This window comes from Bradyrhizobium sp. BRP19 (assembly GCF_020194195.1).
GTDB classification, from domain to species: Bacteria; Pseudomonadota; Alphaproteobacteria; order Rhizobiales; family Xanthobacteraceae; genus Bradyrhizobium; species Bradyrhizobium yuanmingense.
Window position 1 is genome coordinate 1 of sequence record NZ_JADYVZ010000027.1, and the last position, 57,671, is coordinate 57,671.

Sequence of the window (57,671 nt, forward strand, 5' to 3'; positions counted from 1 at the left end):
CGCCATGAAGCTTGCCCAGCGGCGCATCCCGCACGCCCATATCCTCGCATGGTCGTCTTGGCGTAGGGCCCATCAGGCCAACGCGCGCAAAGCCCATCTCAGGAAAAAATTGCAACTGTAATGCTAGATTCGTAGGCAGCAGCTGTTCGACTGCGCGGCTCGTATGTCTCTTCAGTCGGCAAGCTCGGATCGCGATGTTGATCTCACGGGCCATCGGGCTGTCGACTGCGATGCTCATCCTGCCCCGACCCGGGCCGGCATCCGCTTTTGTTGCCGCACGTTGCGGGCCAGGCATTCATGTCTTTGGACGCCGCGCAAGTGTGAGCCCAGCGCGCTTACGCCAAGAAGTGCTGGCAAGGCCGTGGGCCGCAAATGCGAGTCCTCCATTGAGGGGCGCGCGCCGGATCGTGATGTTCGAGGCTCTCATTAACTCCACGCAGGGCCATAAACCTGCGGGCGAGCGCATCTGCAAATCCTGCATCGTGACGCAGGAAGATGGTGACGGGCTTTACTGTTCCCCGGCGATCGTTCCCAGCGATTTCTGATGCACTACATGGCCCGACACCCTTGAGCCTCGTATCACGAAACATCCAATCACCAACGACGGAACCAGCACATGTCTAGAGATCATCAGGCCCGAACGGCGCCTATTAGCCTTGAACGGTCAACTCCACCGGCTTGTGCGAACCTGAAAGAGACAGTCAGAGAGAGCCTTCGTGCACTCAGTGATTCAACGGAGATCCAAAAAGGCGTGAGACAACATCGGTTTTCCGGAACAGAGGTGGACAAAGGTCATGCCGCCAAGTGGCTGGCATTGCGCTTTGAGCGGGCTGTCGATCCGCAACGGATCATCCTCACCAATGGGGCCCAGAGCGCGATGGTTCTTGCCCTCGCATCAGTCGCTGCGCCGGGCGACACCATCTTAACGGAGGAGCTCACCTATTACGGTTTTCGCAAGCATGCGCATCTTCAGGGCATCCGAACCGAAACAATAGCGATGGATAACGATGGCGCCGAACCCGAGTCGTTCGAGACAGCATGCCGCATGTTTGCGCCAAAAGCACTTTTTCTGATGCCGACTATCCACAACCCGACAACGATCGTCATGTCGCTCCAGCGGCGGCAACGAATCGTTCAAATCGCGAGGCAATATGGAGTGAGCATCATCGAAGATGATGTGTATGGAGTGCTCGCGGAGAGCGTTCCAGCTCCCTTTGGCGCATTGGCGCCCGAGATGACATGGCATATCACAAGTTTTGCCAAATGCGTCGGCCCTGGTGTTCGGGTTGGCTATCTCGTTGCGCCTCATGGCAAGGCGGCGCAAACAACGCTTGACCGCTTCTATGGCATGTCGACCTGGTTTGCCGCCCCTTTCTCTGTCGAACTGGTGAACTTCTGGCTCGCCCGTGGTTCAATGGAAGAGATCGTAGCCGGCGTCAGAGAAGAGGCGGCCGCCAGACAGAGGATTGCCACGCAATGGCTCAGTGGCATCTCATTTCGCACCCGGCCGGATGCGCTTTTCCTTTGGGTCGATCTTGGCGAGATCATTGATCAGGACGAGCTGGTTGCCCAATGCGCTTCAAGACATATCACTATCCGTCCTGGGCGGATTTTTGCAACTGATCCGAAGTTGCCTCTAAATCACGTCCGTCTTGTCATCGGCAGCCCTGAGAGCCGCGATGAGTTGGAGGCGGCTATGGCTGTGGTGGGAGGTGTTCTCCAAGAGGCTCGAAATCTAGGGGCTATGGCGGGCGTTCGCTGATGTCTCGCGATCACCGTTTTATTATCGCGAGCTTTGATGGTTTGCGCCCCGACCTCATTAGCCCGCAATTGACCCCTCATCTTTGGCGTATGAAGGCGGCTGGGGTGACGCTTGCGAAGCATCGCACCATTTATCCGAGCGAAACCCGATCCGCTTTCCCGAGCCTTGTCACCGGCGCCACGGCCGACCGCCATGGCATGGTCGGTAACAAATATCTCGATCGAGCCGTGACCCCGCCGCGCTATATCGACACGTCCGATGCGGTTCTGCTACGCCGGCTCGATGTCGAGAGCTGTGGCCGGCTTTATTCGGCGCCATCGCTCGGCGAGATCTTGGCGGCGAAGGGGCGCAGCCTCGCTGTCCTCGCCACCAATACAGCGGGTACCACCAGGCTGTTCCACCACAAGGCGGAGGATTTCGGGCAAATCCGTCTGTCCGGTCATTTTCGCGAGGCCTGTACGCCACACGATGTGCTCACCGAGATCGAAAGGCGTTTCGGCCCATTGCCTCCAGCTCCACCGAAAACGGAGCCCGATCGCACTGGACAGGATTGGATTACATCCGCCTTTCTCGACGTCGTTTGGCCGAAATATCGTCCCGACGTGACGATCCTTTCCTATGGTGAGCCGGACGTCACCTCGCATTTTCACGGCACCGGTGCCGAGGCGACGCGCTCCATCATCGCTCATTGCGACCACCAGTTCGGTCGCGTGCTCGACTGGTGGCAGGCCGAGGGAAAGCAGGCTGGGGTTCAGATCTTCGCGGTCTCGGACCACGGCCATATCACCGGCCATACGCGGGTCTCAGTCACCAATAGTCTGCGTGCGGCAGGGTTCAACCCCGGTACGGCGCCGTCTGCCGATGTTGACGTGGTGGTGGTGCCTGGCCAAGTTGGTGCTCTCTATCTTGCCAATCCAGAGGAGGCAAACGTCGCGCGGCTGGTTACGGCCATGACATCCGAGCCGTGGTGCGGTCCGCTGTTCACGCGTGCGAAAGACGACGTCAACGGCATCGCCGCCGGGAGCCTCTCAAATCGCCTGATTTTTGCGGATCATCCCCGCGCCCCGGACGTCACGTTTTCCTTCCGTGCCGACGATACCATCGACCCGTTCGGCCTCCTAGGCGGCACCTTCTATGACAACGACCGCCGGGCGGGTCTCGGCGTTCACGGCGGTCTCCATCCGAAGGAGCTCGCAGCAGTCGGCCTCGTCGCAGGATCAGCGTTCCCGAATGCCGGATGCGCATCTTTCGTTGCGTCAGGTATTTGCGACATCGCACCGACAATTCTGGATGTGCTTGGCATTGAAGCACCCCAGACGATGAGCGGACGGGTGCTCCATGAACTGCTCCGGCCGTTCGAGGCCTTCGAGAGTCCTGTACGCGAGGAAAGCTTCGAGACGCGCCTTGGAGGCTATAGACAGTTGCTCCGGCGCGAGCATGTCGGCCACGCCTGTTACATTGCCGGCGGTTGGAATTCCTATTGAAGTGCGAGGCCCAACGGTTTAACGCCAAGCGCCCATCGCGGATCATGTGCATCTGTCAGATCATGTCGCTCATTTGTTGAGAAAAGATCGATGCGATCAACACGAACAAGTCCGCGATGGTGTCGGCCTTTGAGGTGCCAAGGCGCCGGCCTCGGGACTTCAATCGAGTTCAGCGTATCCGTCTCATTGCCGCAACGCGCGATGTCTTGGATTCGCGGGTCTTGTCAGATTCGTGCTGTGTGGGCGGTGGGAGCTCGTCTGGTTTGCAATCCGCCGTCGACAGCCGGATCGGCCGTAGCACCATCAGTCCAGGCCAGCAGTGTTGTGGCGCCGATGCAGACCGGTTGATCACAATCAATGTTCGAAGGAACAAAAAGCGCGTACCAAAATATAAGTTGGCAATCGGTCGGGTATGCCGACGCCGAGCAGGCATCGAGGGTATGGACATCAATGGATCCTGCCCACTCGGATAATACCTGAAGGTCCGAAGTGCGCTTAGACGTGGACCGTGAGCGCTCCGCAGGGGCAGCGCGCCGCTTGCGTTTGGTTGCGCGGACGCTCGCAATATGCGGTCAGTTCGTTGTTGTTGCCGCGCCTCGGGCGTATTTGGCCGAGTCCAATTCTAGCATCGCGAGCTATGCCCTGACGAGCATGTCACGCCTTGCTCAATTGCGGTCGCACCAAGGCCCGCAGCGCTTCACGCGTTGCTTCTTAGACACATTCTCTTAACCGAGCATCGGACGTCATCGCATTCGGGCAAGCTTACATCGAATTATTCGATGGTCGTCATCCGGCTGTAGCAGTCCGATCTTTTAACGTCTCACACAACGGCGGACACGCCCAAACGGGATTAAGCGATCTCAGTGCCGTGCTCAGCAACACGTTCATGATGTGGGAGTAACGGCGATGGCATCGGTATCGATTGATAGGATCGTGAAGAACTATGGCCCGATGCCTGTCTTGCGTGATGTCTCACTCTCGATAGCAGATGGTGAGTTCCTGACGCTGCTCGGACCTTCCGGGTGTGGCAAGTCAACGCTCTTACGCGTGCTGGCAGGGCTCGAGATGCAGGACGCCGGGTCGATTCTAATTGGTGGACGGGTGGTCGATGGCCTCAGGCCGAAGCGGCGGGATGTGGCGATGGTGTTCCAGTCTTACGCCCTCTATCCGCATATGACGGTCGCCGCCAACATTGCGCTGCCGCTCCGGATGCGGCGGCTCACGGCCGTCCAGAGGCTTCCCCTTGTCGGCCGTCTGGTTCCAGGAAGGGCGCGGATCGCTGCCGAAATCGAGATGGAAGTCACCCGCACCGCCAAGTCCCTCGATATCTGCCATCTATTGAGCCGCAAACCGGGACAGCTCTCCGGCGGCCAACGCCAGCGCGTGGCAGTCGGCCGGGCGATGGTTCGCCATCCGGCTGTCTTTCTAATGGACGAGCCTCTGTCCAACCTGGACAGCAAGCTGCGCGTGCAGATGCGCGCGGAGATCAAGGAGCTGCACCAGCGGCTCGGGGGAACCTTCGTCTACGTCACCCATGATCAGGCCGAGGCCATGACGCTGTCGGACCGCGTCGCGGTGATGCTCGATGGCGAGTTGCTGCAGGTCGCTCCGCCGCAGGACATTTATGGCGATCCTAGCGATCGGCGCGTCGCAGAATTCATCGGCTCGCCCAAGATCAACATACTCGAGGGCGTGATGCGCGAACGCGGGCTCATCGACGTGGCCGGATCGACTCTCAAGATCGATGCCGCTGCACTCCCCGGTATGCATCTGAGCCTCGGAATCCGCCCGGAGGCTCTTCATCTCGCCGACCAGGGCGGTCAGGGCACGCTGACTGGTTCGGTTCGCATGATCGAGCATATGGGCTCCGATCTGTTCGTCCGTCTCGATCTAGCAGGCCCCAACCAGCCGCTGGTCGCCAGACTTCCGGCCGAATACGGGCCTCGTATCACCCCCGGCCAGACTTTGCACGTCGGTATCAGGCCGGAGCGGGTGCTTCTCTTTACCCCCGATGGACGGCGTTTGCGCGGGCAAGTCGAACTTAGCCGGTCATCGGTTACGCCGCTTCGCGAGGCCGCTCGATGAGGGGGCTTCGTGCGATCTCCGGCGCCCGCCACGAACTCTCCTCAAGACGTGGTGCGTCGATGTTTCGATGTCCCGCCGCGTCCAAGGCGTCCGGACGAGGTCTTCGCGAAGCCCTGGCGGCTTGGATTTTGGCCGGGCCGTCACTCTTCTTTCTGCTCATGCTTTACTGCCTGCCCGTGATCGGCGTTTTCGTTATCGCATTCACCGACTGGCAGTTCGGCGCGGCGACGCTCTCCTTCGTCGGCCTCGACAACTTCCGCGAGGTCATTGCAGACGAGGGCTTTAGGTCCTCACTTCGCAACACAGCCATCTACTTGCTGGTCGTCGTTCCGGGCACTGTCAGCCTCGGACTTTTGATCGCTCTCCTGATCGAAGGCTGCAAGTCCTGCCGCTCCTTCTACCGCGCCGTTCACTTTCTGCCCTTTATGGCGACGATGTCTGCCATGGCGATTGCCTGGGAAGCGCTGCTGCATCCGACCATCGGCCTTGTCAATCAGACATTGTCTGCGATCGGCATGCCGGCCGCCAACTGGCTGCGCGACGAGCACACTGTTCTGCCGGCGCTCGCCGCAATAGGCATATGGCAGAATCTGGGCTTCGCGATGGTGCTGTTCCTCGCGGGTCTCAAGAGCATCCCTCAGGACATCTACAGTGCAGCCGACGTCGACGGTGCTGACCTGTGGCTGGACCGCCTGCGTACCGTCACGCTGCCAATGCTCGGCCCGGTCTCGATGTTCGTTGTCATCGTTGTGGCGCTGAGAGCGTTCGCTTCGTTCGACACAGTAAAAGTGCTTACCCAGGGCGGCCCCGGCCACGCCTCCGAAATGCTGCTCTACTCGCTCTACCGAGAGAGTTTCGAGTATCTGCGCACCGGATATGGCGCGGCAATCGCTGTCGTCTTTCTGGCCATCGTCGTGACCCTCACCCTCGTTCAGGCCCACCTCATGGATCGGAAAGTGCACTACCAATGAGCACCAGAGCGCTTCGCGCTTGCCTGTTGTTGTCTCCCGCTGCGCTCTTCCGGCATGCCGTTCTGCTCGCCACCGGTGCGCTCATCCTCGTGCCTTTCGTCTGGATGGTGTCGCTGTCAATCAAGCCACCTGGAGAGATCTTCCAGACGAGCTTTTCCTTCTGGCCCGTCCAGTTCTATGGCGTCGAGAACTATACAAAGGCAGCGACTCAGGTGCCGTTGCCACGCTATCTCGGCAACGGCGTCATGATCTGCGCATTGATCCTGGCGCTACAGATCCTTATCTGTGCGCCGTGCGCCTACGCACTCGCCAAACTAAGCTTTGCCGGTCGTGATACTCTCTTCGGCTTGGTGCTGATCGGGCTCCTCCTGCCGCATCAGGTACTTTCGCTGCCGCTCTTCATTCTCGGTTATCAGCTCGGCATCCTCAATACCTACGCGGCGCTCGTCTTTCCCTATGTGGTCTCGCCCTTCGGCATCTTCCTATTCCGGCAGTTCTTTAAGACCATTCCAGACGACGTCGTTCACGCCGCGCGGCTCGATGGTCTCTCCGAAATTGCAATCGTGTGGAAAATCATGGTACCAATGGCATTGCCCGCCGTGATCGCGTTCGCAATTTTCTCGATCGTCTCGCATTGGAACGATCTGTTCTGGCCGCTGATCGCGGTGCACGATCAATCGCTGATGCCGCCGCCGCTCGGAATCATGGTCTTCAAGAGCGAGGAGGCGGGCACCGACTACGGCCCGCTCATGGCCGCAGCAACCCTTGTCGTTCTGCCTCTCATCGTCGCATTCCTGGCCGCACAGCGTTGGTTCGTCGAAGGCTTGGCGGAAGGGGCGATCAAGTAACGGTAAAAACCTCGCTGAAGTCGCCGAACACCGCCTCAAAACGTAGCGTGCGACCGCAGGATCCGCTGCGGCGAGAAATACAGAATATTCCCCAAAACGGAGAAAGCCAGATGCGGCCCTGTTTGAAAATAGTTGTCGTCGCTACTGCTCTTGTCGGAGCCATCATGAGTCCGGCGAGCGCAGAGGACGGCAGAACGTTAAGGGTAACTGCAGCGTCCTCTGACCTTAACGCGATGTGGGTCGAACTCGCGAGAACTTTCGAGAAGGAACATCCCGGAGTCAAAGTCGAGCTGGACAATTCGACCAGAGGTTATGACGATCTCGTTCAGGCAACTCTGCGCGCATCGCTCACAGGTTCGTTGCCGGACGTGTCATTCCAGGGCGCCAATCGTCTGCGGATTTACACGGATCGAAACCTTGCCGTTCCGCTCGGCCAATTCCTGAATACGGACACGAGTGACAACCGAAAAGCACTTTCTCCTGCGGTTGCAAAAATTGGAGCATCCAAGGGGGATAGCTATGCGCTAGGCTTCGGCATCGCCGAGCCTGTCGTCTTCTACAATCTCGACCTCCTCGCCAAAGGTGGCGGCGATCCTTCTCATCTCCCGACGACATGGGACGAGATCATCAGACTTGGTTCGAGTATCACGAAGCTGGGCGAAGGGAATGTCGGACTTATTTTTCAATACGATAGTGAGGACTTTTTCTGGGACGCACTGCTCTTTAGTCAAAATGCGACGATGATGAATTCTGATGAAAGCAAGATAGCTTTTGATGGCCCGGAAGGCCTGCAGGCTTTGGAAATTATAAAACGGATCGGAGAATCGGGACAAGCTTCAGTTGATATGTCGAAAGACCAGGCTCGGTCTCTGTTTGCCGCCGGAAAGGTCGGCATAATCTTCGACTCAAATTCAAATCAGCGGCGCTTCGAAGAGGATAGCAAGGATAAATTCAGGCTTGCGGTCGGCAGGTTTCCGCTGATGGCACCGAACGGGACGCTTCCCGCAGCCGGATCGATCGCAATGATGTTTGCGACCAAACCCGAGCAACAGAAGCTCGCCTGGGAGTTCATGAAGTTTGCGAGCGGTCCAGCCGGACAGAAAATTGTAGCGCTCAAATCCGGATGGCTGCCGGCGAACGACTTCGCTACCCGCGATTCAACAGAGCTCTCCGGCCACTTTGCAAAGAATGCCAACTATAAGGCGAGCCTCGATCAGCTACCAATTCTTCGCGGCTGGTACGCTTTTCCAGGAGAGAACGCGGCAAAAGTCACCAAGGTCATCGTGGACGGTATGCGCTCTGTCATCACACTCCAGAAGCCGCCTGAAGGGGCACTCCAAGCAATGGCGTCGCAGGCGCGAAAGCTTCTCGGCCTTAAATGAGTGTTTGAGGCTAGCTAGCGAGCAGTAGCGATGGTCAATGCAGGCCTTTATCCAGATGAAAGATATGGGATGGCTTGCGCCATCCCATATATAGAATGGAGCCGTCCGGGGAGAAAAGAGTGCGCCTTGGTGCTTTTCTTGACCGGCGGTGGTCATCTGGGGCGGATTTCTTATGGTTATCCTGACGGCGATCCCAGGGATTTTCTCGCCTATTGGCTAACGTCGATGGGGTACAATTTAGTTGTGCCATCACCTCCGATCGAACACCCTGTGTTCAACTCTCCTGTTTCTGAATTGGATGTCACAACCTGGTCAGAAGTCTTGATCGATCTGGTGGCGGCGAAGCTGCATGCATGGAAGCTAAAGCCGCGTGTCCTGGTCGTTGGCTGGAGTATGGCCGGTAGATTTATTTCACGTCTGGTCGCGACGGCTTCCAGCAGAAACATCGCCATAGAGGCATTCGTAAGCCTTGCGGCAACGCCTCCGCTTCCAGGCCTCTCGCCGGTGAATCTTAGGGAAACACCCCTGTCCGCGCATGGCTTTCGATCCTTCCTTGCTCCATCCGAGGGAGAGTTCACGCCGCTCAACCGGTCCTGGCTGGCTTCTCTATCGGAACAGGATCGCCTAGAGGGGAGATCAATTATTCCTTCTGAGGTGTACTTTAGAGAGTTCGTTGGTAGCTCGCCGTTGAATCTGCATGGTGAAGCTCTCCGCTGGCGCAATGGGCGGATGCAACATTCGCTGTCGGATGCGGCGAAAGATGTGCTGGCTATGGAATTTCAAGGTGCTCCGCTGTGCGCAGCCATCATTCCGACTGCATCGAGTGATAGGCACCATCTGTTAACGGATCAGGCCAACTGGTCATTCTTCAATGCCCACGTGATCGCGGCTCGCGCCGCGTCATTTGCTCCCAGTGCTCTAAACAAGGTCCGGTCACTTGTCGAGTCGCTGCCGAAGCGCTTGTCGCGAGAGGCCGTTGGCGGGCACTTCTTCTTTGTTGGCGCGAAGGGAGCCCGCGCCGCAGCGCAGGCAATTCTTGCACTTCATGCCGAGACGCTCGCTGTCGAGGTGGAACTGAAATGCTGCTCGTAAAGATCAGTTTGAGCGTAGCCCGCGCGTTGGAATTCGCGTCAATGTTCGAGCGGAAGCGGCGGGGGAGCGTTCTCTCAATCTCGATTCGCAGTTGCTGCTGTCGATGCAAACCATCGAGTAGCGAGCACGGTTTTGCGTCGGCGAACTTTCAAGTGGGTTAACGCTGACGTCTATAAGCGGTGTTTGTCAATCTGCATTCATTTGCCGCAATGATGGAACGAAGGCGCTTGCTGGCATTCAGAATGAGGGACTACAGCGAGGTACGAAAATCGAAAGAAGGGATCCCTTTGCTTGGTGGCAACGATGGCTTCTGTGATGGCAGCGATCGGGGGTGATTGAGCGACAAAACGAGAGCAGCCAGCATCGGCAAAGCGCGGCTTCAAGCGATCCGCTGCAATTTCCCGATTTCTGAGGCTGCTGGTATGCGCATAAGATCACTGAGCAACGGGTAGCGCGATTGTCACCTCTGCTGACCAAGGAAATTCCACCGTTCCATCCATTGCAGCATATCGCTCAAAGAGCAGGCGGTGCCACCTCATCGTATCTTCCAGGCCGTTGATCTCAATAATCTTCTTGGTGTCGCTACGGGATAAACTCAGGCCCTCGAACTGCTCCCATGTTAAAAAGTCGTCCCAATAGAGCGCAAAATGGCGGACCTTGCGAAACAGAGGCGATGATTTGAGTTCATGCACGAAATTGACGGGTGCGTAGCGTCCGTCGCTGTCCTCAAAGCCGCCGATCACAAAGCCACGAATGTAACGCTCGTGGTAACGCTCGTAATCTCGAAGCATCTCGCTTCTATCCAGATCCCGTCGGATCATGAGCACCGCGATAAGCCCTGATGGGGTGAGGACCCGGTTTGCCTCCGTGTAGAACTTGGGTCGATCAAACCACGTCGCCGCGCTCGCTGCTGTCACAAGAGAAATGGTACCGCTCTCAGCTGGAAGCCGTTCCGCCCTGCCTGGCATATGCTTGATATTCAAGATGCCGGCAGATCCGCAGATGGCATTCCGACGCATATCGGCGTTCGGCTCGAGGCCCGTAATGCTAGCAGAAGGGGGTAACAGGCTCGCCAGTTGCCTTGTAAAAAGTCCTGTACCACTTCCGACGTCAAGCACAGAGAGAGCACAAAGTCCCGCAGGCATCACGCGCTCGGCAATGAAACTCACTAGTTCATCCGGATAATGCGGCCGATAGCTGTCATACGCATCAGCAAGCCCAGTGTAGGCAGAGTGCGCATCTACCGATTGACTTGGCATCGTTCACTCCGATCGCTTGTTGCGGAACGAGGAAACCCCGCTTGGATAGGCGCCCCGCAGATCCTGCGAGCACGTCCCTAGGCGCCGTTTAGAACGGCTACGGTACTTGGATGTGCGAGCCCGATCCGGTTGTCTCGGGTCTCGGGGTGTGAATTCATCGCTCGCCGAAGCCGGACGGCTGTTAGAAACCGCGTTCTACGGAGAGTTGCTTGTTCTCGCCGGGGGCGACACATGAAGAGCGTCCTCGTTTTATCACAAGCGCATCGCGCGACAGCAGAGTTGCGTCGAATGCGGAAGGGGCAATTTGTCTCTTCCAGAGCCACAGCTTTCGTCGTCTCAATCGTTCACCTACTCTGATTTTTATCAACTACCGACATTGGTAGTTGATTGGATCGGGAGCTGCTTCATTTATGGCGAGTTTCGACCAAGCGCGCCAGCGAAGTGCCGCTCACGTTCGGCCGGCAACCCTGTCGATCAAATCATCTTGGTGGATCAACGCTGTCTTTGCAGTGGTTCGCACCTGGTTGAGAGAGGCCGGCGGCCGCGGTGCTCTTGAGGAGACGAGAACAAATTGATCTTGGTGTTGCTGAGCAGCGTGGCTGGGGACCGAGAGCGGGCCAGAGGAGGCCACAAATCACTTCGGTGGGTCATGAAGGTCTCTTCGACCATACTCGCCTTCGCGAGATCGTGTGATGTCGCTCCTCGGCGACTCGCGGCCACCCGGGCGCGAACGTGGATGCCTCTGAAACTGGCAGGCTTAGCGTTGTCTCATTGCACTGCTTACGTCAACTGGAACCGGCAAAATGAATATCCCTGGCACTCGTGGACATGAACAGCCAATCAGCCTCATAAGAACCACTCCGCCGACCCCAGAATGGATGGGAGCGGCGTTGTCGAGAACGCTGCTTGAGATATCTGAACGAGGAGATGTCGCGACATTGTTGAGATATCATCGTTTTCGAGGAACTGATTCTGATCGTCAAGCTGGAGCGGCTTGGCTAGCGAAGCGCTTCGGGGCTGCGCCGTCGATCGACCGCATCATCGTCACGAATGGTACTCAGAGTGCCCTCCTAATCACATTGGTCAACGTGGTTGGAAGCGGCAATGTGCTGCTGACAGAGAGCTTGAGCTATTACGGGTTGCGGCGGATTGCCAGCTTCTTGAACATTTCCGTCAAGGGCATCGCGATGGATGACGACGGGGCGACGCCAGAGGCGTTCGAGGATGCGTGCAGAAATCTCAGTCCCAAAGCGTTGTTCCTTACGCCGACACTCCATAACCCAACCACAATCACGATGTCGCATGAACGACGGCTCGCGCTCGCCAATGTGGCGAGGCGATATGGCGTCGTGATTATTGAGGACGATGTTTACGGGCTGCTTCCACCGGAAGCTCCGCCCCCGATCAGCGCGTCGGCCCCTGACGTCACCTGGTACGCTGCAGGCCTCGCTAAGTGTATTGGCCCTGGTTTGAAGATTGCCTATCTGTTGATGCCCTCCGCTCAGGCGGCCACAAGCGCGTTTGATCGCTTTCAGACGACCTCGACGTGGCATGTCACACCCCTGTCCGCTTTGGTCGCTCAAAGCTGGATTGCCAATGGCACGGCTGAGAAAGCGCTGCTCGCTGTACGCAACGAGGCGATCGCGCGACAGGAATTGGCCGCGAGGTTGTTCATTCATGCAACCTACCTGGCCAAACCGGAATCACTACACATGTGGTTGACGCTTCCGCGCAGATGGACCCAGCGGAGCTTTGTCGCGGCCGCAGCCGAGGCCGGTGTCTTGGTTCGGTCCGGAAGCATGTTCGCGGTCGATGAAGACAGTTCCCCTGAGGCCATTCGCATCGTCCTAGGTAGCCCCGAAACGCGTGCCAGCCTTGGAGAAGCCTTGACAGCGCTCAGGCCTCTTGTGCACGAGAATATATAGCCTTCCGATCATCGGAGACTGTTGCGGAGATCGGCACATCCAGGATCGCTCTCGCAAACGATGAGCAGGAAAGCTCTGCGCCCTAAAAATGCGCCACTTAGCGCAGGGCTCGGCTCGATTCAACAGATGCTGGGAGAAGGCGATGATGTAGAATGCCTGCCCGATTGAACGAAAGCCCATGCCGTGCTCATCCAGGATAGACGAAACGGCCCGGTTCAGGGGGCCCGCTGGCGCGCGAACCCTAGCGGATGGCCTGAGCCGTGCCTGGTCTTCGATTTGTCGACTATCATCGACCTTGGCCCATCGCTCGACAAATGAAGTGCTTCTGTCACCTCGATCAATCGCCCGAAAGACGTTCTTTCGGCGATATTCGGTGTGTTTAATCCATCCGGACCTGTTCAGTAATGTGGATGTTGACTGGGAGTGTCTCCTCTGAAGGGACCCCATCTGTGTGAACCAATGGACGAGGAATTCGGAGCGCCTCCTCAGAGGGCTTGGCCGACTCTGAGTTGAGACCATTCACAGTCTGGCGGCCGCCCTCCGCCCGCCTCGCAGGGGTGCGCTGTCGATGGTTCATATCTTCAGGAAGTTCTCAATGCCGGCTACCAGCCTCCAGCGTTCCTGGCAGATCTGTTGAAGTCGGGCATGCCGGCGCCTCATGCGCAACGACCGCGCATAGGTCCTGAATGAAGCATCGATGCGGCTATTTGGCCCGGCAACTGGTCAGCTTCCCGAAAGCTGCACCTGCCACGGTGGGGAAACAGAGATATCTCGGCGCTGATCGGCGACTGCACCAAACGCAAACATCGGTAGACGGAGTTACGAGATGGTTCGCATTCATGGCGCGCTCGATACGTCAACGTTCGATTCCGGCTGTACATCACAGGCCGGGCAGCAAGACGAAACATAGGCCAAGCGGCCTTCGACCTGCATCTGGACGAGATACCGTTGGAGCAGGAGCAAGAAAGAGGTGCAGGTCCTTCCCATGCTGTTGCCACGGGCGACGTGGAGCATTGCTCGGTAAGCCAGCAACCCGACATGAAGCTGGTCGTCATTTCGAACCGCGGTGCGCCGTTCGACCCTAATAAACCCCAGACCGGCGGACTTGCCGCAGCCCTCGAGCCAGTCGTCGAACGTTCCGGCGCGGTCTGGATGTTCTCCTCGGAGAACCGCGGCGACGGGACTGAGCGGCCCCTGCCACTCGTGAAGGCTGGCGAAGGCCATGTGGCCGAACTCGATCTGCCGGCCGCGCACCATCGGGGCTACTATCGAGATTATTCGAATTCAACCTTGTGGCCGGTATTACACTCCCTGTCCGACCGGATGTCGCGCGCGGAAGAGGGATACGACAGCTGTCGACAAATGAACAACTTCATCGCGCGTGCGGCGTTCGACTTGCGGGATCGGGACGCATTCTGGGTGCATGATTATCATTTGCTTCCGCTCGGGGCCGATCTGCATAAGCTCGGCGTCGAGCGGCCGACCGGCTTTTTTCTGCACACGCCATGGCCGACGCCCGACATGATAGAGCGCGTACCCAATCACCGCGAACTGATGAAGTCGATGCTGGAATACGATCTGCTCGGCTTTCAGACGAACCGGGATCTGAACAATTTCTTGGCCTGCCTGCGAACCTATTTCGGACTGGAGAGCAAGGATGGCGTCGTTACCACGGAGCGTGGCCAGACGCGACTTCGAAAATTCCCAATCGGTATCGATCCCAGGCAATTCGCAGAGCATCTTGCGGCAGAGCTCTCGCCCGCAGAGCAAGAAAAAATCTCGTCATTATTGCAAAACTTCGAGGGCGCCAAGTTTGCGATCGGCGTGGACCGGCTCGACTATACGAAAGGTATCGACAAACGCGTCGAAGCGTTTAACCAGCTCTTGGCGGCCGAGCCGGCAGCATCTCGCTGTTGCAGATCGCGCCGTCCTCACGCGCCGACGTCGACGAGTATCGAAAGTACAAGGAGGACGTGGAGAATGCGATCAACCATGTCAATGCCGAGCATGGCACAGACGAGTGGAGGCCGATCCACTACACGAATGACCCGTTCAGCCAGGCTGCACTCGCGCGTCTTTACCGCGCGGCACATGTAGGTGTCGTCACGCCGCTGCGGGACGGCATGAATCTGGTAGCGAAAGAATATGTTGCTGCCCAAGATCCGAAGGATCCCGGCGTTCTGGTATTATCGAAGTTTGCTGGGGCGGCTGAAGACTTCAACGAGGACGAGGCGCTGCTGGTAGATCCAAACCATCCCAAAGAAATCGCAGCCGCTATTTCGAAAGCGGCCAATATGCCGCTTGAGGAGCGTGTCAGGCGCTGGCGGTCGATGATGGATAAGATTGAATCCTATACCATCCACGACTGGTCGGCGGACTACCTCCGGGAGCTGGACAAGAGCCGCATCACCGTTCCGGCTGATCAGTTCCACCATCTCGGTCTCGGCTGGACCAACGAGGCTCAAATGCCCCTGTATCAAAATTATGCCGCGGCGCTCACCGCCTATAACGAGATCGATCCCGCTGATGCCGCTTTGAAGGAGGCTGCCTATGAAGACGTGAAGTCGGCCTTTGAGGCTTTGGCGGCCCCACTGGAGCATACACAGGATAGACTCTGGGATCTGCCGGCGCCGACAGCTTCACGCGATGGTCATCGCGGACAAGAGTTCGATGCCCGCGAGGACTGATCGGGCGAAAAGCATAGCACGGCGGATGGCAGGCTTCTGTAGCAGGACAGAGGAGCAATCCAGGCTTTGTGCGCTGACGCGGTTCTTGCGGGCGGCGCAGGGCCGCATGCAATCAAGACATCATGCGAGTGGTCCATGATCAGAAGGGAGCGATACGGTCAACTCATCTTCTATCTTTAAACGACGCTGATGCGAGTGGTGGTGCCGCCAGTCGGCGCGCTGCTGCCCGTTGATCGTTCTGCCCCGGAAAGCGGCGCTTGCTCTGAGCCGCAACGGCAGCGTTGCGGAACAGTTCGCAGTGAGCGTTGCACTAGCCTTGAACCAGCCCGCATGATCCGGCAGCAGCGGGCATTCTCGATCGAAAATCTCGCCCTTGATCTCGTTTGTGTAATAGGGCTTCGATGAGGACCACGGCTCGTGCGTGGGTCCCCGCCGGGTGGATCAGGATCGTTTAAGCTGGACCGTAGCTCCCTCAATTGCTGCTGATGCCCAGCTTCATTTCGCCGTTTTGCGCCGAAGAACCTGATCTGGTGCTCGTACCTGTTGTTGATTGTTGGCTCAATCTGAAGACGTGTTGCAACGTAGGCCGTTTCTAGGGCGTTTTTACTCTGCTCGTCTCGCCGGCAATCAGTCAACGAACCAAGCTATCGGCGTGACTTGTGGGCTTCGCGAGGAAAAAGCTCGTCCAAATCGGCAGCGCTTGCAGTCAACGACTCGGAGCGCGCCATGCATACCACCCTTGCCGATGTCGACCTGGCTGCTGATCAATGCGCTGCTCTTTGTCGGGATAATGCCCGCGACAAGTCTGCCCAGTGACGCCGGCGAGAAGGAGCATCCTCATATGCGGAGGAAAGCAGCTTCCCTGCGTCCCGGGTCTTTGCCACTGAGATCAAAAACGCTGGCGCTCGTCTGGCATGCGGTCCGCCGACACGCTGTGATGTCCGCTTGGCAACCAACGTCGGCAACCGAACATGGTCGTGCAGCCCCGAACGGCTGAAACTCGCGACTCTTCAGCCGGCACGCAGCTTGCAATGAACGGCCCGCGACATAGCGCAAGCCGCGCTATGTCATGCGCTTGCGTGCTTTCCGCCGTCTCTGCTTGACGCGCCAGGGCCCGCGAGCCTGACCGCTCGACCTCCGCCGGAGCAAGTCCATGAATACATCACTCTTCTCCGCCAAGCTACTTTCGAGCGCCTGCATCACCTCCACGGCGCTTTCACAGGAGCGAGCGGATGCGGCAGTGACTGACGACCCATTCCTTTGGCTCGAGGAGATTGAAGGGGCAGGCGCAGTGGCTTGGGCTCGCGCCGAAAACGAGAAGACGCTCGGGGTGCTCCAGTCAGATCCTCGCTATGGGCACTTCTACGGACAGGCGCTCTCCATCCTGCAGGCCAAGGATCGGATCGCATATGTTTCATTGAAACGGCGCGGCTTGGAGAATTTCTGGCAAGACGAGACCCAGGTGCGCGGCGTCTGGCGGCGCACCACGCTCGAGAGCTATCGTAGCCAAGACCCACAGTGGGAAACCATTCTCGACGTGGACGCCTTGGCGGTCGCCGAGAACAGGAATTGGATCTTTCAAGGTAGCAGCGGCCTTCCGCCTGAAGAGCGCCTCTGCCTGATTAGTCTTTCCGATGGCGGCAAGGATGCCGCGTCCATACGAGAGTTCGACTGCGACGCCAAGACCTTCGTTGCGGATGGCTTTTATCTCCCAGAGGGCAAGCAGCGCGTCAGCTGGGTCGATCGTGACACACTCCTTGTTGCCCGGGGCTGGGGCGAGGACACTTTGACGCAAGCCGGCTACCCCTTTGTCGTGAAGGAGCTCAAGCGCGCTCAGCCGCTCAGTGAGGCTCGCGAGATCTTTCGTGGCGAGCCCACCGACGTCCAGACGTCCCCCTTCGTGCTTCGTGACAGCGACGGCCATATTCATGCGACCGGCGCGACGCGCGTGATTAGCTCTTTCGAGTACGAGTATGTGGTCTTCCGCCCCGAAGGGGCCGTCAAGCTCAATCTGCCGAAGAAGGCCGCGATGATCGGACTAGCGGGTGGTCACCTGCTTGTAAGACTTGATGAAGATTGGACGCCGCCAGGCTATGTCAGCTTCGCCGCCGGATCGCTGATTTCGTATGACCTCAACGAATGGAAACAGGATCCGCTGCGCGCCAAAGCCTCGCTTGTCTTCCAACCTGGGCCCCGCCGGGCCCTGAGCGGGGTAGCAGCCACGAAGAATTTGTTGATCATGACGATCCTTGAGAACGTTCAGAGCAAAGCGTTCGCTTATAAGTACGATCAGGGAGCTTGGTCGGCGACGCCGATCCCACTGCCGGAACATGCAGATGTCAGCCTGTCAGCCGCCTCCGATGAAGCGGACCAGGCCATGTTCGCTGTCTCGAGCTATCTCAGACCTACGTCAGTCTGGTATTTTGATGCCGAAAGCAAAAGCCTTGAGGAATTGAAGAAGACACCTTCTGCCTTCGATGCGTCCAACCATGTCGTGGAGCAGCTCGAAGCCACTTCGCGTGATGGCACGTCAATTCCCTATTTTCTGGTGCGGCCGAAGAACGCAAGGTTTGACGGCGCGATCCCGACACTTCTCCATGGCTATGGCGGGTTCCAGATCCCGCTTCTGCCCTCTTATCTGGGGCCGGTGGGACGGCTCTGGCTCGAACAGGGCAATGCCTGTGTGGTTGCGAACCTGCGCGGGGGCGGCGAGTTTGGCCCACAATGGCATCAAGCCGCGCAGGGGGCAACGAAGCAGACGACATGGGATGATTTCATTGCCGTTGGCGAGGACCTGATCCGCCGCAAGATCACGAGTCCACGCCGGCTAGGAGTCATTGGCGGCAGCCAGGGCGGCCTGCTCGTTGGCGCCGCAATCACCCAACGTCCCGAGCTCTTCAACGCTGCGATCATCCAGGTGCCGCTGCTTGATATGCTTCGATACACCAAACTGGGCGCGGGCGCCTCCTGGATCGGCGAGTACGGTGATCCCGCCATTGCCCAGCAGCGTGCGTGGATCGAAGGCTACTCGCCCTATCAGAAGCTGGTGGCGGGCAAGACCTATCCCGCTCCCTTAATTCTTACCTCCACCAAGGATGATCGCGTGCATCCGGCGCACGGCCGCAAAGCTGCCGCGAAGCTCGCCGCGCTGGGCCAGCCTTACTTCTATTACGAGAACATCGACGGGGGACACAGCGCCGCGGCCAATCTCATGGAATACGCGCGTCAACTGGCCCTTGAATACACCTACGCATCCAGGCGGCTTTGTTCTGAGTAAATTCAGTGGACGGGCTGATCGAAGGAGACAAATAGAGACCATCGGTTATCTCAACGTCTTCACGGTGCTCAGCTGAATTCATCGAACCCAAGGCGAGAGGCTGATGAGCCACCGGCGGCGCGATGAAGGTCGTCAGATGCCCAAGTTACCGGTTTGAACAGCCTCCACCGGTGGCGAGCGCATTTCCTGGCGTCCAAGCACAACATGACGAGCGGGCGGTAAGTTGCCAGATACGCTTCCTTGAGGATTGTCTCGCAGACCCCTGTTCGTCCGATATGGCCGGCGTGCGGCTAATATCTAAACGCGACGGCTAAAGCGCAGCTCTGGGAGTGTCTTTGTGCTTGAGAAAGCATGTCAGGTAGCTTCAATATAGGCATGCGCGGATTGATAATCCTTCTCCAGGCTGCGCAAAGGAGTTCACGATCGCCCTGTTGTTCAACGTCGAGGAAAACGATCCGCCGGCGCCGGATAAGCGCGGCATGTTCGAGGCTCCGCAAGTCTTCTGTAAGCCAGTCGCGTGCGACGAGTGAAGCGAAGGTCAAAAACGTCATCTGGGCTGAAGCCTTGAGGCGAAGTGTCGTCGACGTCAGGCCGCTTTTGTCGCTTGCACAATGCGGCCTCAGCTAGATTACGCGATAAAAACAACCACGTGACCAGCGCAGCGACTCGTCTCTTGCGGACCCTCTTGATGGCTGGGAGACTCTTCGCTAGATCACAACGGTTCACTATGGAGATGCCGCCGTGGCAATGGGTATTGTGAAGTGGTTCAACTCGACCAAAGGTTATGGGTTCATCAGGCCTGAGGACGGAAGTCCCGATGTCTTCGTGCACATCGGTGCCGTCGAAAGGGCCGGTTACACCACTCTCGAAGAGGGGGCCCGGGTAAGTTATCAGCTCAAGGCCGGGCGTTCGGGTAAGATGTCAGCTGAGGATCTCCGGGTTGGCTGATCCGACCCGCCTCCGGAAACTGCTCTCTGCAAAGCGTGTTCTCGCACCCGTCCGGCGATGCCTTGTGATGGCGCGTCGGGCGTTTGGCCTTTCGACGGTCTCTTCCGCCCATGAGGCTGTCTCTTGAGGCCGTCGATCGATCACTGCCGTCAGAGTTACAGGAGTTGCGAGCCCGGTCGCAGTGTGGGCGTGGCAAGATATTCCTGCCAGCCCGCCACGAGCGGCCCGAGCCGTACGCTCGTGACCAACGCGCCGCGAAGTGCACGCCGCCGGGCTGGTGCTCCCCTGTCCACGCGTGATGCATGTACGGCATGAAGGTGCTCGCACAACCGGGTTCGTACGTTATGGCCATACTGGCCGGCTGCGCTGAGGCTGCAGGTCTGTTTCTGCTACGCTGATGCCGTGAGCCTTCGAGGGCCGGTGTAAACAAAGCGGCATTGGCTTGATGCGGCGCCGCAAGTTTATATTTGCTAAGCCGGACCATGCGAAAAACTCCTAACGAAAAGTGCGCAGCCATGGGTGATACGCGGCACGCTCAGCAACTTGCCCAGCCGGTGAGCAAGGAGCAACTTGGCCGATTGTCCTCGCCGACCGTCTCTGCATCGCCAGCAGCATGTCCGGCGCACGCTGGATCTCGACGATGATGATGATGGCTCGGTCCAGGCCCCAGATCAAACCAGCGGGGGCGGCGGCCTCGCGGACCGTCTGATCGCGCCGGCCCGGCGCGGTCTTACAATCAGGATCATCGGGGTATCCGAAAGGGCTTCTTCCGCCCAACGTTCAACGAACCGCTCCAACACGCAAACTCCGAATCCCTTCGACCAGAACTATCAGGATCGGCTGATTGGATGTCATGAGAACGGCGATCTAGCTGCAAGCCTGGAAAGGCCTTATCCCCACTCCGGCACTTAACTTCTAAGGCTTCAATCGGAATTCGCAGATCTAGAGCGAGATCGCCCGCGCCAGTACTCGTCAACATCATACAAACGCGCGCGGCTGGCCCGACACCGCACGCGTTGGGGTGCCGTTACATGGAATTGATCGGCAATTATCTCGGGTGGATCGCGTACGCATGTCCTTTATCTCGGGCGCAAAAGCACAGCGCATCCCGAAATCCCTGCGCTTAAAGAGATAGATAAATTTGGCCCTCGCTTCACATTGCCTTCCAGCGTGAAATTAAGCTGGTAGTGTCCTGTTGCGGTACCGTCAAATCAGAGTTCGCAGGTGTGCCATGAACACGGCCTTTCCCGACGGCGATTTGGCTACTGCTCAACGAGCTCTTCTTTGTCGCACGATGCCCGCTCGCAAATCAGGCCGCCAACACTCAGGCCGCTAAGAGCTCACACGCCCTCTGTCCGAACGCAAGCGAGAAGCAGCCCCGCCGCAATATCGCCCTGCTGATGCGGTTCCGCGGTCGAACCGGCGGCCTCAAAGGGTGATGCCGAAACGTTACTCGGCGGACACCAGATTGTCAGCTTCAGAGCCAATGTCGGGAAACTGGCATGGCGATGCGGCACGATGCGGCGGAAACCTGCTGTTTGTCGGCGGCATGCTGCTTGCACAGATCGAGCTGCGGGCGGCGTGACACAGCGCGTGCACGGTCGCAACACGAATTTCGCTACGTTCGCCCACTCGCAAGAACTTGTGGGCTCGGCCTGCGGGCCTGGTCCGAGGATAAGGCAAATGAAAAAGTCCCTTCTGCGCGCCGCGTTGCTCTCGATGATGTGTTTCACAGTCGCGCTGCTCCACGGGCAGTCTGGTGCGACCCCAGTGGACGATCCGTTCCTCTGGCTCGAGCAGGTCGATGGGCCGCGCGCATTGGCCTGGACAGAGGCCGAGAACGAAAACACGCTCGGCTTGCTGCAGTCGGATCCTCACTACGATCGCTTTTACCGGGACGCGCTGAAGATCCTCCAGGCAAAAGACCGGATTCCGTCCGTTTCGCTGGAACGGCAAGGTCTCGAAAGTTGCTGGCAAGACGAAAGCCACGTGCGCGGCATCTGGCGGCGCACCACGCTTGAGAGCTACCGCGGCCAGGATCCCCGATGGGAGACCATCCTGGACATTGACGCGCTCGCTCTCGCCGAGAACAAGAACTGGGTCGACAAGGGTCGCAGCTGCCTTGGGCGGCGTTGCCTCGTCAAACTCTCCGACGGTGGCAAGGACGCCGTGTCCATACGCGAGTTCGACAGCGAAGCCAAAAGCTTTATTGCAGGTGGATTCCAACTGCCCGAGGGCAAGCAGAGCGTCAGCTGGATTGATCGTGACACCGTCCTTGTTGCACGTGATTGGGGCGAGGGGACCACGACCGAGTCCGGCTTCCCTTTCGTATTGAAGGAACTCAAGCGCGCTCAGCCGCTCGATCAGGCGCGCGAAGTCTTTCGCTGCCAGCACACCGACTTCAAGACCTTGCCGTTTGTGCTTGGTGAAGGGTGGATGGATGTAACCGGCGTGGTCCGTCAAATCAACGGCTTCGAGCGGCAGTATGCGCTGTTCGCGCGCGCCGGGCCGATCGCGCTCGATCTGCCGAAGAAGGCCTTGATCGTCGGCATCGCGAGTGGCCGGCTGCTCGTGAAACTGGACGAAGACTGGATCCGCTCCGGCGATACCAGCTTCAAGGCCGGCTCAATGATCTCGTATGATTTGGCCGAATGGAAGCAGGATCCGCTGCGTGCGAAACCCTCTGTCGTTTTCCAGCCCAACTGCCGGCAGGCACTCAGCGGATTTGGCAGCACCAGGAAGTTCCTGGTCCTGACCATTCTTGATAACCTTCAAAGCAAGGCGTTCGTCCTACAGGTACGATCAAGGTGCCTGGCATGCCACACCAGTCCCGCTGCCGAAGAATGCGACCGTAAGCCTATCAGCCACTTCCGATGAAATGACGTTTACCGTCTCTAACTATCTCACGCCAACATCACTTTGGTACTTTGGTGCTGAAAGCAAACGGCTCGAGCTCTTGAAGACGGCACTTGCGACGTTCGACGCATCGAAGCATGTCGTGGAGCAGCTCGAAGCGACTTCGCGCGATGGCACGCGGATCCCGTACTTTCTGGTGCGGCCCAGGAGGGCAAGATTTGACGGCTCGACCCGACGCTTCGCTATGGTTATGGCGGGTTTCAGATTCCGCTTCTCCCTTTCTATGGAGGAGCTTTGGGTCGACTATGGCTCGAACATGGCAATGCGTACGTCGTTGCCAACCTGCGGGGAGGCGGCGAGTTCGGTCCACCATGGCACCGGGCTGCCCAGGGAGCAACGAAGCAAAAGACATGGGATGATTTTATCGCGGTCGCCGACGATCTGATCCGTCGGAAAGTCACAAGTCCGCGCCGGCTCGGCGTGATCGGCGCCAGCCAAGGGGGCCTGCTGGTCGGTGCCGCAATAACGGAGCGCGCCGAGCTTTTCAACGCGGCGATCATAGAGGCGCTGCTGTTCGACATGCTTCGATTCACCTACTTGGGCGCGGGCGCGTTCTGGACCGCCGAGTATGGCGACCCGGCCATTCCCAAACAACGCGAGTGGATCGAAACCTACTCGCCGTACCAACGACGACCGCGTGCATCCTGCGCATGGCCGCAAGGCCGCCGCGAAGCTCGCTGCGCTCGGCCAATCTTGTCTTTACTTTGAGAACATCGATGGAGGGCACAGCACTGCCGCCAATCTCATCGAACATGCGCGCCAGCTGGCTCTGGAATAGACTTATGCATCCAGGCGGCTTTGCCCCGAGCCACCGGAAGGCGCACCTTAAACATAAGTCAACGGTACCGTGGTCGTAAACTTCAGCTCTTCCATGCCAATGAACGAACTGACGTCAGCAAAGTCGAGCCGACTGATCAGCTTCTTGTAGATCGCATCATAGACCTCTACACCTGGCACCACCAGGCGGAGCAGATAATCGGTTTCGCCGGTCAAGCGATAGGCTTCGACGATCTCCGGAATGTCTGCAATGGCACGGCGGAAATCCTCGAGCCACGCCATCGAATGACGCGACGTGCGTACACCCATGAATACAGTCATCGGCACGTTGGCTTTGCGTCTGTCAACCAGGACGACGCGCCGGCAGATCAGGCCACTGTCCTCCATATGCTTGATGCGCCGCCAACAAGCGGACACCGAAAGATTGGTCGATTCGGCAAGCGCTGTGACGGGGATTGCTGCGTCGAGCTGCAACTTGTCCAGAATCTTCAGGTCGCGATCGTCCAACGTCATTTTTTTCAGCCGGCTTCGGAGCTCGGTGAGAAGAGTTTTTGCTATCGCAGAGATAAGGCCCTTGATTTGCACTTTCCAGAGCGATTGCGCGAAACAACGCCGAGATTTTGCCGCCGAAAGCGCGGTAAACCTGTGCCACCTTCCATGAAGTGGAGATCTCAAAGTGCAGCGGACGATTGGGCTGATCGGAGGGATGAGCTGGGAAAGCACGGCCGTCTATTACAAGGAAATCAATGAAATCGTCCGTCAGCGCCGCGGCGGTCTCGCCTCGGCAGACATCTTGCTGCGCTCGGTTGACTTCGGCTATATCGTCACTCTTCAGAACGCAGGAGATTGGAAGCAAGCCGCGGCTTATTTAACGAGGATAGCGCGGCAGTTGGTTGACGCGGGCGCCAGCTGCATCCTGATCTGCACCAATACGATGCATGTGATTGCCGACATTGTTGCTGCCGAGCTGAGTGTGCCGCTCATCCACATCGTCGATGTGACCGCTGCGGCTCTTCTCGCTGCTTCCTTCAAGCGACCACTGTTGCTTGCGACGCGCTATACGATGGAGCAGCCGTTCTATTGTGATCGCCTGCGGCAGCGCTTCGGCCTTTCACCTGTCATACCGGCGGAGGTCGAGCGGAGCCGGATCCACAATGTCATCTTCGATGAGCTGTGCTGCGGCACTGTTTCTGATCTGTCGCGCCAGGAAGTTATCGACATGATCGCGCGCGGTCGTACACGCGGCGCCGACGCCGTTATCCTCGGCTGCACGGAGATTGGCCTTCTCATCGGCCCGGAACATTCAGAATTACCGGTGTTCGATTCGGCGAGGCTGCACGCCACAGCGGCAGCTGATTTTGCTGAGGGTAAGCTGTCAGTTGGTGCCGTCTCCATAAACGCGCGGCGATGATCGCCTCGCCGATCGACACTTGATCTTGTCCTCGGTCATGCCGACCTCGGCCTTAGCCGGGGTCCCAACGCCGCTGCACCTAGCCCTGGCGGGCAGCGCGGTAGCGCAAGGCAATTGTCAGCTTGTGGCAAGATCAAACCGGCGTCCCGATCACGATGAGCTGCCGCCGCCCACAAGATCGCCGAGATCGTTGTGGGGCCGGCAGCGCCGCTCGACATCGAGCGGACGCTCAGGAACATGCTTCGCTCGACGGAGATTTGCGCGGATATTTTCCCGCCGGTGGTCTCGATCTCCTTTTCAATGAACCCAGTTGCTCGGCAGCAGAATTCCCGATCGGTAACTTTCTGGGCCGCTCAGCGTTGGCTTGAGGCAAATGTTCCCGCCCGGTAACTTTTATCCTTCTTCACTTGGAATGGTAAGAAAAGTTCCTGATCGGTAACTTTTTGCTGGACATCTGCTGTTTAACCCATAAAGTTCCCGTTCGGTAACTTACGACGAGAGAGCTATGAACATGCCTCCAAACGGCACTCCCCCCTCGGGCGGAAATGAGGCTCCTGGCGAGACCGGTGTCGCCCGCCAAGCCGCAGAGTTTGCTGCAGCATTCGGTCGCCTCATCCAGAAAGAACGCAAACGCCAGCGCCTCCGGCAGGACGAGCTGGCTATGGTGAGCGGGACAGGAAAGCGCTTCATCGTCGACCTCGAGGCCGGAAAAAGCACCTGTCAGCTCGGGCGCAGCCTGCACGTGGCAAACGTGCTCGGGCTGCGCATCGAGGATGTTCTCAAGGATGCCCAGGCCCGCCGCGCGAACACTTCCGAGACACCGGACATTCCCGACAGCGACGAGGAGGAGCCTCATGGACCGTCTTCCGGTCTACTTTGAGACGCGAGAGGTCGGCTGGATCACGGCCGCCGACGAAGCGTCAGGCTTCACCTATGCCGAATCCTGGCGCGGGCTGACCGGCGCCTTCCCTGTGTCGCTCACCATGCCGCTCACGCGGGCGTCGTACGATGCCTCGGTAATTCTGACATGGGCGGCAAATCTGCTGCCGGAGAACGCAACTCTCGGGACCGTAGGTCATATGCTCGGCAAGTCGCCGGCCGATGTCATCGGTCTTCTTGCCGAGATGGGCCGCGACACCGCCGGCGCGCTCTCCGTCGGACAGCCTGGCACCGGGCTGATCGCCGGCAAATGGCGAGAGATCCCCGACAAGGCCTCCCTCGAGCGCATCTTCAATGAGTTACCCCACAAGCCCTTCCTCGTCGGCGAAGATGGCGTGTCGATGTCGCTTGCCGGTGTGCAGACGAAGCTCGCCGTCGCTCTGGATGGCGACACCCTGTACATACCGATCGACGGCGCGCCATCGACCCACATCATCAAGCCCGATGACGAGCGCTTGCCTGGCGCCGTCCAGAACGAGGCATTCTGCCTGACGCTCGCGCGCATGATCGGAATCCCGACGCCGAAGGTGACGACCGGGACGGCAGGCGAACGTACCTACCTGCTGGTTGAGCGCTATGACCGCCGTCATGAGGGCAAGAGGTGGCGGCGGCTGCATCAGGAGGACTTTTGCCAAGCCCTGGGCCGACCGCCAGCTGCCAAGTACCAGAACAACGGTAGAGGCCTAAAAGGACCATCATTGGCCGACATGGTTGGCGTGACCCAGCGCCATATGACAGCACAGGAGACCGCCCGCTTCGTCGATCTTGCAATCTTCAATCCGATGGTTTGGAACACGGATTCTCACGCCAAAAATTACTCGCTGATGCTATCGGCGCGCGGCGCCGCCATGGCGCCAGGCTACGACATCGTCTGTGCGGCGCCCTATCCGAAGATCACCCGCAACATGGCGCAGAAGATCGGCGGGCAGAAGCAGGCTGACCAGCTCGGACGCAACCACTGGGAGCGCTTCGCCACCGACTGCAAGCTCTCTCCAGCGCAGACGATCCGGCGCGTCTCCGAGATTGCTCAGGCCGTGACGCACCAAGCAATGGCGGCCAAGGCCGAGGTCGAAGCCATGCCTGCCGGCGGCGATCCCGTCCTGGACATAGTGGTCGAGGCGGTGATTTCGCGCGCACGCGGCTACCTAGAGCGCCTGAAGCAAGCGGAGCCAGCGCCGGAAGGCGCAGCAGCCCCATCATCGTTGGCGCGATCGCGCAATCGACCACGCAGAGGCGTGTCTGGAGGGCGGCTGAAGCTGTAGCGGATCATCGTCCGATCAGCGCTGACGCTCGAACAGGCCCGCCGCTCCCCGGGAGAACGCCGCCCAATGTGCTGAGGTCTTCGCGCACGACCAGCTGATCTCTGATCCGGCCGCTGACGCGCGATCGCTTCTGCAGCCGCGGCCGGATCACCGGCCCCTGATCGCGTTAGGCGAGCCGTTTACGAATATCGAGCTGCACGCCTTCGCGCGATATGGATCGCAGTCGCGCTGAAAGGCTTAAACAATCCAGGACGGCCAGCCCTGGTGAGGTGAGGCACTTGGTATAGGTGTCCCGTCCATTTGGCGTTAGTGGAAAGGTTAAGCGCGCTACCGAGGACGCGGAGAGGAATTGAGCGCTACCTACCGTAGTTGTACGGAGTTCACTCGGCATTTAGATACCGATAATTTGGCCGTCGCCGGGGCTGGAATTTCATCCCGAAGTCGATTGCAACCGGCAAAGGGGGCGCTGAAGGGCGACCCCTTTTCGATTGTATCGCGCTGTTCGACTTCTTCGAATCGCACATCACCGCCTGAAAACATGGCGCGCTGACTCGCTATCGGCCTGCACGCGCGTCCATTCCAATCCGATATCGATAAATCCCAAATTGGTATTTGGCGTGATCATTGGCGGCGATGGCGTATCTGCAGTACCGCATGGGTACATCGATGCAGTTGATTTCTTCGATGAACTCCAGCGCGAAATGAGAAAATTCGCTTGATATCTGCGATGCCCGGCAGAAATTGACGAATTTTCCTCTTCGTGACGAGATAAGTTTTCCGTTCTGGACGGTGTCCGGCCGACGGGCCCGGGTCCGGACCAAGACTCAAGCCGAATGAGCTCACGCAGCAGCAGGTTTCTATCGATGCCGAGCAGCGAGGCTGCTTCGGTTGCTGCGCACCAGAGTTTCTGACTCCGGAGTTGCAGAAGATGAAGGTGGGGGATCGTCGCGAAGGCTTTAAGTCTCTCCGAGGAGCGACAACTGGAAGTGATCAGGCACCTCGGCAATTCGGCTCGCTGCGATCGGGTTCCGTGCGAGTGACAAAAGTTGGTCGTCTCCAGAGCGGCAGCTCCGATTCTTTGAACGCGCCGCGTGAATTGTGGGCTCGTTTTCGCGCTTGCACTTCCACTGCACAAGCTCGGAGCCCCGTTTGGCTACAACAACGAATCGGCTGTAATCGGGTCGATTTCTACGGGGCCGAAAAGCCGTGCGATCCCTTTGCATTGGTACCACAAGGCCCGCGACTACTACTCTCCGGCCACGGCGGCGGTCCATGTTTGTAGCGATAATTCCATCGCGCGTCAGGATTGCTGCCTCGCGCAGTGAAGAGCCTCTTTACCATTATGGCGGCGTCTTACGTTGCGACGGGGCGGCGGTATCGACTGCGAAGTCGATGTCGCAGCGGCCTGTCTTGGACCGGTCCGACGACCAAAGTCGTCATGAGACGAAGGCCCTGGGCGGATAAACCGCGGTCGTGCCACCGAATCTTCGCGTCACCCTCAAATTCGGCGGCCCCTTCGAGCCCTCATCGACAATCCCTTTCCGCGTTTGCGGATACTTGGTGACAACACTCCGCTCAAGATTGCGATAAAAGGATTTTCCTAGTTTGTTCTGATTGGAATTAAGCGAGTCCTGTTGTGAGCACTTTCCAATTTATCCATACCGGCGACATACATCTGGACAGCCCCCTGAGAGGCCTGAGCGGACAGGAGGGGCCAGCGGCCGAGCGCATTCGAACGGCGACCCGAACTGCCTTTGAGGACCTCATTACTCAGGCAATCGATAGACAGGCGGCTTTCGTGGTCATCGCCGGAGACCTCTACGACGGCGATTGGCGCGATTTTCACACCGGCCTGTTTTTCGTTCGGCAGATGGGTCGTTTGCGGGCGGCGAAAATCACCGCCTTCGTGTTGCACGGCAATCATGACGCCGAAAGCCAAATCACGAAGCGGCTGACGCTTCCTGACAATGTTGAGGTGTTTAGCTATCGAAAGCCCCAAACTTTCAAGCTCGATGATTGCCGCGTGGCCCTTCACGGTCAAAGCTTCCGCCTGCAGGCGACGACGGAAAATCTGGCAGCAGCCTATCCCGCGCCGATCAAAGGCTATTTCAACATCGGCGTGCTGCATACTGCACTCGGCGGAATGGGTGGTTCTCACGAGAACTACGCCCCTTGCACGCTCGAAGAGCTGGTTAACAAGGGGTACGACTATTGGGCGCTCGCGCACGTGCATCAGGGCGGCGTACTGCATCAAAATCCGCACGTGGTGTTTTGCGGCAATCTACAGGGGCGCCACATCCGCGAAGCCGGCCCGAAATCGGCGCAGCTCGTTACGGTCCAAGACGGAGCGATCGAAGGCGCTGAGCTGCTCCAAACGGATGTCGTGCGGTGGATGCATGTCGATGTACCGGTCAGTGGTAGCGCGCGGTTCGGGGATGTTGTAGATCAAATCAAACGTTCGATCGACGAGGCGGCCAAGAACGCAGAAGGCCGACTGCTGGCTTGTCGCATCAAACTAACTGGTCCGACGGCTCTTCACGCCGAACTGATGGCGTCTGCGCCGCAATTGTTGGCTGAAGCGAGGGCCGCAGCACTGGCTCTTGGCGAAGAGGTTGCATGGATCGAACGTGTGATCAATGCGACCGTGCCTGCGACGGCAGTTTCCATCCAGTCAGAGGGCAGCGCGATCAACGATCTCAAAGTCCTACTAGCTCAGGCTGCGGGAGATTCCGATCTCCAGGCAGAAATCGCGAACGATCTGGGCGACCTTGTCCGCAGGCTTCCTCACGACGCGGCACTTGATATTGACGATTTTCTTCTCGAAGCGGTGATCGCGAAACAATACTCGGTTGTGATTGAGCAGGCTGGCGAATATCTGAGCGCACGTCTGACCGCGGAAAGGCGTTGATCCGTGCGTATTCGTTCTCTTGACCTGATCCGTTACGGACATTTCACCGGCACGACGCTTCATTTTCCGTCAGGCGAACCTGACTTTCATATCGTGTATGGCGAGAATGAGGCTGGAAAGTCGACGACGATGTCGGCGATTGAAGATCTGCTCTTCGGTATTCCCGGGCAATCATCCCGTAATTTCCTGCATGAGAATGCGGCGCTGCGCATCGGCGCCGCCCTGGAACGCGACGGCGCGCTGCTTTCGGTCCGGCGTCGCAAGGGCAACAAGGACACGCTTCTCGGTCCGGACGATCTGCCGATTGCGGCTGGCGATGGCCTGCTTGCTCCTTTGCTCGGCGGGATGGACCGCGCGTTTTTCTGCCGGATGTTCTGTCTTGACCATGAGCGCCTGCGGGCTGGCGGACGGGATATCACCCAGGCCAAGGATGATATCGGCGCGGCATTGTTCGCCGCAGGGGCCGGCGTGTCAGGTCTCCGCGATCGGTTGGGTGCGATGCAGGCAGAGGCGGATGGGCTCTGGGCCAGCCGCAAGGCGGGACACCGGAAATACTACCAAGCGGAAGACCGCCTTAAAGAGGCTGATGCGGCGTTGCGTCAACACACGGTGAGCGCAAGCAAATGGCAGGAATTGAAATCCGCCTTTGAAGAGGCGCGCGGGCTTTGCAATCAGATCGAGAAGGAGATCGAAGAGCAAGTTTCCGAACTTGCGAAGATTTCTCGGGTCCGGCGCGTATATCGCGGTGTGCGTCGGCTTCAAGAGATCGAAACCGAGATAGTGGACCTCGGCGCGGTGGTCGAATTACCTCCCGACGCGGCTAGGCAATTTGAGGAGGCCTCGGGCGATAACGCTGCTGCAGAGGTGCGTATAAGCGCATTCCGTGAACAGATCGCAACAATCGGCGCGGAAATTTCCGGACTTGTGGTTGACGATAGCGTTCTGCTCCACCAAACGGAGATTGAACGCCTCTCGAAGCGCAGCATACAGCTCTCTTCGGCCCGGACGGACTTACCGAAGCGGCGGGCCGAACTCGCCGCAGCGGAAGAAGGCCTGAAGCGCGCGGCGATTGAATTGGGTTGGACAGGTCCCGTCGCCGACCTGGTCGAGAGAATTCCGCCGCGGGCCAAGGTTGCAGCAGTCCGCGGACTGTTGACATCGCGTGGCAGCCGATTTGCCGCCGTTGATAGCGCTGAAGCAGCGCTAGAGGATGCCAACGAAAAACTCGCTGATATCCAGGCGCGGATTGAAGCGCTCGGAGCGCAGAAAGACCTTTCGGCGCTGGCTGGGGTCGTCGAGTCCATTCGTGCTTTTGGCGATCTCGATGCGCGTCTTCTGAGTATCCATCAAGAGCATCAGGATGCCGATAGATCATGTCAGCGGCAAATGGCTGATATGAATCCGCCTATCGTGAGTGAAACGAGTTTGCAGGCCTTGAAAAGTCCGGCGGAAGAGGCGGTAAGGGTGCATCGCGATGCTGCCCGCGAGCTTCAGGCGCGTATTCAGCGCCAGCAAGCTGTGACGCGTGAGCTGACCCGTACAGTCGAAAACAATCGAAAGTCCTATGCTCGTCTTGTGTCAGATGAAAGAATTGTCGCCGTTGAGGAGTTGAAGAAACTGCGCGAACGGCGGGATGCCGGATGGTCTATCATCAGGCGCAGACATGTCGACAAGATCATGGTGCCAGAGTCGGAAGAGCTCGCTTTTACAAGCGGCGAGCCGCTGCTCGATGCCTATGTGAAGGCCATCGAAGACGCCGACACGGCAGCGGACCGTCGTTTTCAGAATGCGCAGTCGACGGCTGCGGCCATGGTGCTGGCGCGGCAAATCGCTGAAGAGCAAGACGTCCTTGAATCCGCCAAGCAGGAGCTGTTTTCGTTAGCCGAAGAGCAGAAGGCATTGGCCGAGGCCTGGGCGATCCTGTGGAAACAGGTTACCGATAACCCGCGTTCTCCGGACGAAATGCTGGATTGGCTCGATGCAAGGGCTGGCGTGCTCGATCAAATCGCCAAGCGTGACGCCGCGCTTCATGCAGAGTCCTCGCTCCAGCAGCAAATTGCAAAAGCCAAGCAACAGCTCGCCAGCTTGATGGCGGACACGGCAATCGCAGCCTCGGCAGATAGTCTGCCGCTGAACGGAATTCTTGCGGCTGCCGAAGCGCGCCTCCGTATGGAGGAGGGCAACACACAAAAGAGGAATGAACTCGCGCTAGAGCAACGGAAGGTCGCAACAGAAGTCGAACGCAGGCGCGTGGCTGTTGAAAACGCTGCGAAAGAGCGTGATGTCTGGAACGCGCAATGGAAAGAGGCCCTGAGGGGCATCAATCTGTTACCCGAAGCCCCGCTTGAGACCGTTCAAGAGCAAATCGAAGCAATCGATCAGATGCGGGAGACGTCTGCCAAGATCGCGGATTTGAAGCACGAGCGCATTGGAAAGATCGAGCGGGACATCACGGCGTTTACGGAGGATGTCGAAAAGCTCGTAAATGCGATCGCGCCGCGGTTTTCCGGGCAGAATGCAGATGAAGCAATCCTCCAACTCCATGCGCAATTGAATGCGGCGATGCAGACTGTCGTGTCCCGGGACGAAAAAGCTGAGGCGATGCAGGGCCTGCAGAAGAAATTGGAAGAATGCGACAAGTCCAGGACGGACGCCGAGGCTGTAATAGATCGCCTCAAGAGGGCCGCAGCCGTCGATTCGATCGACAGATTGCGAGCGGCTATTCTTCAGTCCGATCTACAACGCGCGCTTAGGGATGAGCGATCGCGCTTGCGGACCACGCTTGAGGCTGATGGCGATGGGCTTGGTGTCGAACAACTCGCCGAGGAATGCCGCAGCGCCGATCTCGATCAAACAACGGCTCGGGAGCAAACGCTGAAGGCAATACTCAACGATGCCAGGGAACGCCAGCTGATCGCAATTCAGAGTCGCAATGATGCTGAGCGTTTGTTCGAAGCCGTCGGCGGCGACGCCGCTGCGGCCAAAGCTGCTGGTGATCGTCAGCTGGCTTTGGCCGAGATGAAGGAGGTGGCGGCGCAGTATGCGCGCGTTCGCTCCGCAACCATCATCCTGAGGTGGGCGATCGAGCGGTTTAGGCGCGAAAAGCAGGCACCATTGCTCAAACGGGCAGGGGAGCTGTTCTCTATTCTGACCGGCGGCTCGTTCCAACGCCTTACGCTCGAATACGACGAAAAAGATGTGCCACATCTGGCGGGCGTGCGTGGGGACGGTGGAGCGGTGCCCGTATCAGGTCTCAGCGAAGGAGCCGCCGATCAGCTCTTTTTCGCGCTGCGCATTGCTGCCGTTGAAGAGTATCTGATGCATGCTGCGCCGGTGCCATTTATCGCAGATGATCTTTTCATCAATTATGACGATGCGCGCGCCTCGGCCGGTTTCAGGGTATTGCAACTGCTTGCGGAGAAAACGCAGGTGCTTTTCTTCACCCATCACCAGCACCTGCTTGATGTGGCTTCTACCGCGTTTGACAGGAGTGTTTCGACGGCAATGCTGGAGCCTCGCCCACATCAAATGAAGAACGTTGCTTAGATGGATTGCAGAATGCAAGTCTCGAGATCATTATCTCTAACTACAAAAGCCGTCCGCGACGCGGAGTTTGCGTCGACATGCTTCTCGGACTTCCTTTGGGGAAAATCAATCCGGGAAGTTCACGGTCCTGCAGGCCCTTCGTCGTCTCGACACCAAGCGTAACCTGATCGGCTAAGGGCTAATTTCAGATTTAGCGAGGATGCAATCCTCGCCGAAATTGATCCATTCACTAAATCTCATAGGGATGACGACGGCTGTCGTGGGTACAGTCCGCGTTGGCCGGGAAGGGACTGTATGGCGGCCAAGAGCGCGCCGGAGATCGCGCAGGAATTCGCGCAGGCGGCGCTCAGCGCCGCACCGGTGATCATTCTGGGCAGCGGCGCCTCGGCTGCGCACGGTGTGCCCGGCATGGGCGCCTTGGCGTTGCAGCTTTCCGCTGTCAAGCCGCCCACGAGCTGGACAGCAGAGGAGAGGAGCGAATGGGATAAGTTCATCGCGCAGCTTGCGGCCGGCGATGATCTCGAAAGCGCCTCCAGGCCGTGCGCCCGACGGAACGCCAGACCCAGTTCATCGCCACCGAGACCCGCGCTTTCTTGCTGCCGCACGATCTTGGCGTTCTCGAGACGCTGCTGGCCGACCGGCGCGCGCTGCCGCTCTCGCGCCTGTACCTCCATCTCTTCGACAGCACGCACAAGACCGTTAATGTCGTCACGCCTAACTATGACCGGCTTGCTGAATATGCCGCGGACGCCGCCGATGTAAGCACGTTCACCGGCTTCAACTACGGTTATCTGCAATCGCGCGCCCGCGATCCCAACACGCGCGTTTTCGTCAATCGGCAGGTGACCCGTACGGTTGCCGTCTGGAAAGTGCATGGCTCTCTCGACTGATTCCAGGATTCCGCCGGCCAGATCATCGGCGTCCGCGGAATGCCCGACGTGCCGGCCGGATACTCGCCGCTGATGATCACGCCGGGCATCGACAAATACCGGCTGACACATGGCGAGCCGTTCCGAACGATCCTAGGCCGCAGCGATGCCGCGCTCGAGAACGCCCGCGCCTATTTCTGCGTTGGTTATGGCTTCAACGACGAGCATCTTCAGACCAAGCTGATCGAGCGTTGCGACCGCGATTCCGTCCCGCTCGTCGTGATTACCAAAGAGCTGACTACGTCCGCCCGGACCTTCCTCGGCGGCGGACGCTGCCGGCGCTATCTCGCGATCGAGGAGGGGACGATGGGCGCGCGCGCCTATATGCACGACGTACCCAACGGGTTCGACGTAGATCAACCGATCTGGCGGCTCGACCGCTTCCTCAATGAGATGACAGGAGTTTCCGCGTGAGCATTCTGAATTTTGCGGACGAAGAAGCGCTGGGCCGCGTCCAATCGGTCGACACGACCACGGTAATCGTCCACGTCGATGATGTCGAGGCGCTGCGGGCGCTGCAGGTGAACCGGCTGGTTGCGCTCCAGAGCAGCCTTGCCGGCCACAAGTTGATTGGCGTGATCCAAAAGATCATCCGTACCGCGCTCGGTGAAGCGAAGATCGCCGATGTCGAGCTAGGCGAGGCCGCGCATCCTGAAGTCAATCTGGTGCGGATTATGTTGATCGGCACGCTGCTCGATCGGGACGGACCGCGCGCCAATGTCTTCCGCCGGACGCTTGAGACCGTCCCGGAGATCGATGCCTGCTGCTTCGCTCTCGAAGGCGAGCGCCTTACGCGATTCATGGGCGTGATTTCGGAGGTGACCGGCGGCGCGCAGCGCCTGTCGCTTGGCGCCTATACGCTCGATCCCAACGCTCAGGCGTTCGTCAATGGCAATCGGTTGTTCCAGCGTCACGCGCTCATCGTGGGCAGCACCGGCTCGGGCAAGTCGTGGACGACCGCCCGCCTGCTCGAGCAAATCGCTGAGCTCGACAGCGCCAATGCCATCGTGTTCGACATGCACGGAGAATATGCGTCCATGGCTGGCGACGGTTTCGTCCATCTTCGTGTCGCGGGCCCAAGCGACATCGAAGCGGGAAGGGGCTGAACGATGGTGTGCTGCATTTGCCCTATTGGCTCATGAGCTACGAGGCGCTTGTCTCGATGTTTGTTGACCGCTCCGATCAGAACGCCCCAAACCAGGCTATGATCATGTCGCGTACGGTCGTCGACGCCAAGACGGGCTTCCTGGAAGCCGGCGGTCATGTCGAGGTGCTCGCCAACTTCACGATCGACAGTCCGGTGCCTTTCAGGATGGAAACCGTGCTCGGCGAGCTCAACCGCCTCAACGCCGAGATGGTACCGGGCGCCAGGACGGAGAAGCAGGGCGATTTCCACGGCAAGCTCAGCCGGCTAATCCAGCGCCTCGAGGGCAAACGCACCGATCGGCGCCTCGGCTTCCTATTCCCTGCGTCCGGCGTGGCGGACAGCTATGATTGGCTCGATCGCGCAGTTGAGCTGCTGCTCGGTGGCAGGGCGGCCAAAGGCGGCCACGGTGGCGTCAAGATCATCGACTTCTCCGAAGTTCCCTCCGACATTTTGCCGCTGATCGTCGGCATGGTCGCGCGCATGGCCTTCCACGTGCAGCAGTGGAGCGCGCAGGGGCTTCGCCATCCGGTGGCCCTGTTCTGTGACGAGGCACATCTTTATATTCCACAGGATCCGACTTCAGGCGCCGCGGAGAATGCGATCGCTACCTTCGAGCGCATCGCCAAGGAGGGGCGGAAATATGGCGTCGGGCTGGTGGTGATCAGCCAACGCCCCGCCGAAGTGAACCGCACGGTCGCCAGCCAGTGCAACAATCTCATCGCGATGCGGCTAACCAACGGTGACGACCAAGCCGTCGTGCGGCGGCTGCTGAGCGGCAATCGCCGTTCTTGAACCGGGCCCGTTTCTTGAGCCGCTGGTTGGCTGCTTTCGGGCAACGCTCCCTGTTGCTGATCGCGCTGCTGCTCCTCTGATAGGCAGCTTCCAGGTTTGGATTGGTCGATCCGGTCTTCCTGCCACCGTTCACGGAGGTCATCGTACGGCTGGCAGCTTGCGCAAACCGGCGATCATTCACTGCTCTTGAGCACAGCCAGCGAATTCACACGGCGCTTCGCGCCATCAGCAATCGATATGGCCATCTTCTCCGGAAATCCTTTTGGAAGCGCGTTCAGCACCTGATCTATGGCTTTTGCGGCTGTATCGCCGAGCTGCTGGATGACAACCTTGACTGTTTTGTCGGGGAGACCGCAGGTTTTCGCAGTCTGCACGAAATGTCGGCCGAGAACCGTGTGGACGACGTAATGCCGGTTGCTGCCGATCGCCATGGCCAGCGTCATTTGGTTTTGACTGATCTGTCCAGCGTCCAAGCTCGGTTGGGTCGAAATGATGTCGTAAAGCGGGGCCAGATGAAAACGTCCGCCCGGCGCCAAATGAATGCTAAAATTCTTCGCGTGGCCATCGGTGGCGGCAAGCAGCCAGAACACGATCTGCGCCTTGAAGAAAATGGCCTGGTCGTCCTCAGGCGTATCGCTGCCTTTGAGCAAATCCGAGACTTTGCGGATGCCGGGTCCGCCATCGGACTCATACTTTCGCGCGGGTGGAACGGACAGCGCCTGGCAGCAGTCTTCCTGCGGCAGCCGCAACAGGCGGCCGTCGCGCGTCCAGATGCGATCGAACCGCTCAACTGCGAGCACGCGGCGTCCGGCGAAATCGATGATGCTTGATTTGGCGACGGGCAAGCCGAGTGCCGCAACCAGCTCAAGGCACAGATGCTCGTTTCAACGCTGCCGGTCAGATCGATTCCGTTCGGCAACTTCCCGATCTGCGGCTTGATAATGTGCGTAGTTGCGTCGTGCCATGAGGCACGTGCCACTTGTCTTTCCAGTAAAGCAGCGCTGTCTTTTCCTGCGCGCCCGCGAGAGAAATGCGGAAGTCCTGGTCGGCGCCGATGCCGAGCGGATTGCTGGCAAGATTGCCGAGAATGGCGGCGACATCCTGATCGCTAGCGGCGCGGCCATCAATGGCGCCGGCGCCCCCGGGTGCGGCACCGTCGGGAAGGAGTTGCAGCGCGCCGATGCAATCGCGGCCGATTGCGGAGAGCAGGCTGTAAGCGTCGGCGCCATCAGCATGCGCGCGTTCGGCGACGCGTCGGCGGATGTCGTCATTATCGGGCAGAAGATTGTCAAAAACGGCGACGACGGGATCGCCGATATAACGATCCTCCCGCAATGGCAGCGACACCGAAACGGGGATGGCATTTTCCCACGTGAGCCACTGCTTGTCATACTGGAAATCGATTGCGCCGCTGCTCTCGCGCCGCAGCTGCCCGACCAGCCGTGCGTTGAGATAGACGTTGAGCGGCGCGCGGGCAGGACGACGCGCCATCAGAACAGATCCTCAATCGCTTCAGCCGTCAATTTGGTCCGCGGCCGGATGACCAACTCGAGGTCGAGCGCGGCCAGCGCATCCATCAAGGTGCGCAGCCGCGTTGCAGGTACACCGGCTTCCAGCTTCGAGACCGTCGCTTGACGCGCATGCATCTTCTCACCGAGGCCAGCCTGGGTGAGCTTCTTCTGCCGCCGGTAGCGCCTGATCCCGGCGCCAACTTGTTGGGGGGTGCGGGCAATCGTATCCATAGGTTGCCATACGCGAATGCGTATATATCGTCAAAATACGCGATCGCGAATATCAGCCGATTATACGCGTCCGCGTATATCTGTGCATAATACGCAATTGCGTATGAAGCCCCGCGATTTCCCACGACCTTATTGAAATTATTAAAAAACCATCACGGGCCCCTGCTCGTATCTGTCAGTCGGGCGTACGTCGCCTTGATCAGGTCGTCCAACGCCGCAGCGGCGTCCTCGTTGAGATTGGGATCTTCGCGCAGGATGGACGAGACTTGGGTCAAGGGGCTGGCCGCGCCGAAAGCGACTTTGAAAAAGACACCCGGGCGGCAATCCGGGCCAGGGCGGAGGTCATGGCGGTGGCCCCGACAAGCCCGTCAGTCCGTTCGTCATCGAAAAACCGGTCACGGTCGAGGACAAGAAGCAGACCGGCCATCAAACAGGCCAGCACGTTCCGATCCAGCTCTACTTCGTGCTGAGCCTCGAGCGCGTCGGCGGCAAGACCGAGCTGATCGAACGGCATGATGCACATCACCGGCATGGTCAGCTGCATCGGCAGCGAGATGATCAGCGAGCCAATCACGTGATTCGGCATGCCGACGCCGCCGATGATCAGCAGCAGCACCGGCGCGCCCGTCGCCGATGATGGGCGAGAGAGCCTCGTCGACCGAATTGGCATCACGGCGTTGGCGACGCCGTCGGCTTCGCAATTGAAACGCGCGCCAGAAGACCTTCCTTGCCTCCCGTAAGCCCGTACTCCTCTGCCGGCTTGCCGTCGAGTTTGGCCGCTTCGGCTACGCCCTTCGCGAGCATGTCGAAAGTGTCGTCCGAAAGACGCAGGGCGCCAACACCAAGCCGTCGTCGCCATCTGGCTCCGCGTTCCCAAGCTTCGATCCACCCAAAGCCTAGGTCGCTACTACGTTTGACGGCATTGAATGCTTGAATGAGCGCGCCAGCCTGGTTGATGTCCTTTTTGGCCTTATCCGCAAAGAACACATTCCGTTTGGTCGCCATGATCAGTTTGTGGACGGCGTAGCGCTCCGGGGCCGGTACAAGGACCGGCACTCCGGCGTCGTGCAAGACCACAGAGCGGATGGGCTCATGGATCAGGTAGTCTAGGAACCGCAACACCTGCGCACCTACAGACGGTCCCAATGAAGGCATCTGCGTCAGTCTGGAGGAGTAGTCCTCGTCGCCACGGTTTGGTGTAAGGAATTCGACCTTGAAGCCGGTGGCATTGGCAAAACCGCTGAACAGCTTGGTTTCATCGGGGGAGAATGAGGGCGCAAATGTCGGATCCACTTTTTTCAGGATCTCTTCGATGTCGGGCATGCTTTCATCGATCGAGATCGAGATGCCGTAGAATTTCGCGATGTCCAGATCCTCGGTCGTCACGAGCTCGTCGGGCAGCTTGACGCCGAGTACGCCGCTGTATGTCTGATAGGCCATCGAACCGACGAGCGTGGCGCGAAGCCGGAAGAGTCCCGCGCGCGCGAGTTCGTTGACGACGAGACCTTCCATGTGGGGAGGGGCAGGGTAGCCGGCCCGCCTCAACTTCGCTGCCAGCTCGCGTCGCGCGCGATAGCCAATCTTGGTGCGCTGGAAAGCTTCCGCGCGTTTGGCAATCTCGGGATCATCGGCCGGACCGACATATTTGAGAGTCGTCTTCGTCGGTCCCTCGCCACCGGAGGGCTCGTAGGCCTTGTAGTAATAGTATTCGCGGTTGGCTCGCTTCTGTTTGAGAAAGGTCCCGTTTTCCGGGAAGTTCTCGTCGAAATCCGCGTCGGTCGCCTTCTGAACCAGGTCGGAGAACATGACTTGGTCGATGTTGGAAAACTGCTTCATAGGTATTTGTTACCATTTTGGCGAAGTGGTAACAATGGTTTTTTGTATCCATCCTGCGAATGGTAGCAAATTTGTATCCATTTTGCCATAATGGTAACAACAATCAATTCAATGACTTGAGGCCGGATTGTTCCGGATCTTAAGACCGAACTCCTCCGATCGGACTTTCGGAGTCTCGACAGCGACTGAGCTGGAAAGTTATATTAGAACATACTAAGAACCGATCTTCCGGTTGTATTTTCAAGACCCACTCTCAATACAATGTTGTCCGGCACATCATGCGTTTAGCGTCGCCATCTCAGCATGAAGTCGGGCCCAGGAGCCGCGTCATTGACCTTGTTCCGCCATTTGCATGACGACGCGTTTCTAGCTTTTTCGCGCGATCACAAGCACCTGTACGCAGCGTGTCTGCTCGATCTACACGAACGCTTCTTTTCAGGCGCCCCGTCGTTCCCGACGCCGCAGCAGGTGGTCCACGCCATCTACGACGTCATGCGCGCCAACCCCGTCCTCTGGAACGAGGGCGATGATTTCGGCAGCCTGCCGGAAATGATTTCCGCGGGACGCCGCCGGATCCGGAAGGCCGACGTCGCGCTCGCTTCCGAGAAGGGCGACAAGGCGCTCGGTCTTGCCCGACAATTGTACGCCCGGCTGCTCGCCTGGGGATGGCTTGAAGAGGAGGAATACGGGCTTCGCGTCACCGTGGACATGGCTATGGGACCGCTGCTCGTGATCCAGCGGTTCGCGAGCCTCAACAAGGATCTCTCGCAGCGGTTCGGCGGCTTGATCGTGCAAATCCGCCTCAACCTGGAGGCCGTCGAAAAACTGAGGCCCGAGATCACCGACCGCAAGCAGCGCGAAGCCGCGCTCGCCGTCCGCGAGGCGCGCAATCAGGCCGACCAGTTCACTAAGAGCCTGCGGGCCATTCTGGCCGACCTGAAGCGCGTCCGACGGACCGTCATGGAGTCGAAAACAGTCGCTACCCGCCTGGAAGCCTTTTTCGAGGAGTTCGTCGACCAGCTCCTGCTGAAGGATTTCGAGTCCATCCTCACTGTCAACCATCCGTACCGCTTCCGCGACGCCATCGTCGATCTCGCGCGGAGGATCTCCTACACCCCGGAAACCATGCAGGTCCTCGCCGAGGAGTACACAGCTTCCAGCATGGCAGCCGACATCGAGGACGGTCGAATGGCCGCGGCCGACGACCTGCTGGCCATCGAAAGCATCTTCGATCAGATTGGGGAGATGTTCGATAGGATCGAGGCCTTCCGCAGGCAGCTCGAAGCCCGCGTCCGCAACACCATTAAGTACGCCGAGCGGGGCGGGCAGGGACTCGTCGGCCGGGCCGGCGACCTGGTGCGGCGCCTGGATGCCCTACTGCGAGACGGCAGACACCACAAGGCGACAATCGAATGGAGCATCGAGCCGCTGCGATCCCCCTGGTCGGAGCACCATCAGGCGACGGCCAGGCAGCCACGCCGTCCCGTCGAAGCAAGGGAGCTCTCCGAGCCGCCGTCGGATCCGTTGTACGAACTGCGGAAGAAGCTCCGCCTCGAGTACATCGCTCGCATCGCGCCCCGTCCCGAGGATGTCAGACGATTCCTCGAGGGCCAGGTGCCGCCCTTCACGACCAGGGAAGCCCGCTTCATGGAAATCGATACCGTGGACGACTTTCTCGCCTTCGATTGCGCCCGCCGATATGCGTTGACGGGCGAGATTCCGGCGCAGGTCGCGGCCGGGTTCGAACTCGAACCGTACCCCGACACGCCACCACACGACAGCGAATGGCTCCGTTGCGCAAACTTCCTGGTCAAGCGATCGGGCGCACTCCGGAAGGCGAGGGCGGCTCATGCTCAGTGAATTCGAAAACGTCGAGCGCTCCTTCGGCGCGGAAAAGGCAGCCGACCTCCGCAAGGCGCTGCACTTCCTGCTACGGCGGCAGTTCGTGTTCGCGGGAGACCCCCGGACCGGGACAGTCTACAACACGATCATGGATGGCCGCTTCCGCGACGTGGTCGACGGCTTCTTCGATAGTTGCGGATACCGCGTCCATCGCGATCCGGAGGCGCAGTGGGCCGGCATCGTCGCCATGGACGAGGACGTGCCGCTGCCCCGGATGAAGCTCGACGAAACCATCGTGATGCTGGTGCTGGCGGCATACTGGCAGCAGGAGGTGAACGTCGGAGCAGTCGAGGACCGGGCCGTCGTAGTGGCCACTTTGAACGACCTGTTCGATCGCTACCGCGAGATGGCCCAACACGGCGGCGGTGGCGCGATCTCGCCCGCCCGCTTCCGGGACATCCTGCGCGAGGCCGCCCAACGCAGTTTGGTGGAGATCGGTGATTTTGACGACGAGCAGCAGGACTGCGAGATCAGGATCCGCCCGATGATCAAGCTGATCAGTGGCGGCGATGCTCTCCAACGGCTTGAGCGCTACGTCCGTAGCGAGGAGGCGCGGTTTCCGCAGCCCGCAGGAGACGAGGCATGATGGAGCTGCGACACCTCACGATGGTGAACTGGCACCTGTTCGACGTCGCCGACATCGACGTGACAGGACACGTCGGGGTGCTGGGCGAGAACCGGTCCGGCAAATCGACGATCCTCGACATGGCGCAGGTCGTCCTCACCGGCGGGAGCCGGCGGTTCTTGCGCCTGAACGCGGTCGCCGGCGATAGCGGAAAATCGCGCAGCGGCTCGAAGCGCAGCGTCGTCGATTATTGCCTTGGGACGCTCGGCGAAGACCAGCGCCGGCGCGACGAGGCGCGCACCTACATCGCGCTCGGTTTCGAAGATACGGAAGGCGCCCGGCCACCGGTCACGATCGGCATGGCGCTCGAGGCGCGCAAATCCGACAGCAGGGAGACTGTGCTGGCACTGTTCGTCGCCCTCGGGACCGTTCTGAGCTCCAAGGACTTCATCGAGCAGCGAGGAAAGTCGCAATTCCCGGCGCAATGGGAGGACGTGCGCGCCCGGATCGTTGCGGCGGTCGGCGAAGGCAACTTCGTCAATCATCGCGACCGGGCGAGCGACTACGTCCGCGAGTACATGCGCCATCTTCTGCCGCATTCGCCCTATGGTGAGCAGAACGCCAGCGCCCTGCAGAAATCAATCGTCAACGCGATGACGCTCGACCACAACCAGACGGCGACGCAGTTCGTGCGGAACTACATCCTCGAGGACAGTCCGATCGGCATCAAGGAGCTGCGCGAGTCGATCCAGACATACCGCAACATCAGCGAGACCATCCGGAAAATGCGCCTCAGGCTCGAAGCCCTGAGGGCGCTTCGGGGCGTCCTCGCCGCGCTTGAAGAGGCGCTCGAGACCAAGTTCAGGGAAGAGTGGATCGCAAAACGCGCGACTTGGCTCGCGGCGCGCGCGACAAACCTGGACTTCAAGACCAAGCGGCGTACCGAGATGGCGCGCCGGGACGCCGCAGCAAAAGAACTCGAATTCATCGACGACGACGTCAAGGCCATCGATAACGAGATCGAACGCCTCATGGCCGCGATCGCCGAGCACGATGCCAAGACCGGCAGAAAGTCCCTGCAGCAGACCGCCGATGTGGCCGGGCAGGCGGCGCACCGCGCCTCGGCGGACTTCAAGGCTCGCATGGAGAACATCCGTCGCCTGGAGCCGCTAAGGGCGATGTGCGCGGACGGTTTCGAGGACTTCGTTCCTGCGCTTGAGCGTCTTGTGACGGCCACCGCCGGGGCGGACATCGAGGGCGTCTCCGACGAGGTCACCGCGGCCGAGAAGTCCTTCGCGGCAAGCGGCGCCAAATGGCTGCCGAAGATCGACGAAGCGCGTCAAACGATCATCGCGGAGCTTTCCGGGCTCCGAGGCCGCCGCGACGAGGTGCTCGAACGGATCCGACAGCACGCCGCCGGAGGGGCGCGCGCCTATCTCGGCGACGACACTGAACTTCTTTGCCGCAGGCTGCGGCAGAGGGGAATGGTGCCGCGCGTGCTCTGCGACATCATCGACGTCGCCGAACCCGAGTGGATAGGAGCCGCCGAGGCGCTCCTCGGCCGCGACCGGGAAGCCGTGTTCGTGGACAGAGCGGATATCAGCGCCGCCACGTCAATCTTCAAGGAAGGTCGCCGCGAGTTTCGCCATGCATCGCTAGTGAGCCTAAACAAGCTCGAGCAGTTCAGGGCCAAGCCGGAGCGCGGCACTTTTCCCTCCATCTTCCGGAGCCAGGATCCGGACGCGATGGCCTTCATCATGCGCCGCTACGGCAATGTCCGTCTCGCGGACACGCTCGACCAGTTCAACAGGCCCGGCCGGGCTATCATGAAGGACGGCCTCTACGACGACGGACTCGTCCGGAGCCATCGCTGGATCGAATCCTCGCAGCATAAGATCGGAAACGCGGCCCAGGCGAACGCCCTGCGCTCCCTGCAGGATCAGGCCGAGGAACTGGGTCGGATTCTGACCGACAAGGGAAAGGAGGCCCATGCCGCGGAGCAGGCTTTTGCCGCTCTGAAGAACATCTGCGAGGAACGTAATGACCTCGCGGCTTGCGCGGCCGCTTTCGCGGCCGCACAGACTGAGATCGCTGAAGCTCAGGCCAGGCTCGATGCTCTCGACGGCGCGGGGGACGGCGGGCTTCGCGACAAAAAGAGGGCGCAGCAGAAGCTGAAGGAGAAGAGGCTGGAGGAGAGAAAGACGCAGCAGAAGGCGTTTGGCGAGCACGACGGCGAGGTCAGGTCGGCGGAGAGGAGGCTCGGAGAGGGCGAGAACGTGCCCGGCTCCGAACTCAACCTCAGGGTCGCGCGGTCGATATACCGCAAGTTCTTCTCACTCTACTCCACCGCGAAAGGCAGGGCCGTCTACCGCGACCGCCTCGATGCCGCAGCCCAGAAGGGCTTCGCGGAGAAACACCGCGCCATCGCCGAGAAGGCCTTGAAGGATGCGAACGCGTCCGACAACGAGCGCGCCCGGATCGAGCGACGGGTCCGCGAGCTTCTTTACGATTACTTTGACCAGTTCGGGATGAGTTCGCAGGTCGGCGGGGAAAGCGAGCCGCTGCGGGAGGTGAAGCCGTGGATGGAACAGCTCATCTCGGATATCGAATCCAATGAGCTGCGCCAGTACGAACGGCAGGCGCGGGAAGCGGCGGAGAAGGCGTCCACCCTGCTGCGCGGCGAGTTCATCAACGCGCTCACGGCCCGGATCGGAAAGATGGAGCGGGAGCTGCAATCGTTGAACCGTAGCCTCTACGCACATCCCTTCCATAACGAGCGATACTCATTCCACCGCACCCAGATGGTGGAATTCCAGCCCATCCTGAAGATCATCGAGATCGCCAAAACCTCTCCGGAGGCGCTCGATATGCTGTTCCGGGGTGACGTGCCCGATGACTTCCCGCACAAGGATACGATCGTCGCACTCGAGGCGCTGCTCGAGGACCCCGACAAGGATTTCACCCAGTTCGAGGACTACCGCAACTTCTACACGTTCGAGATCCACATGGAGGATGTCGCCACCGGCCGCTCCACCCGCTGGGAGCAGCGGCGCGGCACCGGGTCTGGCGCCGAACAGCAGGTGCCTATCTACGTTGCCATCGGCGCTTCGCTGGCCGCCGTCTACGGCAGCGCGGAGCGTCGTGCCGGCAAGCCCGCCGGTTTCGCGCTCGCCATGTTCGATGAGGCCTTCTCCAAGATGGACGGCAAGAACCAGCGGCAGATGATGAGCTTTTACAAAAACCTCGGCCTGCAGTTCGTGATCGCGGCGCCGTTCGAGAAGCGCGTCGCCGTGCTCGAGCACATGGACACCATCGTGGAGGTGGACCGCATCGGTGAGCAGTCCAGGGCTACCGTGGTGGAACTGAAAGAGAAGGCCAAGCGCGAACTGATGGCTATCGATCCCGACCTGATGTCCGAAGATGAGCTCGCCACCCGTCTGGCCGCCGAGTAGCCATGGCTCGGCGTTTCACGGATGCGATCGGCCTGCTGAACGACCTGCTCAACCGCTTCGAGGCCGGGGCCGCAAGCCCGATCGCCCACCCGGACTACCCCGCCTTCCCATCAGTCGTCGCGGCGGACGCCTTCCTGAAACACATCAGGGAAGCCGAAAGTGCCGGCGCAGTCTCCCTTGGTTGGGGGCGCGGCCCCATGCGCGACCAAGTGGCACATGTGCGGCTGTCCTCGGCGGAGATCTTATACCGATATCTCGGCCGCACCCCGGCCTCACGCATCGCGGAGCATGCCGCCGTCCGGCTTGTAGCCGGAGTGGCGCTGCACGAGTCCCTGAAGAACAGCGGCTCTCAAATCGCAGAGGTGTGGGCGCGGGGTAAGACGTGGCACGGATTCGGCTCGTCCGACGTCGACACGCTGCGCCACGCATTCGTTCTCGCCCAGGCGATCCTCGATAACAAGCATCTGGACGTCGACTACAAAACTTTCTCGCGACGTACGGTGGGGCACAGCAAGATACTCGAGCGCATCGAGGGGGCCCTGGTCCGGCTTTTGAGCGGCATAATGGACTTTCCGCCTGGCGCCCGCCCCCGCGAGGCACTGCGAGCGATCGGGCTGGAGCGCTTCGCGCCGCCCCTGCTGATCGCGGGCAAGATCGACCTCGACGGAGCCGATCTTTCCAGGATATCTCCGCATTATCTCGGAATCACTCCCAAGGAGGCTGATCGCGTCCGGTTCCGGGAGCCGCCGGCCTACGTTCTAACGATCGAAAACTTCGCAAGCTTCAACCGGCACATCGCCGAGGCGGACCCCGGCCGATTAGGAACAACCGTGTATGTCGGCGGGTACCCCTCGCTTGCCACCCAGCAGGCGCTGCGGACAATCGCAGGATTGGTATCCGAACAGACGCCGATCTTTCATTGGTCGGACATCGATCCGGACGGCACCTGGATCTTCCACACCATCGAGCGCGCCGTCGATCGACCGATCCGTCCCCACCTCATGAGCGTCGAAGTTGCCGAGCGTTTGGGACAAGTGCCGTTCAAAAAATCAGCACCCGCTCGATGTCCACCGGACTCCGGTATCGCAGCTCTGGCAGCGTACCTGGCCAAAGATGGAGCCAAGACGCTCGAGCAGGAAGAACTCGATCCAGTCCTGCCAGGGTCTCATTAGAAAATGCGCGCGGACGCTCGTGGTTGCGGCTTTGGCTGTCTCGCTCAAGACGTCGTTTGTTTCAAGCGCGACAACAACACCGCCTGCAACTACGTGCTGAAGGAAAACCGACATCGTTTCGTCATAGAAGCGCTCAACCGGCATTGGCATGCCGGTTGCTTGAAGATGTGACGAAACCACCTGTGACTATGATGCTCGTGCAGCATCCCGGTCGAAGTATTCAGATGAAACTTGCCCGCTTGATCGATGGCAGAGGTCCCCTGATGCGCTTTCCAAACCGTGCGCCTGCCTCGCGAACTCTGCGATCTCCAGGTCGCGCTCCGGTTTGCCGGGCAGAAGCCGATTGTCTTGTAAGGGGCTCGCAACGAATGGTGGTTCTCAACAAGAACGCCAGCGTAAAGGCGTCCTCTGGACGATCGTTTGGCATCGCTTTAGCCCATGGCTCAGGGTGGGGCATCTGCGACATGCAGAGCCTGCATTCTTGAAGCTAGGTGCCGGCCTTGCATCGGTTCTTGCAGATGGTCAATGAGCTAATGCAGAACGATTGGGATCTTGAGAAAATACTCAGGCAACAGGACGAACTCAAGGTCAAGCTGCTTCGCGCCCAATCGGTTGTCGCCGAATGTAAGGCAGGATTGGCGGATCTGGAGCGGAGGCTTGAGCGTCGAGCGGTCTCATCGTCGATCGATGAACGCCAGCGCAACTCTGCGGCAAACAATTCAATAGGTAACGCACGACCGCCCAAATCGCGAAGCGTCGATGATCCTGTTAACCTGGATGCTGCCGTGGCATTTTCGTCTCGACTATGGGACCGCTGAAAGCTGCCGCCGCGCACGGTAACGCAACAGGTTTTGTCACGGACCTCGCGAAGATCTGCCGCAAGGCCGGGATCAGCCAGCGACCTAGTTCAACTGGAAGAAGAAATATGACGGTCTGCTGCCGACGGAGATCCGCCGGCTGAAGCAGCTCGAGGAGGAGAACGGCAAGCTGAAGAAGCTGGTCGCCGATCTCAGCCTCGACATGAAGATGCTGCAGGACGTGATCCGCCGAAAGCTATCAAGCCTGGCGGGAAGCGCAAGCTGGTCGACGAGGTCTGTGGCGAGTGGCAGGTCTCGATCCGCAAGGCCTGCGAAGCTCTCGAGTTCGATCGATCGACCTACCACTACGAATCCCGTGCCCCGGCCAGGCTGCCCTCGAACAGAAGATCAAGGAGATCTGCCATGTTCGTATTCGCTACGGTTATCGTCGTGTTCACGTCCTGCTGCGTCGTGAAGGCTGGCGCCATAGCCAGAACAAGACGCGGCGCATCTATCGCGAATTGGGCCTGCAATTACGCAACAAAACGCCGAAGCGCCGGGTCAAGGCCAAGCTGCGCGATGATCGCAGGCCGGCGACGCGATCGAACGAGACCTGGGCGATGGACTTCGTCCATGACCAGTTGGCGACCGGACACAAGCTGCGCATGCTCACGATTGTCGATACCTTCTTCCGTGCACCACAAAATTATGGAGATTGCGGTGGTTAGGCTTTGCGTGGCCGGATTCCCGATCTTTGACCGCAAGTCCCGACGAAAGGCTCCGGTTGATCGAGGCATTGACCTCTGTCTTGCTGATTCCAGGCTGCGTACTGAGTAAGGGTCGTCGTGATACGCAGTCTCCCCAGGATGCGCATCGCCCTCATTTTTGGCCTGCTCAAGGCTCACGAGCTTCAGCAATACAACAAGGTCTTGACTTTTCATACAAATTCGCTTCCGTCCTTTGTCCTAGGACTAAGGACAAGAGGCCATATGGCGAGCCTTTCAAGGATAGAACGTGCTGCTTTGTGGCCGACGAGGGGAGGTCTGCCGCCCCTCCTGGTAGCATCTTCGATTTGCAGTCACTTCAGATTGTTGCTGCCTCAGGTCTGCCCTTGCCGGTCAGCCGAATTCGTACGCCCAACCGGTCCGCCAGCGTTTCTAACGAATCCATAACTGCTCCCTTGAGCGAGGCGGTGGGGCCCGTGTGGATTTCTAGAAAGATGCGGAGGCCTCGGACGCCGAACGCCTCCGGATCGAGCGAGGGGTCCGCGAACTCCTTTACGATTACTTCGACCAGTTCGGGATCTCGGCAAGCCAGTGCGCGCGACTGGTCACGGATCGGCCCGATGTGCTGATGCACAACGTTATCAGCGCACTGGAGAAAAACGTAAGCAGCGCGGCATTCTTCGTCTCCGCGAATTTAAGGAAGTCGATATTTGGCTGAGTTGCGTTGAGGGAGTCTTCTCAAATGCATCCTCTTGATCGTCTTTCATGGTCAACTATCAGGTCTTTAAATCTATAAGCGAGTAGCTCGTACTCCGGCCACCGGCAGCGTCCTTTTTGAGGATGCCGTGACCGACGAGTTCGTCGATGTCCCTCGCGGCGGTAGCCTGGGAGACTTTCGTGAGTTTTGCCCATTTCGACGACGTAAGTTTTCCTTCGAATCCGTCGAAGAGGCGATTGAGCACCAGTCGCTGACGCTCGAGGCCAAGCGCGTGCACCGGGCCGTGGCGACGGCGCAACTGATCATCGACGTTTTGGCGCAAACTGGTGAAGACGCCGACCATCCCGCCGCCAAAGTGCGGGTCGGCATCGATACGGGCAAGGCCTTAGCGGTGAACCACGGTCGTCGTGGCCATCGCGAACCGCTATTCTTGGGCGACCAGCAAATTACGCCGCAAAGCGCGCTGGCGGTGGTAGTGCAACGGGCATCTATCTGGCCAATAAGGCGCGAAAAGCCATTGGGCTTTCGGAGACCAGCAGCATCGACACTTCTCGATCATCTCAACGCTGGTTCGTCAGTCTGGCCAGCATATAGATGTCGGCACCTTCCATCAGGCGGAAGCAGATGTAGGTGTGCCGCAGGCTGTAGAGCGTGCGGGGCCGTCCCTCCCGATCAAACTTGAGACCTTCTTCCTGCAGGATGCGGGTGAACATCTCGTGATGGTACTTCGGGAAAATAAGATCGGTTGGCTGCGGCTTGTTGCGCTTTTTCAAGCGCTCAAAGACTGGCACCGTGTTCTGCGTGCTCTTGCAAGGACCATAGCCGCGCTTTCCGCGCACTTCGATTTCAGGGATGGTCTCCTGCGTGCCTTCATCAAAGGCTACCGTTACGTCGCGGTACTGGAGGCGCCTGGCCTCGTCCGGCCGCAGCCCGGTATCGCTCGTGAAGAGAATGAGGTCGTGCAACTGCTCGCCCCACCACTTCCACCTGCTGCTCTTGGGCTTCCGGGCCCTCCACCCGGTCGCCTGATAGAGCCGGCGATATTCATCTCGCGAGAACCAGGCCCGATGGGAGATTTTTCCGTTCTTGCGATTCTGAAAGATCAGGAAGTGCCATGAGCCATTGATGGCGTAGGGCCGTTTTCAGGATCTGCCGAAGGCATACGATCTCCTGATGCATTGTCGCGCGGGTAGGTGGCTTTCCCCGCTGCTCTTTGGCCTGCTCGATGCGGCTTATGCGATACTCGAAGGGATGAGGTACTTGCGCGCTCGACGCTCGTGGCCTTTGACATAGATGGCGTTGCGCTGACCTTCCGTTAGCACAGGAAACTCTTCCGGAAACTTCTCAGCAGCCGCCAGGAAGGTTTTCTCCTTCTTCCGAGCGGTGACCTTTTCCAGGTCACCGCTTCCTCACCATCTCGCGCAACTTGAGATACCACTGGTCGGCGACTTCCTCGGCCTGCCGGAGGTCGTCCTTCTCCGTGGCGGAGCGGTACTGCTTTCCTTCGATCGTTGCGGAGCAATGGTGCCGGCCGCGCTTCCCGCGGCGGTACAGGTGGACTTTGCCACCAAGGATGATGTGGTTTGTTTGCTTCTCTGTCCTTTGCAGCGCGACTTCGTCCATGACGCTTGTCTTTCGTTGGTTGAGCCTCCTCCGAATTGATGGACACCTGTAGGAGGCTCGAGGAGCCACGAGATGTCGGATGGAAAGACGTCAACGTCGGTCGTCTACGGACGACTACAAGCGGCAAGCGGTTGATCTCGTCGCGTCGAGCGGGCGCGTTCAATGACCACGATGGTCCGCTATGGCCGTGGGGCTAGGCACGAGACGTGCCTGGCGGTACTGACCGCGAAAGCCGACCATACCTCATCGGCATCGCATGGATGATGACGAGAACTGGCTGACTATGTCCCGCACGCGATCACAATGCGGTGATCGCGCCGGTCGCGACCAGCAGGAACACGGCATTGGCGAGCGCCGCCAGGATGGTGGAGGCGCGCAGGCCGTAGGTGAAGCGGCCGCTCGGCGCGCGCTTGGCCGCAATCGATGCGCCCCAGGCCACGACGAGGCCGAGCACGTCGGACAGATGATGGCCGGCGTCCGCGAGCAGGGCGGTGGAGTTGCCGATATAGCCATAGACCGCCTCGGCCACGACCAGCGCGGTGTTGAGGTAATGCCGATCGCGAAGGCCTTGCCGAAATTGGCGGGCGCATGGACATGCGCGTGACCATGGCCGTGGCTGTGGTCGTGACCATGGCCGTGATCATGCGAATGGCCAGTATGGTCGTGATGATGATGGCAGTGATGGTCGTGGCTGCCCAAATCTAGCGCTCCCCGGACGCCGCCAAATCAGGCGCCATTCTAGGCGTTTCGTGCGCCCCGTCACGCCGGAACAGCACGTACAGCGCCGGCAGCACCAGCAGCGTCAGCACGGTCGAGGAGATGATGCCGCCGATCACCACGGTTGCGAGCGGCCGCTGCACCTCGCCGCCGGCGCCGGTCGCGAGCGCCATCGGCACGAAGCCGAGCGAGGCGACGAGGGCCGTCATCAGCACCGGCCGAAGGCGCGTCAGCGCGCCCTCGCGCACGGCTTCGGCAATGGGTCGTCCCTCGCTACGCAGCCGCTCGATGAAGGCGATGATGACGAGGCCGTTGAGCACGGCGACGCCCGACAGCGCGATGAAGCCGACCCCGGCGCTGATCGACAACGGAATGCCGCGCAGCAGCAGCGCCGCGACGCCGCCGGTCAAGGCCAGCGGCAGGCCGGAGAACACCAACGCCGCATCCGCGGCCGATCCCATGCCCATGAACAGCAGCAAGAACACCAGCAGCAGCGCCACCGGCACCGCGATGGTGAGCCGCTTGGTCGCGGTCACCAACTGCTCGAACTGGCCGCCCCAGCCGATCCAGTAGCCTGGCGGCAGCTTGACCTGCTCGGCGACCGCGGCTTGCGTCTCGGCGACGAAGGAGCGCAAATCGCGCCCGCGAACGTTGGCCATCACCACGACGCGGCGCTTGCCGTTCTCGCGGCTGATCTGATTGGGCCCCGGCGCGATCTCGATCGCCGCGACGGACGAGAGCGGCACGTAACGGGGCGTCGTCCCCGATGTCCCCGGCCAGGCGGTTTTCGTCACCGCCGCGATGTCCTCGCCCGGAGGCAGCGGGATCGGCAGCGACTTGATCGTGTCGGGGTTGGCACGCAGGCTTTCCGGCAGCCGCACCACGATGTCGAAGCGCCTGTCGCCCTCGAACAGCTTGCCGACCGGCTTGCCGCCGATCGCGATCTCGACGAGGTTCTGCACCTCGCTGAGGCTGAGGCCATAGCGCGACAGCGCCTGGCGGTCGAGCTTGACAGTGAGGATCGGCAGGCCCGCGATCTGCTCGGTCTTGACGTCGGCGGCGCCCTCGATGCCGCGCACGACGCCGTTGACCTGCTGGGCGATGCCCGCGAGCACGTCGAGATCGTCGCCGAAGATCTTGACGCCGACATCGCTGCGAATGCCGGCGATGAGCTCGTTGAAGCGCATCTGGATCGGCTGGGTCATGCCGTAGGCGGTGCCGGGCAGGGTGTTGGCGGCGCGTTCGATCTCCTCGATCACTTCGTTCTTCGGCTTGGCAGGATCGGGCCATTCCTCGCGCGGCTTCAGCATGACATAGGTGTCGGCGACGTTCGGCGGCATCGGATCGTTGGCGATCTCGGCGGTGCCGATCTTGGAGAAGATGGTCGCGACCTCCGGTACCTGCCTGACCGCCTTCTCGAGCCGCAGCTGCATGTCGACGCTCTGGGTCAGGCTGGTGCCGGGAATCCGGATGGTCTCGATGGTGATGTCGCCTTCGTCGAGACTCGGGATGAACTCGCCGCCCATGCCCGCTGCTGCGAAGATGCTGCCGGCGACGATCAGCACGGCACCGAACGCGACGCTGCCGCGATAGCGGATGGCGTGGTCGAGCAGGGGCAGATAGAGCCGCTTGGCGGCCCGCATGAAGACGTTCTCCGTCTCCGAGACCTTGCCGGTGACGAAGATCGACACCGCAGCCGGCACGAAAGTGACCGATAGCAGCGCCGCCCCGGCGAGCGCCATCAGCACCGTCAGCGCCATCGGCGTGAACATCTTGCCTTCGGTCCCGATCAAGGTGAGGACCGGAAGATAGACCACGGCGATGATCAGCGTGCCGAACAGGCTCGGCTTGATCACCTCGCTGGCACCAGTGCGGATGGTCTGCAGGCGTTCATCCAGCGTCAGCAGCCGGCCGCGCCGGTGCTGCTCGGCGGCGAGCAGCCGCAGGCAGTTCTCGACGATGATGACGGCGCCATCCACGATGATGCCGAAATCGATTGCGCCCAGGCTCATCAGATTGGCGCTGACCTTGCTCTCGACCATGCCCGTGATCGTGAACAGCATCGACAGCGGAATGACGCAGGCGGTGATCAGCGCGGCGCGGATATTGCCGAGGATCAGGAACAGCACCGCGATCACCAGCGCCGCACCCTCAATGAGGTTCTTCTCGACGGTCTGGATGGTGGCTTCCACCAGATGCGTGCGGTCATAAACCGCGCGCGCGATGACGCCGTCGGGGAGCGATTTTGCGATCTCCGCGAGCCTGGCCTTGACGCGCTGGGCTACGGTACGGCTGTTCTCGCCGATCAGCAGCATGGCGGTGCCGAGCACGGTTTCGTTGCCGTTCGTGGTCGCGGCGCCGGAACGAAGGTCCTGGCCTTCCTGGACGTCGGCGACGTCGCGGATGCGCACCGGCACGCCGCCGCGCGAGCCGATCACGATGTCCCTGATGTCCTCGACATTGACGACCTGGCCGGGCGCGCGGACCAGATATTGTTCGCCGTTGCGCTCGATATAGCCGGCGCCGACATTGGCGTTGTTGGCGGCCAGCGCCGTCATGATGTCGCGAAAGCCGAGCTTGTAGGCCATCAGCCGGCCGGGGATCGGCAGCACGTGGAACTGTCGCTCATAGCCGCCGATCGAGTTGACCTCGACCACGCCGGGAATGGTGCGCAGCTGCGGCTTGATGATCCAGTCCTGGATGGTGCGCAGCTCCGTCGGCGTGAACTCGGCGCCCGCAGGTGACTTCGCACCTAGCTTGGCCTCGACCGAGTAGACGTAGATCTCGCCGAGCCCGGTCGAGATCGGCCCCATTGCGACCTCGGTGCCTGCAGGAAGCTGGTCCTTCGCCTGCTGGATGCGCTCGTTCACGAGCTGACGCGCAAAATAGATGTCGGTGCCGTCTTGGAACACGACGGTGACCTGGCTCAGCCCGTAACGCGAGATCGAGCGGGTGTAGTCGAGCCTGGGCAAGCCGCCCATCGTTGTCTCGAGCGGGAAGGTGATGCGCTGCTCGGCCTCGAGCGGCGACAGGCCCGGCGCGCGCGTGTTGATCTGGACCTGGACGTTGGTGACGTCGGGCACGGCGTCGATCGGCAGGCGCGTGAAATTCCAGGCCCCGAGGGCGCCGGCCGCGAGCGCAAGCAGGACCACGAGCCATCGCTGACGAACAGAGAAGGCGAGCAGGGCGTCAATCATGATCGGCGTCTCCCTTGCCCATCTCCGCCTTGACCACAAAGCTGTTCTCGGCGACGTAGCGCTCGCCAGTCGAAAGGCCGGCGCGGATCTCGACGAATCTCGGGTCGGAATCGCCAAGCTCGACGGGGCGCGCCTCGATCTTGTCGCCATCCTCGCGGACGAACATGATGGTCTTGTTCTCCAGCGTTTGAATCGCGCTGCGGCGCACGGCGACCGCAACATTGCGCGCCGCGAGGATCAGCCGGGCGGTGACGAACAGGCCGGGGCGCAAGCGTCCGTCCGGATTTGGCAACACCACGCGCGCCAGCGCGGTCTGGGTCTCGCTCGAGCCGATCGGCGCCATGTAGGAGATCGTGCCCTTGATCTCGCCACGGCCGTCGTCGGGGTCGATCAGGACCTCGTCATTGAGACGGACGCGCTTCAGGTCCTGCCGGTAGATCGACAGATCGACCCAGATGGTGGAGAGGTCGGCGACGACGAAGGCCGGCTTCTGCTCGGAGGCGTATTCGCCGAGCGAGATCTGCCGTTCGATGATGGTGCCGGCGATCGGCGCTTTCAGCTCGTAGACCGTGAGGCTCTGGTTGCTCTCGATCGCGGCCAGCAGATCGTCCTTGGCGACCTTGTCGCCGATCCGCTTCTGGATCGATTTTGCAATGCCGGGAAAGCGCGGCGTGACCTGAACGACCACCTCCTGGTTGGCCCGCAGGATGCCGTTAAAGGAGAGCGTGTCCGCCAGCGTCGCGCTCGCGGCCTCCGCCAGGGTCACGCCGGCGGCCGCCAGCTTGACGTCGGAGATGCGGATGCGGTCGGCGCCGTGCTCGTCCTGCTCGACATGGTCGTTCGGCCTCTTCGGTTCGGAATGCGCGGCGTGTTCCGTCGAGGCAACCTTGGCCGGCACGAGCACGGAATACCCGTAGGCACCGAGCGCGGCCGCAACGATGGCGACGAGGATGGTGGAGGATGTCTTCATCGCGCGCTCTCCCGGGCCAGCGCAAAGGGATTGCCGACGAGGCCTTCGATGGTCGCAACGCCGGCATGGAAATTCTGCAGGGCCTCCTGCTCGCGCAGCCGCGCCTGGGTGACGCTTGCTTGAGCATCGAGCACTTCGAGCAGGGTGAAGCGGCCCTGGCCGTAGCCTTGCGAGATCGCCTCGGAGGCTTCGACGGCCTTGGGGATCGCGGTCTCGCGCAGCACGGCGAGCTCGCGCAGCGAGCCCTGCAGCGAGTCGTAGGCACGGCCGGCGATCACGATCAGCGTGTTGCGGTTGGCCTCGCGCTCGGCTTTGGTCTTGGCGAGGCTCTCCTGCGCCGAGAGGATATTGCCCTGGTTCTGGTCGAACACAGGGATCGGCACGGAGACGGAGAGGCGCACCGCGTCGTCATTGCTCTCGTTGAAGTGACGCCAGCCGGCGGCGATCCGCGCGTCCGGATAGGGTTTGAGCCGCGCGATCAGCAGCTCGGCATTGCGCTGGGCATAGACGGCAGTCCAGCGCACCAGTTGCGGATTGGCGTCGATGGCGGTCACCACCGACTGGAACGTCGGCGGACGTCCGGTGGTGTCGAGCCGGCCGGAGACCTCGCCGAATTTCGCCGAGGGATCGCCCATCAGCACCGCAAGCTCGCGCCGGGCGCTCGCCAGCGTCGCCTTGAGGCGCTCGCGGTCGGCCTTCACCAGCGCGGAGGCGACCTCGGCGCGGCCGGTCTCGGCCGGCGAGGAGGCGCCGGCCTCGACGCGGCGGCGCAGCAGCGGCGTCAACTGGTCGATGGCGGTAATCTGCTCGTCGAGGATCTGGATCCGCCGCTGCGCGCCGAGCACGCTGAGGAAGGCGATCGCGGTCTCCGACAGCACCTCCAGCCTGACCGCCCTGCGCTGGATCGCGGCGAGCTCGATGCCGGCCTGTCCGGCGGCGATCCTGGCGTCGCGCTTGCCGAACAGCTCGAAGGCCTGGCTGATCTGGAGCGTGGTCTCGGCCGATCTGGTGCCGCGATAGATTCCGGAGCCGAACGAATTGTCCTGCTCATACAACAGTTCCGGATTGAGCAGCGCGCTGGCCTGGATGCGCTGGCCGGTGGCGATGCCGACGTCGCGCTCCGCCGCCGTCAGGCGCGGGCTCGCGGCCAGCGCGCGCGAAAGCGACGCGCGCATGGTCAGCGTCTGGGCGTGTGACGTCAGTGCCAAAGGCGGGCTGATGAGAATAGCCAGCGCGCATGCGATGCGCGCAGCCGTTCGTCTGCGAAACATGAAAAAGACCCGTGAAGAAGAACCGATGGGCGCGCGCAGCGCCCGGCTGATCCGTTCAGGTCAGGTGTTTTGGAGGCGGGGAGTCGGTATCGGGCGCGATTCCGGCAAGCGCCGGCTGTCGCTGCTCGACCGGCGGGGCCATCACGTCGGTCGCGGCGTCCGATTGCATGGGCTGTATGACGGCGACCGAGAAGCAGCCGTGGCAGTGATGACCGGCGAGCGCCTTGTGGTCGCCATGGCGGGCCGCGCCGTAGTCGAGGATCGAGGCGATCTCCGAGCCGCCGGATGGGCTGGTCACATCGATGTCATGGGCGCCATGGAGCGCGCCCGAGAGCAGATACAGGACCGCGACGACCACAGCCACGAGCCCGCGCCAGTTGCGCGTCAAGCTCAGTCTGAAGTGCCAGCGGTTCGGGACCACGAATTTCACTCTCGCTATCAGTCCCGCTGGCCTAGCACGGCAGCGGGAACAGTGTCGACTCGCAATAGTGTTACGTGTGGGGAACTCAACGTCGCAGCATGTGGAGTTACGAGCTCATTCGGCGGCTTCCCGCATTTGCTCGGATGCGACGACTCCGCCACTCGAGCGCAGTCCAAATCCCTTCACCAGCCCGAAGATCGCAGGGATCACGATCAG

37 protein-coding genes and 8 pseudogenes (1 of these 45 running past the window's edge) are annotated in these 57,671 nt (G+C 60.2%); 28 read left to right on the top strand and 17 right to left on the bottom strand.

Features of this window, described 5'->3' with window-relative positions:
* Window positions 1-238, bottom strand: a 238-nt coding sequence (locus I6F36_RS35920) for a hypothetical protein (RefSeq protein WP_225173090.1), incomplete at its 3' end; no start/stop codon positions are given.
* 378 nt (window positions 239-616) lie between these two features.
* Here I6F36_RS35920 and I6F36_RS35925 point away from each other — a divergent pair.
* The 7 genes from I6F36_RS35925 to I6F36_RS35955 all read left to right on the top strand — a co-directional run bounded on the left by I6F36_RS35925 (window position 617) and on the right by I6F36_RS35955 (window position 9,624).
* Complete coding sequence (locus tag I6F36_RS35925) at window positions 617-1,762, top strand: PLP-dependent aminotransferase family protein (protein WP_225145460.1); 1,146 nt, start codon at window positions 617-619, stop codon at window positions 1,760-1,762.
* Window positions 1,762-3,246 carry an alkaline phosphatase family protein gene (locus I6F36_RS35930; protein WP_225173091.1) on the top strand — a complete coding sequence of 495 codons (1,485 nt, stop codon included), beginning with the start codon at window positions 1,762-1,764 and terminating at the stop codon, window positions 3,244-3,246. The genes I6F36_RS35925 and I6F36_RS35930 overlap by 1 nt, the downstream gene beginning before the upstream one ends.
* A gap of 906 nt (window positions 3,247-4,152) precedes the next feature.
* Entirely contained in the window at window positions 4,153-5,331 is a 1,179-nt protein-coding gene (locus I6F36_RS35935; protein WP_225145462.1) for an ABC transporter ATP-binding protein, read from the top strand.
* The gene (locus tag I6F36_RS35940; RefSeq protein WP_225145463.1) at window positions 5,328-6,302 is read left to right on the top strand and encodes a carbohydrate ABC transporter permease; all 975 of its coding nucleotides are present in this window, start codon (window positions 5,328-5,330) and stop codon (window positions 6,300-6,302) included. The genes I6F36_RS35935 and I6F36_RS35940 overlap by 4 nt, the downstream gene beginning before the upstream one ends.
* The gene (locus I6F36_RS35945) at window positions 6,299-7,150 is read left to right on the top strand and encodes a carbohydrate ABC transporter permease (RefSeq protein ID WP_225145464.1); all 852 of its coding nucleotides are present in this window, start codon (window positions 6,299-6,301) and stop codon (window positions 7,148-7,150) included. The genes I6F36_RS35940 and I6F36_RS35945 overlap by 4 nt, the downstream gene beginning before the upstream one ends.
* A 164-nt stretch (window positions 7,151-7,314) precedes the next feature.
* Entirely contained in the window at window positions 7,315-8,532 is a 1,218-nt protein-coding gene (locus I6F36_RS35950; RefSeq protein WP_225145465.1) for an extracellular solute-binding protein, read from the top strand.
* 30 nt (window positions 8,533-8,562) lie between these two features.
* The gene (locus tag I6F36_RS35955) at window positions 8,563-9,624 is read left to right on the top strand and encodes a hypothetical protein (RefSeq protein ID WP_225145466.1); all 1,062 of its coding nucleotides are present in this window, start codon (window positions 8,563-8,565) and stop codon (window positions 9,622-9,624) included.
* A 434-nt stretch (window positions 9,625-10,058) separates the two neighbouring features.
* Here the strand turns inward: I6F36_RS35955 and I6F36_RS35960 are convergent, their stop codons facing one another.
* Entirely contained in the window at window positions 10,059-10,883 is an 825-nt protein-coding gene (locus I6F36_RS35960; RefSeq protein ID WP_225145467.1) for a class I SAM-dependent methyltransferase, read from the bottom strand.
* An 803-nt stretch (window positions 10,884-11,686) separates the two neighbouring features.
* Here I6F36_RS35960 and I6F36_RS35965 point away from each other — a divergent pair.
* From I6F36_RS35965 to I6F36_RS35980, 4 genes and pseudogenes are all read left to right on the top strand, one after another.
* The gene (locus I6F36_RS35965; protein WP_225145468.1) at window positions 11,687-12,808 is read left to right on the top strand and encodes a PLP-dependent aminotransferase family protein; all 1,122 of its coding nucleotides are present in this window, start codon (window positions 11,687-11,689) and stop codon (window positions 12,806-12,808) included.
* A 1,038-nt stretch (window positions 12,809-13,846) separates the two neighbouring features.
* Window positions 13,847-15,495 (top strand): annotated as a pseudogene (locus I6F36_RS35970) (trehalose-6-phosphate synthase).
* Between the two features lie 1,153 nt (window positions 15,496-16,648).
* Complete coding sequence (locus I6F36_RS35975) at window positions 16,649-18,772, top strand: prolyl oligopeptidase family protein (protein WP_225145469.1); 2,124 nt, start codon at window positions 16,649-16,651, stop codon at window positions 18,770-18,772.
* Between the two features lie 741 nt (window positions 18,773-19,513).
* Entirely contained in the window at window positions 19,514-19,720 is a 207-nt protein-coding gene (locus I6F36_RS35980) for a cold-shock protein (RefSeq protein WP_225145470.1), read from the top strand.
* Between the two features lie 541 nt (window positions 19,721-20,261).
* Here the strand turns inward: I6F36_RS35980 and I6F36_RS35985 are convergent.
* A pseudogene (locus tag I6F36_RS35985) lies at window positions 20,262-20,520 on the bottom strand (AAA family ATPase); the annotation flags it as partial.
* A gap of 883 nt (window positions 20,521-21,403) precedes the next feature.
* Between I6F36_RS35985 and I6F36_RS35990 the strand changes: the two are divergent.
* The gene (locus tag I6F36_RS35990; RefSeq protein WP_225173092.1) at window positions 21,404-22,597 is read left to right on the top strand and encodes a hypothetical protein; all 1,194 of its coding nucleotides are present in this window, start codon (window positions 21,404-21,406) and stop codon (window positions 22,595-22,597) included.
* A 273-nt stretch (window positions 22,598-22,870) separates the two neighbouring features.
* Window positions 22,871-23,344, top strand: a complete 474-nt coding sequence (locus tag I6F36_RS35995; protein WP_225145471.1) for a prolyl oligopeptidase family serine peptidase — start codon at window positions 22,871-22,873, stop codon at window positions 23,342-23,344.
* A 117-nt stretch (window positions 23,345-23,461) separates the two neighbouring features.
* Here I6F36_RS35995 and I6F36_RS36000 read toward each other — a convergent pair whose 3' ends face one another.
* Entirely contained in the window at window positions 23,462-23,926 is a 465-nt protein-coding gene (locus tag I6F36_RS36000; protein ID WP_225145472.1) for an Lrp/AsnC family transcriptional regulator, read from the bottom strand.
* A gap of 163 nt (window positions 23,927-24,089) precedes the next feature.
* Between I6F36_RS36000 and I6F36_RS36005 the strand changes: the two genes are divergently transcribed.
* The 9 genes and pseudogenes from I6F36_RS36005 to I6F36_RS36040 all read left to right on the top strand — a co-directional run bounded on the left by I6F36_RS36005 (window position 24,090) and on the right by I6F36_RS36040 (window position 36,347).
* Complete coding sequence (locus tag I6F36_RS36005; RefSeq protein ID WP_225145473.1) at window positions 24,090-24,824, top strand: aspartate/glutamate racemase family protein; 735 nt, start codon at window positions 24,090-24,092, stop codon at window positions 24,822-24,824.
* A gap of 613 nt (window positions 24,825-25,437) precedes the next feature.
* Window positions 25,438-25,605: pseudogene (locus tag I6F36_RS36010) on the top strand (transcriptional regulator); the annotation flags it as partial.
* A 73-nt stretch (window positions 25,606-25,678) separates the two neighbouring features.
* Window positions 25,679-26,794 (top strand): annotated as a pseudogene (locus tag I6F36_RS36015) (type II toxin-antitoxin system HipA family toxin); the annotation flags it as partial.
* A gap of 1,867 nt (window positions 26,795-28,661) precedes the next feature.
* Window positions 28,662-29,933: a DNA repair exonuclease gene (locus tag I6F36_RS36020; RefSeq protein ID WP_225145474.1), complete on the top strand. Its 1,272-nt coding sequence runs from the start codon at window positions 28,662-28,664 to the stop codon at window positions 29,931-29,933.
* Between the two features lie 3 nt (window positions 29,934-29,936).
* Window positions 29,937-33,479, top strand: coding sequence for a YhaN family protein (locus tag I6F36_RS36025; RefSeq protein WP_225145475.1), 3,543 nt, complete (start codon window positions 29,937-29,939; stop codon window positions 33,477-33,479).
* Window positions 33,480-34,018: 539 nt separating this feature from the next.
* Window positions 34,019-34,369: a hypothetical protein gene (locus I6F36_RS36030; RefSeq protein WP_225145476.1), complete on the top strand. Its 351-nt coding sequence runs from the start codon at window positions 34,019-34,021 to the stop codon at window positions 34,367-34,369.
* Window positions 34,370-34,408: 39 nt separating this feature from the next.
* On the top strand, window positions 34,409-34,822 hold the full coding sequence (locus I6F36_RS36035; RefSeq protein WP_225145477.1) for a hypothetical protein: 414 nt from the start codon (window positions 34,409-34,411) through the stop codon (window positions 34,820-34,822).
* A gap of 107 nt (window positions 34,823-34,929) precedes the next feature.
* On the top strand, window positions 34,930-35,514 hold the full coding sequence (locus tag I6F36_RS39795) for a DUF87 domain-containing protein (RefSeq protein ID WP_346656702.1): 585 nt from the start codon (window positions 34,930-34,932) through the stop codon (window positions 35,512-35,514).
* A gap of 8 nt (window positions 35,515-35,522) precedes the next feature.
* Entirely contained in the window at window positions 35,523-36,347 is an 825-nt protein-coding gene (locus I6F36_RS36040) for an ATP-binding protein (RefSeq protein WP_346656703.1), read from the top strand.
* 173 nt (window positions 36,348-36,520) lie between these two features.
* Here the strand turns inward: I6F36_RS36040 and I6F36_RS36045 are convergent.
* From I6F36_RS36045 to I6F36_RS36060, 4 genes and pseudogenes are all read right to left on the bottom strand, one after another.
* Window positions 36,521-37,838, bottom strand: a pseudogene (locus I6F36_RS36045) (type II toxin-antitoxin system HipA family toxin).
* On the bottom strand, window positions 37,838-38,089 hold the full coding sequence (locus tag I6F36_RS36050) for a helix-turn-helix domain-containing protein (protein WP_225129751.1): 252 nt from the start codon (window positions 38,087-38,089) through the stop codon (window positions 37,838-37,840). The pseudogene I6F36_RS36045 and the gene I6F36_RS36050 overlap by 1 nt, the downstream one beginning before the upstream one ends.
* Window positions 38,090-38,360: 271 nt before the next feature.
* The gene (locus tag I6F36_RS36055) at window positions 38,361-38,705 is read right to left on the bottom strand and encodes a hypothetical protein (RefSeq protein WP_225145479.1); all 345 of its coding nucleotides are present in this window, start codon (window positions 38,703-38,705) and stop codon (window positions 38,361-38,363) included.
* A gap of 53 nt (window positions 38,706-38,758) precedes the next feature.
* Entirely contained in the window at window positions 38,759-39,925 is a 1,167-nt protein-coding gene (locus tag I6F36_RS36060; RefSeq protein WP_225173093.1) for a GSU2403 family nucleotidyltransferase fold protein, read from the bottom strand.
* Between the two features lie 330 nt (window positions 39,926-40,255).
* Between I6F36_RS36060 and I6F36_RS36065 the strand changes: the two genes are divergently transcribed.
* The 6 genes and pseudogenes from I6F36_RS36065 to I6F36_RS36090 all read left to right on the top strand — a co-directional run.
* Window positions 40,256-41,785: a Wadjet anti-phage system protein JetA family protein gene (locus I6F36_RS36065; protein ID WP_225145481.1), complete on the top strand. Its 1,530-nt coding sequence runs from the start codon at window positions 40,256-40,258 to the stop codon at window positions 41,783-41,785.
* On the top strand, window positions 41,775-42,413 hold the full coding sequence (locus tag I6F36_RS36070; RefSeq protein ID WP_128932111.1) for a DUF4194 domain-containing protein: 639 nt from the start codon (window positions 41,775-41,777) through the stop codon (window positions 42,411-42,413). The genes I6F36_RS36065 and I6F36_RS36070 overlap by 11 nt, the downstream gene beginning before the upstream one ends.
* A complete protein-coding gene (locus I6F36_RS36075) occupies window positions 42,413-45,844 on the top strand; it encodes an SbcC/MukB-like Walker B domain-containing protein (protein ID WP_225173097.1) in 3,432 nt (1,143 codons plus the stop codon). Before I6F36_RS36070 ends, I6F36_RS36075 begins: the two co-directional genes overlap by 1 nt.
* A gap of 2 nt (window positions 45,845-45,846) precedes the next feature.
* Complete coding sequence (locus I6F36_RS36080) at window positions 45,847-47,016, top strand: Wadjet anti-phage system protein JetD domain-containing protein (protein WP_225145484.1); 1,170 nt, start codon at window positions 45,847-45,849, stop codon at window positions 47,014-47,016.
* A gap of 518 nt (window positions 47,017-47,534) precedes the next feature.
* On the top strand, window positions 47,535-47,834 hold the full coding sequence (locus tag I6F36_RS36085; protein WP_225145497.1) for a hypothetical protein: 300 nt from the start codon (window positions 47,535-47,537) through the stop codon (window positions 47,832-47,834).
* Between the two features lie 44 nt (window positions 47,835-47,878).
* A pseudogene (locus tag I6F36_RS36090) lies at window positions 47,879-48,508 on the top strand (transposase); the annotation flags it as partial.
* Window positions 48,509-49,314: 806 nt separating this feature from the next.
* On the opposite strand, the gene I6F36_RS36095 reads toward I6F36_RS36090, so the two are convergent.
* The 9 genes and pseudogenes from I6F36_RS36095 to I6F36_RS36135 all read right to left on the bottom strand — a co-directional run.
* Window positions 49,315-49,599 carry a hypothetical protein gene (locus I6F36_RS36095; RefSeq protein ID WP_225145485.1) on the bottom strand — a complete coding sequence of 95 codons (285 nt, stop codon included), beginning with the start codon at window positions 49,597-49,599 and terminating at the stop codon, window positions 49,315-49,317.
* Window positions 49,600-49,816: 217 nt separating this feature from the next.
* Complete coding sequence (locus I6F36_RS36100; RefSeq protein ID WP_225145486.1) at window positions 49,817-50,221, bottom strand: hypothetical protein; 405 nt, start codon at window positions 50,219-50,221, stop codon at window positions 49,817-49,819.
* 433 nt (window positions 50,222-50,654) lie between these two features.
* Complete coding sequence (locus I6F36_RS36105) at window positions 50,655-50,879, bottom strand: hypothetical protein (RefSeq protein ID WP_225145487.1); 225 nt, start codon at window positions 50,877-50,879, stop codon at window positions 50,655-50,657.
* A 310-nt stretch (window positions 50,880-51,189) separates the two neighbouring features.
* Window positions 51,190-51,578: pseudogene (locus tag I6F36_RS36110) on the bottom strand (cation transporter); the annotation flags it as partial.
* 2 nt (window positions 51,579-51,580) lie between these two features.
* A complete protein-coding gene (ihpC, locus tag I6F36_RS36115; RefSeq protein ID WP_225145488.1) occupies window positions 51,581-54,793 on the bottom strand; it encodes a divalent metal ion exporter subunit IhpC in 3,213 nt (1,070 codons plus the stop codon).
* Window positions 54,786-55,763: a divalent metal ion exporter adaptor subunit IhpB gene (gene ihpB / locus I6F36_RS36120; RefSeq protein ID WP_225173094.1), complete on the bottom strand. Its 978-nt coding sequence runs from the start codon at window positions 55,761-55,763 to the stop codon at window positions 54,786-54,788. Before ihpB ends, ihpC begins: the two co-directional genes overlap by 8 nt.
* Window positions 55,760-57,034, bottom strand: coding sequence for a divalent metal ion exporter subunit IhpA (ihpA, locus tag I6F36_RS36125; RefSeq protein WP_225145490.1), 1,275 nt, complete (start codon window positions 57,032-57,034; stop codon window positions 55,760-55,762). Before ihpA ends, ihpB begins: the two co-directional genes overlap by 4 nt.
* A gap of 55 nt (window positions 57,035-57,089) precedes the next feature.
* A complete protein-coding gene (locus tag I6F36_RS36130; protein WP_225145498.1) occupies window positions 57,090-57,455 on the bottom strand; it encodes a hypothetical protein in 366 nt (121 codons plus the stop codon).
* 114 nt (window positions 57,456-57,569) lie between these two features.
* Window positions 57,570-57,671: pseudogene (locus tag I6F36_RS36135) on the bottom strand (efflux RND transporter permease subunit) (its annotated part continues 171 nt past the right edge of the window); the annotation flags it as partial.

What these genes read in the sequence shown, in the direction of transcription:
- I6F36_RS35925 (WP_225145460.1), top strand. Translation starts at nt 617, where the DNA reads ATGTCTAGAGATCATCAGGCCCGAACGGCGCCTATTAGCCTTGAACGG.
- I6F36_RS35930 (WP_225173091.1), top strand. Translation starts at nt 1,762, where the DNA reads ATGTCTCGCGATCACCGTTTTATTATCGCGAGCTTTGATGGTTTGCGC.
- I6F36_RS35935 (WP_225145462.1), top strand. Translation starts at nt 4,153, where the DNA reads ATGGCATCGGTATCGATTGATAGGATCGTGAAGAACTATGGCCCGATG.
- I6F36_RS35940 (WP_225145463.1), top strand. Translation starts at nt 5,328, where the DNA reads ATGAGGGGGCTTCGTGCGATCTCCGGCGCCCGCCACGAACTCTCCTCA.
- I6F36_RS35945 (WP_225145464.1), top strand. Translation starts at nt 6,299, where the DNA reads ATGAGCACCAGAGCGCTTCGCGCTTGCCTGTTGTTGTCTCCCGCTGCG.
- I6F36_RS35950 (WP_225145465.1), top strand. Translation starts at nt 7,315, where the DNA reads ATGAGTCCGGCGAGCGCAGAGGACGGCAGAACGTTAAGGGTAACTGCA.
- I6F36_RS35955 (WP_225145466.1), top strand. Translation starts at nt 8,563, where the DNA reads ATGGTCAATGCAGGCCTTTATCCAGATGAAAGATATGGGATGGCTTGC.
- I6F36_RS35960 (WP_225145467.1), bottom strand. Translation starts at nt 10,883, where the DNA reads ATGCCAAGTCAATCGGTAGATGCGCACTCTGCCTACACTGGGCTTGCT.
- I6F36_RS35965 (WP_225145468.1), top strand. Translation starts at nt 11,687, where the DNA reads ATGAATATCCCTGGCACTCGTGGACATGAACAGCCAATCAGCCTCATA.
- I6F36_RS35975 (WP_225145469.1), top strand. Translation starts at nt 16,649, where the DNA reads ATGAATACATCACTCTTCTCCGCCAAGCTACTTTCGAGCGCCTGCATC.
- I6F36_RS35990 (WP_225173092.1), top strand. Translation starts at nt 21,404, where the DNA reads ATGAAAAAGTCCCTTCTGCGCGCCGCGTTGCTCTCGATGATGTGTTTC.
- I6F36_RS36000 (WP_225145472.1), bottom strand. Translation starts at nt 23,926, where the DNA reads ATGACGTTGGACGATCGCGACCTGAAGATTCTGGACAAGTTGCAGCTC.
- I6F36_RS36035 (WP_225145477.1), top strand. Translation starts at nt 34,409, where the DNA reads ATGCCCGACGTGCCGGCCGGATACTCGCCGCTGATGATCACGCCGGGC.
- I6F36_RS36050 (WP_225129751.1), bottom strand. Translation starts at nt 38,089, where the DNA reads ATGGATACGATTGCCCGCACCCCCCAACAAGTTGGCGCCGGGATCAGG.
- I6F36_RS36060 (WP_225173093.1), bottom strand. Translation starts at nt 39,925, where the DNA reads ATGAAGCAGTTTTCCAACATCGACCAAGTCATGTTCTCCGACCTGGTT.
- I6F36_RS36070 (WP_128932111.1), top strand. Translation starts at nt 41,775, where the DNA reads ATGCTCAGTGAATTCGAAAACGTCGAGCGCTCCTTCGGCGCGGAAAAG.
- I6F36_RS36075 (WP_225173097.1), top strand. Translation starts at nt 42,413, where the DNA reads ATGGAGCTGCGACACCTCACGATGGTGAACTGGCACCTGTTCGACGTC.
- I6F36_RS36080 (WP_225145484.1), top strand. Translation starts at nt 45,847, where the DNA reads ATGGCTCGGCGTTTCACGGATGCGATCGGCCTGCTGAACGACCTGCTC.
- I6F36_RS36085 (WP_225145497.1), top strand. Translation starts at nt 47,535, where the DNA reads ATGGTCAATGAGCTAATGCAGAACGATTGGGATCTTGAGAAAATACTC.
- I6F36_RS36095 (WP_225145485.1), bottom strand. Translation starts at nt 49,599, where the DNA reads ATGGTCGGCGTCTTCACCAGTTTGCGCCAAAACGTCGATGATCAGTTG.
- I6F36_RS36105 (WP_225145487.1), bottom strand. Translation starts at nt 50,879, where the DNA reads ATGGACGAAGTCGCGCTGCAAAGGACAGAGAAGCAAACAAACCACATC.
- ihpC (WP_225145488.1), bottom strand. Translation starts at nt 54,793, where the DNA reads ATGATTGACGCCCTGCTCGCCTTCTCTGTTCGTCAGCGATGGCTCGTG.
- ihpB (WP_225173094.1), bottom strand. Translation starts at nt 55,763, where the DNA reads ATGAAGACATCCTCCACCATCCTCGTCGCCATCGTTGCGGCCGCGCTC.
- ihpA (WP_225145490.1), bottom strand. Translation starts at nt 57,034, where the DNA reads ATGTTTCGCAGACGAACGGCTGCGCGCATCGCATGCGCGCTGGCTATT.